The organism is Cupriavidus sp. GW822-FHT02D05 (assembly GCF_058802485.1).
In genome coordinates this window covers 132,941-189,322 of record NZ_JBXAOE010000017.1, presented here as the reverse complement: position 1 = coordinate 189,322, position 56,382 = coordinate 132,941, and the positions used below count along the sequence as shown (strand labels likewise).

Here is a 56,382-nt window from a genome sequence, read left to right as displayed (position 1 = left end):
GGGGATCCGGACACGATGCTCGAGACGGTCCGTGCGGCCGCGGCCGCCGGCGTGGCGGTTGGCGCGCATCCGGGACTCCCCGATTTGCAAGGCTTCGGCCGCCGCGCCATGGCCATGATGCCAGGCGAGGTCTATGCCCTCATCGTGTATCAGGTGGGAGCCATGCTGGGCGTCACCCGCGCGGTGGGGGTCCCCCTGCACCACGTGAAGACACACGGCGCGCTCTACAACATGACCGCGCGCGACCCGGCGCTTGCCCAGGCGGTAGCGCAAGCCGTGCACGACATCGATCCCAAGCTGATGGTCTACGTCGCCAACGCCAACATGGCGAGCGCCGCCCGCGCGATGGGCCTGCGCGTGGCCTTCGAGGTCTATGCGGACCGCAGCTACCAGGACGACGGCACGCTGACCCCGCGCTCCGAGCCGCACGCGATGATCGAAGACGTGGCGGAATCGATCGCCCAGGTCAAGCGCATGGTGACCGATGGCAGCGTGATCTCGCTCGCAGGCAAGACCGTTCCCATCGCAGCCGACACGCTCTGCATCCATGGAGACCAGCCCGGCGCGGCGGTATTCGCGGCGCGTATCCGCGCCGCGCTCGATGCCGATGGCATCGGCGTGCGGCCCGTCTGACGTATTCCGCCACCGATGCACGAAACGCTCACGAAACGCACACGCCCCGCGCCCCATTCCGACCGACCCTCCCCACACCAAGGTGATCCTCATGTCTTCCAAGCTGACTCCGCGCCCCAAGCGCATGCTCAACCTCGCGGCGTGCGCCGTTGCGCTGGCACTCGGCACGCTCGCTGGCACCGGCGCGCATGCGCAGACGCGCGGCGGCACGTTGCGCGCGATCGCGCAGCCCGAGCCACCCACGCTCATGCTCGGCCTCAATCAGCAAACGCCCACCCAATACGTGGCGGGCAAGATCTATGAAAGCCTGCTGACGTGGACGCCGGACATGAAGCCGAAGCCGGGCCTGGCCAGGTCCTGGACCATCTCGCCCGACGGCAAGGTCTACACGTTTGAGTTGCAGCCGAACGTCAAGTGGCACGATGGCAAGCCGTTCTCGGCAGACGACGTTGTGTTCTCGGTCGACAAGTTCCTGCGCACGGTGCACCCGCGCGCGCGGGTCATCATCGAGCAGTTCGTGGACACCGTGAAGGCACTCGGCCCAAACAAGGTGCAGATCACGCTGAAGGCGCCATTTGCTCCGTTTCTGAAAGCCTTCGTCAGCGACAACATGCCGATCGTGCCCAAGCACATCTATGACGGCACCGACTACGCCAAGAACCCGGCCAACCAGACGCCAATCGGGACCGGCCCGTTCAAGTTCAAGGAGTGGAAGAAAGGCGCGTACATCATCCTCACGCGCAACCCCGATTACTGGCAAGCCGGCAAGCCTTACCTGGACGAGATCGTCTTCAACGTGATTCCCGATGCAGCCTCGCGCGCGGTTGCTTTCGAGCGCGGCGACGTTCAGGTGGTGAGTGCAGGTGACGTGGACAACGTGGAGGTGAAACGTCTCAAGGCGCTGCCGGGCGTGCAATACACGACGAAGGGCTGGGAGATGTTCTCCAAGCTGGCCTATATCCAGATGAACCAGCGCAAGCCGCCTTTCGACAACGTCAAGGTGCGCCAGGCCGTGATGGAGGCCATCAACCGCAAGTTCGTCGTGAACAGCATCTTCTTCGGTCTCGGCAAGGTTGCCACAGGTCCGATTTCTTCCACCACGCCCTTCTACGATGCCAACGTGCCGGCCTACAACTTCGAACTGAAGAAAGCACGCGCGCGGATCAAGGAGTCGGGTGTCGACCCCGCGAAGACGCCGATCAAGATCCTGTCGTATCCCTACGGCGCGACCTGGGACCGGCTCGGCGAGTACACGCGCCAGAGCCTCGAACAGCTTGGCTTCAAGGTCGAGATAGAGTCGGCGGATGCGGGCACGTGGGCCAAGCGCGTCTCGGATTTCGATTTCGACCTCACCTTCAGCTTCACGTCGCAATATGGCGATCCGGCACTGGGCGTCTCGCGTCTTTACCTGGCCCGCAACATGGTCAAGGGCTCTGCATTCGTCAACAACCAGGGATACCGGAACGACGCGGTTGACGCGATGTGGGACAAGGCAGCCGCCGCGACCTCTAACGACGAGCGCCAGAAGCTGTACTCCAGCATCCAGAAGACACTCGTGGAAGAGGTGGCGAACGGGTACCTGTTCGAGATGGAGATTCCGACGCTCTACAACGCGAAGGTGCACAACCTGATCCAGACGGCGATCGGTCTTAACGACACATTCGCCGATGCCTACATCGACAAGTAAGCACCGGTGCGCGGCGATGCGCCGGGCAAGTGGCACGGCGCATCGCTCCTCCTCGTCAACCTTCTTGGAATCTATTCCGTGGATAAGGCACTGTCAGTGTTCGCGCGGCTCGGCAAGGCAGCCCTGGTCGTGCTGGGCGTCGTCGTCGTCAACTTCCTGTTGATCCGCCTGGCGCCGGGCGATCCGGCCGCCGTGCTGGCGGGCGAATCGGGGGCCTCGGACCCCACCTACGTGGCACAGCTACGGCAAGAGTTCGGCCTCGACAAGCCGGTCTATGTGCAACTGGCGAGCTACCTGAACGGCGTGGCGCACCTCGACCTGGGCTACTCATACCGTGAGCGCTTGCCGGTGCTCGATATCATTCTCGACCGCCTGCCCGCCACGCTGCTGCTGATGTCGTGCGCGTTCGTCTTCGCGCTGGTGTTCGGCGTGTTGTTCGGTGTGGTGGCCTCGCGCAGCCGCTATCAGGGCACGCACCCATGGCTCGACAGCGTGCTGATGACGGGATCGCTTCTGATCTACGCCACGCCGCAGTTCTGGCTGGCACTGCTGGCCATTCTCTTCTTTTCCCTGCACCTGGGCTGGCTGCCGCCCTACGGCATGGAGACAGTCGGGGGCGCGTTGACCGGCTGGGCGCGCGTGCGCGACGTTGCGCATCACCTGGTGCTGCCTACCGCGTCGCTCGGCTGCTTCTTCATGGCGGTCTACGCGCGGCTGACGCGCGCTTCCATGCTCGAAGTGCTGGGCATGGATTTCATCAAGACGGCGCGCGCCAAGGGGGTTTCAGTGGGCGGGACCATCCGCCATCACGCGCTGCGCAATGCCTTGCTGCCGGTGGTGACTTTCGCGGGGATCCAGCTGGGGCAGATGGCCGGCGGCGCGGTGCTTACCGAAACCGTATTCGGATGGCCCGGCATCGGACGGCTGATGTTCGATGCGCTGCTCCAGCGCGACTATCAATTGCTGCTCGGTGTGTTCCTGGTGACATCGACGATGGTGGTGGTCTTCAACCTGCTCACCGATCTCGCCTACCGGCTGATCGATCCACGCATCCAGCAAGCCTGAGGAGCCTCACATGTCTTTCCTGAAACGATTCGTCGCCAACCGCGGCGCGGCCGTCGGCCTCGCGCTGCTACTGGTGGTGATCCTGACGGGCATCCTTGCCCCGACGCTCTATCAAGATCCCCCATGGATGATGGTGGCGGAGCCGCTGCTCGGCCCGTTCGCCGACACCGCGTATCCGCTGGGCACCGATATGTTGGGCCGCGACATCGCGGCGGGCCTCGCCTACGGCGCGCGGGTGTCGCTGATGATCGGCGTGATCTCTACGCTGGTGGCGGTCCTGATCGGCCTCGTGGTGGGTGCCCTGGCGGGCTACCACGGCGGCCGCGTGGACGACGCCCTGATGCGGGGGACGGAGTTCTTCCAGACCATTCCACAGCTGGCCATGGCACTCGTCCTGGTGGCGATCTTCAAGCCGTCGCTGTACTCGATCGTCGGGGCCATCTCCATGGTGTCGTGGCCGCCGGTGGCGCGCCTGGTGCGATCCGAGTTCATGACGCTCAAGCAGCGGGAATTCGTGCAGGCCGCCATCGTGATCGGCCAGAAGCCGGCCCGGATCATTTTCACCCAGATCCTGCCCAATGCCGCCTCGCCGATCATCGTGACGGCCTCGCTGATGACCGCGACGGCCATCCTGACCGAATCGGCGCTGTCTTTCCTCGGGCTGGGCGACCGCAACCTGATGAGCTGGGGATTCATGATCGGCGCCGCGCGCACGATGCTCCGCGAAGCGCCGTGGATGAGCCTCTGGCCCGGCATTGCCATCATGCTGACGGTGCTGGCCATCAATCTGATCGGCGAGGGGCTCAACGACGCCCTCAACCCTCAACTGCGCAAGCGGGGAGCTTAATACCGTGGCTACAGGCAATCCAGGCAATCCAGGCCAGGGCGCCGCCCTGCTCTCCATCCGCGGATTAAGCATCCCGCTTCCGGCTGGCGGCGACCGCCAGTATGCCGTGCGCGATGTGTCGTTCGACATCCGCGCCGGCGAGATCCTCTGCATCGTCGGCGAATCCGGATCGGGGAAATCGATGAGTGCCAACGCCATCATGGGCTTGCTGCCCACCTATCTGCGTCCGCAGCAGGGGCAGATCCTGCTGCACGGCGAGGATCTGCTCGGCATGGACGAGGCGGCGCTGCGCGGCATGCGCGGCAGGGACATGGCGATGATCTTCCAGGAGCCGCTGTCGGCGCTCAACCCGCTGCAGCCGGTGGGCGCGCAGATCGCCGAGGTCATGCGCGTCCATGCGGCCTATCCAGGTCCGGCACGCGAGGCCCGTGTACTAGAACTGCTCGACTTCGTCGGCTTGCCGGATCCGGCAGGGTTGTTTCATGCCTGGCCGTTCAGCCTTTCGGGTGGCCAGCGCCAGCGCGTGATGATCGCGATGGCGCTGGCGCTGGAGCCGGCGCTGCTGATCGCCGACGAGCCCACCACGGCGCTGGACGTCACCACGCAGGCGCAGATCCTCGCGCTGATCGCCCGCATCCAGCGCGAGAAAGGCATGGGTGTCATGTTCGTGACGCACGATTTTGGCGTCGTGGCCGAAATCGCGGATCGTGTCGTGGTGATGGAGAAGGGCCTGCTGGTCGAGGAGGGTACGGCCGACCAGGTGCTGAACCGCCCCCGCCATCCCTACACGCAGCGGCTGATCGCCAGCGTGCCGTCACGCCGGCCGGGCAATCGCGAAAACAAAGACCCGGCCGACGCAGCGAACGGATATCCGGTGCTGCGCGTCGAAGCGCTGCGCAAGACCTATGTCAGCCCGGGCGGGCTGTTCAAACGCAAGCGCGTGGTCGAAGCCGTCAAGGACGTGAGCTTCTCGGTCGGCGCCGGCAAGACGCTGGGTATCGTCGGCGAGTCGGGTTCAGGCAAGTCCACGATCGGCAAATGCCTGCTCAAGCTGACCGGAACCGACGGCGGTGGGATGTATTTTGATGGGCGCGACATCGCCCCGTTGAGCGAGCGGGAGTTCCGGCCGTTACGCCGCCATATCCAGATGATCTTCCAGGACCCGTTCGCCTCGCTCAATCCGCGCCATACGGTGGGGCGCATCCTCTGCGATGGCCCGCTCGCGTGTGGCGTGTCCCGGGAACAGGCACTGGCGAGAGCGCGCGAGCTGTTGCAGCTCGTCGAGCTCGATGCCTCGGCATTCGACCGCTATCCGAGCCAGTTCTCCGGCGGCCAGCGCCAGCGCATCGGCATCGCGCGGGCGCTGGCGATGGAGCCGCGGCTGATCGTGGCCGACGAATCGGTATCTGCGCTCGATGTCTCCGTGCAGGCGCAGGTGCTGCGGCTGCTTCGCGCCGTGCAACAGCGCCTCGGCATCGCGCTGGTCTTCATCACCCACGATCTGCGTGTGGCGGCGCAGATTTGCGACGCGGTGCTGGTCATGCACCGGGGCAGCGTGGTCGAACAGGGCAGCCCTGCCCAGATCTTCGAGACACCCCAGCATGCCTACACGCGCCAGCTCATCGACGCGATGCCGGGGCGTGACTGGGATCCGTCACTTGCCAAGCAGACGGCCACGCAAGCCGAGGTGCAGGCAGACACGATGGCAACCATCCCATGACCATCGCCGAACCGGATTTCGCCCTCGCCACCGCGCTGTTCGACCGCTTGCGCGAACAAAGTTTTGACGGCGTCGGCGTCACGCGAGACAGCTACGGCGCAGGCGAGCAGCGGGCGCACCGGCTTGTCGCCGACGCCGCCCGCGCGCTCGAACTGCAGGTGGCGACCGATGCGGCGCTCAATCTCTATCTGACATTGCCGGGCACGGATCGCGGTGCTGCAGCGGTCATGACGGGTTCGCATCTCGACTCGGTACCGCGCGGTGGTAATTTCGACGGCGCCGCCGGGGTCGTCGCCGGTCTCGCCGTGCTGGCTGGCTGGCGCAAGGCGGGCTTTGTGCCGCGTCGCGAAGTCACCGTAGCCGCAATCCGCGCCGAGGAGAGCGCTTGGTTTCCGGTGTCCTATGCCGGCAGCAAGGCCGCCTTCGGACTACTGGAGCCGCAGGCGCTTGACAGCGTGCGTGCCGACACCGGGCGCAGCCTGGCCGACCATCTGCGTGAAGCCGGCGGACGGCCGGACGACGTCCGCGCGGGCCTGGCGTATCTGTGCGCCGACCGCATCGATTGTTTTGTCGAACTTCATATCGAGCAGGGACCGGTGCTGCTGGAGGCGGGCGACGTCGTGGGCATCGTCACCGGCATCTGCGGCAGCCAGCGCTACCGGCATGCCCGCGTGCAGGGAGCCTATGCGCATTCCGGCGCGACGCCGCGCAGCCACCGGCAAGACGCCGTGGTCGCGACCGCGGCGCTGATCCACGCGCTGCAACAGGACTGGATCGCACTCGAGGCGCAAGGGCATGAACTCACGCTGACGTTCGGCCGCTGCATGACGGACCCGTATCAGGCCGACTTCAGCAAGGTCGCCGGCCTGGTCGAATTCAGTATCGACATGCGTTCCCGCAGCCGCGCCACGCTCGACCTGATGGATGCGCGGGTACACGCTGCCGCGGCAGGCATTGGCACGCAGCACCACGTGCAAGTCGATCTCGGTGCCGCGTCGTCCAGTGCCGCGGCACAGATGGATCCGTCGCTCCAGCACGCCCTGCTCTGCTCCGCGAGCCAGGGCGGCGTACGCGCGCGGGCCATGCCCAGCGGCGCGGGACATGACGCGGCACTGTTCGCCGCCCAGGGCATACCCGCTGCGATGATCTTCGTGCGCAATGCCCATGGCAGCCACAACCCCGACGAGTCGATGGACCTCGCCGACTTCACCGTCGCCACGCGGCTGCTGGCCGGCACGTTAGCAGCGCGTGCGGGCTAGGATGCCTGCAGCACGACCTGCAGCACAACCCACATCGCCATTCACAACACACCCCATGCCTGATTCCCGTGCAACGCCCATGCCAGTCTGCCTGATTACCCAGCCCATCCACCCCATCGGCGCGGAGCGCCTGCGCGCCGCGGGCTTCGATGTGCGCCCGGGCCAGGCCGGTGACGAAGCCGCTCGCATCCGTGAAGTCGCGGGCGCCGACGCTGTGATCGTGCGCGAAGGTCTGACCGCCGCGATGATCGATGCCGCACCGCGGCTCGCAGTCATCAGCAATCATGGCACTGGCACCGACAAGATCGCGGTCGCCCATGCGCATGAGCTGGGCATCCCGGTGGTGTCCACGCCCGACGCCAACATCGGCGCCGTGGCCGAACACACGCTGATGCTGATGCTCGCGGTCGCGCGCCGGGCGCCGCTGGCCGACGCAGCCACGCGGCAGTCAGACTGGCGCTACCGATACGCGGCACCGATGCTCTCGCTCCGTGGCAAGACCCTCGGCGTGATCGGCTTCGGCCGCACGGGGCGCCTGGTCTGCGACATGGCGCGCGCGGGACTCGGCATGCGCGTGCTGGTGTGGTCGCCCAGCGCGCCGACGTGCGAGGTCGAAGCGCACGGCGCGACGCGGGTATCGGCGCTGCCCGAGCTGCTGGCGGCCTCCGACGTTGTCTCCCTGCACCGTCCGCTGCGTGCCGACACGCGCCACACGCTCGATGCGAAGGCGCTGCGCAACATGAAGCCACGCGCCATCGTCATCAATACATCGCGCGGCGGGCTGATCGACGAAGCCGCGCTGGCCGCGGCGCTAAAGGAAGGCAGGCTCTTCGGCGCCGGACTGGACGTTTTCGCGCAGGAGCCGCTCTGCGCGGCGTCCCCGCTGGCCGGGCTCGACAACGTCGTGCTGAGCCCGCACCTTGCCGGCTCCACCGAGGAGGCGCTACATGCCACGGCACTCCAATGCGCCGAACAGATCATCGACGTGTTCGCGGGGCGGCAACCGAAACACCTTCTCGACGCGCGCGTGTGGTTGCGCAGGCGCGTTCCCGTTATCACGCCATCCAAGGAAGTCCAGTCATGAATCCCCCCGTTTGCAAGCTGACGCAGGGCACCATTCCCCTGGTAGTCTCGATTCCGCACGGCGGCGAGCTGTTGCCCGACGCGTTCGCCGCGCAAATGCAAGACGTGGCGCGCGTGCGTGCCGATACCGACTGGCATCTGGGGCGTCTCTACGCGTTCGCGACAACGCTGGGCGCCTCCGTCGTGGCAGCCAACTACTCGCGCTACGTGATCGACGTGAACCGCCCCGCCAACGGCGAAAGCCTCTATCCGGGCCAGAACACCACGGCGCTTTGCCCACGCGACACATTCCTGGGCGAGCCGCTGTATCCCGATCCCGAGTCTCCGTCCTCCGCCGAGATCGCGGACCGTATCCGCGATTACTGGAATCCGTATCACAGCACGCTGGCCGCCGAGATCGCGCGCCTGCGCCAAGTGCACGGGCACGTGCTGTTGTGGGAAGCGCACTCGATCGCCAGCGTGCTGCCCCGCCTGTTCGCGGGCCGCTTGCCAGATCTGAACATCGGCACCAACAGCGGTGCCAGTTGCGCGCCGGCGCTGCGCGAGGCCGTCATCGCCGCCGCGTCGGCCAGTCCCTTCTCGTGGGTCGCCGACGATCGTTTCAGAGGCGGGCATATCACGCGGCACTACGGCCAGCCGCAGCGGGGGGTGCACGCGGTGCAACTCGAAATGGCGCAGGCCATCTACATGGATGAAGCGGCACCGTTCGGCTACCGTGAAGACCTGGCCGCGAGGCTGTGGCCAACACTGCGCGACATGGTAGGCGGAGCGCTCGCGGCAATGGCAACGCTGCGGCCCGTCGCGGCCGACGCACAGGCTTGAATCAGGCTTGACACCTCGCTCGCGCCCGACGGTCGGCGTGGATCCGCCGCCCGATGGCGCGCTTCTTGCGTCGTCACGGGCCCCTCTTGCCGTTACCGCGCTTGTGCCTTGGCGCCACCTTGTATGTCAGCCGTTAGCAGGCCTCCCGCCATACCCCTGAACCTTCGCCAGATCGAAGTCTTCCACGCGATCATGGTCACCGGCTCGCTGAGCGAGGCCGGGCGCATGCTGTGCGTGTCACAGCCGGCAATCAGCCGGGTGCTGGCAACCGCGGAAAGCCGCCTGCGGTTCCTGCTGTTCGAACGGGTCAAGGGACGGCTGCAGCCCACGCCGGAGGCGCGCCGGCTGTTCGAGGAAGTCGAGGTCATCCTCAAGGGCGTCGCCCAGTTCAATGCGGTGGCCAGCAGCCTGGGCGAACAGAACCAAGGCAAGTTGTCGATTGTCTCTAGTCCGAGCTACAGCGAATGGCTGATGCCGCGCGCCATCCAGCGCTTCCGGCTGCGGCATCCCGCCGTCCGTGTCCACTACCGGCCCATGCCGTTCGACGCCTTGCTGCCGTTCGTGGTGCAGGGGCACGCAGACCTCTGCATTGCATCGATGGCGCCGCCCGACGGCGCGAATCTCCGGACCCGGGAAATCGGCGAGGGGCGGATCCTGTGCGCGCTGCCCAAGGGACACGCGCTAGCGGCGCTGGACGTTGTGACAACCAGCAACTTGCGCGGCCAGACCTTCATCGGCTATGGCGCAGACACCCCTTTCGGCCAGCTCTCCTCGCATTTCCTGTCGTCGGGCCAGGGGCCACTCACGCCGGACATCGAGATTCGCTCGACACCCGAAGCCATGGCGCTGGTGCGCCAGGGTGTCGGGGTGGCCTTGGTGGAGTCGTTCGGATACACAGCATCCGCATCGGACGACGTCGTGCTCAAGCCGATCAGCCCGGCGCTCAGTCACAAGATCTACCTGATCCATTCGCGGCAGAGCCCGATGTCGACCCTTGCCAAAGGCTTTCTTGCCACGCTCGTGCACCTGCTGGACGCCGCACCGCGTGGGGATGCGCAGCGCCCGCCGATGTTCGCCTGAGCGGCGGTTGGCGGCGCGGTGGCGCGATTGCCACAGACCACCACCGCGCCCCATCACATATTGCCCAGGACCCATAACGAGGGGCTATGAGGCGGCTGCGAACCGGGGCTGCTCCCGAGGCATTTGTTCCTTTCAAATCAATGCGTTGGGCTTGCGAGACGGCGCCAATGCGCGCACTGCCGGCGCGCGGGGCGCCGCATTTCAAGGGCGGTATCGCGTCCCTATACTCGACACCACCCCATCGCACCAGAGGCTCCAGTACATGTCCAGCATCATCACCGTCGCCGCCGCCCAGCTCGGGCCCATCCAGAAGTCCGAAGGACGCGAGATCGCGGTCGCGCGGATGGTCCAACTGCTCGAACGTGCCTATCGGCGCGGCGCACAGGTCGTCGTGTTCCCCGAACTCGCGCTGACCACGTTCTTTCCACGCTGGTACCACGAGGACCTCGACGAGGCCGACCGTTGGTTCGAGGCGGCGCTGCCCTCGCCGGAGACTGCGCCACTGTTCGAGGCAATCCGCCGCTTTGGCCTGACGGTTTATCTGGGCTACGCCGAGATCGCTTATGAACCCGATGAAGCCGGTGTCATGCGTAAGCGCCGGTTCAACACCTCGGTGATCATCGCACCGTCGGGCGAGGTGATCCTCAAGTACCGGAAAGTCCATCTGCCCGGCCACGCAGAGTACGCGCCGGCGCGCAAGGTACAGCACCTCGAGAAGCGCTATTTCGAAGTCGGCAATCTCGGCTTCCCGGTGGTCCGGGCGCCGGTCGGCGAGGCCGAGGGCGTGAACATGGGCATGATGATCTGCAACGACCGCCGCTGGCCAGAGGCCTGGCGCGTGCTCGGGCTGCAGCAGGTCGAGCTCGTCATGCTGGGCTACAACACGCCAAGCATGAACATGGAGAATCGCGGCTTCGAGGCTCATCACCTGCGCGTGTTCCACTCCCAGCTGTCGATTCAGGCGGGCTGCTATCAGAACGCGTGTTTCGCGGTTGCCGTCGCGAAGGCCGGGACCGAGGACGGCCACGAAATGTTCGGCCATTCGATCATCGTCAATCCCCAAGGCGAAATCATGGCGCAGGCCACCAGCTGGGACGACGAGCTCATCGTGGCCGACTGCAACCTGGACCTGTGCAAACTGGGCCGGTCTACCGTCTTCAACTTCGGTTTGCATCGCCGCGTCGAGGCGTATTCACGCATCACGGACCAGGTCGGCAGCGTGGCTCCGCCGACCTGGCCGGCGCGCTGATCCCGTTTCCTGTCTTTCTTCGACCACCCACGGGCCTTCTCCATGCAGCCAACCGAAACCCCGGATGTCCATCCGGCACGACCACGACCCGCGCACGCGATCCGGCACGAGATGCTGGGTGACATGCGCGTCCCCGATTTCACCGACGTCGAGCTGGCGGCCCTGGACATCGCGCCCCATGTCGTTCGCACGCCGTTGCTGCGTTCGGCGGCACTCGACGCCATTGCCGGCGCGCCGGTCTGGCTCAAGGCCGAGAACCTGCAGGTCACGGGCTCGTTCAAGGCACGCGGCGCCTTCAATGCCCTGCTGTCGCTGCGCGGCGACCAGCGCGCGAAAGGCGTGATCGCCTATTCCACCGGCAATCACGGGCAGGCGATCGCCTGGGCCGCGCGCCAGCTCGGTGTGGCGGCGACCATCGTGATGCCGATCGATGCGCCACGCAACAAGGTCGAGCGCGCGCTGGCCCAGGGTGCGCGCGTCGTTCACTACGACCGCCTCCATGAGAGCCGCGAGGCGATCGGGATGCGGCTGCTCGGCGAAACCGGCGGCACGCTGATTCCGCCGGGCGACCATCCTGCGGTGCTTGCCGCCCAGGGCACGGTGGCCCTCGAGGCGTTGCAGGACCTGCCCGAGGCCGCGCTCGACAACCTCGGCCTGTTCGCCGCGCCCTGCGGCGGCGGCGGGTTGATGGCCGGTTGCGGCCTGGTTGTCGACGCATTGAATCCAGGCACGCGGCTGATCGCGGCCGAGCCCGCCGGTTTCGACGACACGGTGCGCTCGCTGCGCAGCGGCCTCAGGGAAATCAATGCGGCGGGCGCCACAACGCTCTGCGACGCGTTGCAGGCCACCACGCCAGCCGAACTACCCTTCGAGATCAACAAGCGCTTTCTCGACGGCGCGGTGGCGGTCACGGATGCGCAGGCCCGCGCCGCCATTCGCTTCGCGCTCGAGGAGCTTCGGTTGCTGGTCGAGCCCGGCGGAGCCGTCGCGCTGGCGGCCTTGCTCGCCGGCGTGATCGATCTCGAAGGCCGCGACGGCGTCATCGTCCTGTCCGGCGGCAACATCGATCTGCCCTTGCTTCAAACGATGCTGCAGCCCACTGCAGCCGCCGTGCACGGTACCTAAGACAGCCGTGTCACCGGCCCTGCGCGCATTGGCGCGAGCCGGCCTAGATGCCAACTTGCCTACCACGAAAGGAATACCACCATGTCTCTCCTCCGCCATTTCGACCGGCTACTCAGGCGAATGTCGCTGACGGCCGCCGCCATGCTGCTCACGGCGAACGCCTTCGCAGCCTATCCCGAGCGCCCCATCACGCTGATTGTCCCATTCAATGCAGGTACGACGCCCGACATCGTCTCGCGCTTGCTGGCCGATGCGGTCGGCCATGATATCGGGCAGCAGATCGTGGTCCTCAACCGCGTGGGCGCGTCCGGCATCATCGGCACGCAGGCTGTGATCAACGCGCCGGCCGACGGCTACACCATCGGCTTCGCGAACGCCGGCACATTGGCCATCAACCAGTCCCTGTACAAGAAGCTGCCCTACGACGCCGACAAGCAACTGGCGCCCGTAGCCCTGACCGGATTCGTGCAGAACGTGCTGGCCGTGCGCAAGGACCTCGGCGTGAAATCGGTCTCCGAACTGATCACGCTGGCCAGGAGCGCGCCGGGCAAGCTCTCCGTCGGCTCGGGCGGCAACGGCACCACGGGCCATCTGAGCGCCGAGATGTTCAAGGCGATGGCGGGTGTGTCCATTACACATATTCCATACAAGGGCGGTCCCGAAGCGGATCTGGCGCTGATGCGCGGCGAAGTGGATCTGGTCTTCGAGAACATTACGTCGATCTCGCCATATCTGAAGAACGGCAGCGTCGTGCCGCTCGCCGTCACCGGTGCACGCCGCGACAGCCGCCTGCCGAAGCTGCCGACCATGGCGGAGACGGGGTTGAAGGATTACCAGGCGGTGGCATGGACCGGCTACGTCGCGCCCGCCGCGACCGACCCGCAGATCCTCGACTTTCTCAACAAGGCCTTCAATAAGGCGGCCAACTCGGACGCCATGAAAGCGCGGCTGGCCGACATGGCGTACGAGGTCACCACGGGGCCGCGCGGCGCGTTCTTCGATCTTGCCCGCAAGGAGCGGCCGGTCTGGGCCGCAGTGATCAAGAGTTCCGGCGCGGCAATCGACTGAGGCGCAAGGAACATGGCGCAATTCGACATACTGATTCGCGGCGGCACGGTGATTGACGGCACCGGCGCACCGCGCAGGCTCGCCGACATCGGGGTCGACGGATCGCGTATCACGGCACTGGGCGCGCTGGCGTCCGACTCCGCGGCGGTGGTGATCGATGCGCGGGACCGCATCGTCGCCCCCGGCTTCATCGACTCGCATACGCACGACGACCGCTATCTGACGCTCGATCCACTGATGCCGGCCAAGCTCAGCCAGGGCGTTACCACGGTCGTGACGGGCAATTGCGGGATCAGCCTGGCGCCCTGGCGTGCGCCTCCGGGACAGACCGTTCCGCCGCCGCTTGACCTGCTCGGCGCCGACCCGGCCCTCTTTCGTTACCCCGCGTTCGGCGACTATCTCGCCGAGCTGGCGCAGCATCCCGCTGCCGTCAACGCGGCCTGCCTGGTCGGCCATACGACGCTGCGGGCCGCGGTGATGGACCGGCTGGACCGGGCGGCGACGGACGCAGAGATCGCGGCGATGCAGGCATTGCTGCGCGGCGCCATGGAGAGCGGCGCCATCGGGCTCTCGACCGGGGCCGCCTATCCTGCCGCGATGTCCGCCACGACTGGCGAAATGGCCGCCGTGGCGGCGGTCATGCGCGGCTACGGCGGTGTCTACGCCAGCCATATCCGCGATGAGGGCGATCGGATCCACGAGGCGCTTGACGAAGCGTTCGAGGTCGGCGCGGCGGGCGGCGCGCCAGTCGTGGTCTCGCATCACAAGCTGATCGGCCCAAAGAACCACGGACGCTCGGTCGACACGCTGAGGCACATTGCTAACGCGGCGCAGCGTCAGCCGATCGGACTCGACTGCTATCCATATAACGCTGGTTCCACAATTTTGCGAAAGGACCGGCTCGCGGTGTCGAGCCGCGTCATCGTAACGCGCTCGGTACCACATCCCGAGTTCGCCGGACAGGACCTCGACGTCATTGCGGCAACGATGGGCCTCTCGCCCGAGGACGCCGTCGACGCGTTGCAGCCGGCAGGCGCGATCTACTTCCTGATGGACGAGCAGGATGTGCAGCGCATCCTCGCCTATCCCGAAACCATGATAGGCTCCGACGGGTTGCCCCACGACGCCGCGCCGCATCCGCGTCTCTGGGGCACGTTTGCGCGCGTGCTGGGGCACTACTGCCGGGACCTCGGCCTTTTCCCGCTCGAGCAGGCCGTGCACAAGATGACGGGCTTGACGGCCCGCTACTTCAGGCTACCGGGGCGCGGGATACTGTCACCCGGGAATTTCGCGGACATCACCATCTTCGATGCCGCCAGCGTGGCCGATATGGCGACTTTCGCGCGCCCTGTCGCGCCCGCGAGGGGCATCGAGACGGTGATCGTCAATGGCGCCATCGCGTGGAGCAGCGGCGAGAGCACCGGCGCCCGCGCCGGGGCGGTGATCCGCCGCAACGATACCGCCCGAGCTTAGCGCACGCATTTGCGTGCGGTTCCCGCTAGCTCCAGTGCCATCCTTCGTGACACCTCATCTCCCTGCGCTCAGAGTAACCTCAACCCATCGGCAGGCACGTCGCACACCAGCATGTGCCCCGGCGCATGGGTGATGCACAGCGGCGGACGCGCCATCATGGCCGCCGCCTGCGGCGTCACCCCACACCCCCAGAACACCGGAATCTCCCCGGCCAGGATCGCGGTCGGCTCGCCTTCGTCCGGGCGGCCGATGTCCGCGATGCCGATCGCGGCGGGGTCGCCCATATGCACCGGCGCCCCGTGCGCCCCCGGCAAGCGGGTGCACACGGCCGAGGCGATGGACGCCTCTTCCGGCGTGTAAGGCCGCATCGACACCACCATCGGCCCATGGAAGGCGCCGACGCGCGTGGTCTGGATGCTGGTGCGGTACATCGGCACGATCTTGCCTTCGTCCACGTGCCGCACGCGCAAGCCAGCGCGTTCCAGCGCGTCCTCGAACGACAGCGAGCAGCCCAGCACAAAGCCCACGAAATCGTCCTGCCAGAGCGTGCTGATATCGTCGCGCTCCTCCACCAGTTCGCCATGGCGCCACACGCGGTAGCGCGGCACGTCGGTGCGCAGGTCGATATCGCCGCCGAGCATCGGCACCGCCGGGCTGCCCGCTTCGGTCATGCCGATCAGCGGGCATGGCACCGGGTTGGCCCGGCAGTACCCGAGGAAATCCCCGGCCCAGGCCTTGGGCAGGATCATCAGGTTGCCCTGCCCATGGCCGGGCGCCATGCCGCTGGTATTGCCGTTGTACCGGCCGCTGCGGATGCCGGCACGGGCGCCAGCCGGCGTGGCGGCCCAGCCGGGGGCAAGCCCGGCCGCGGCGTGGATGCTTCTTTCCATCTCCATGCTCCGGTTGCGCTCCGTCATCAGTCGAGGGCCTGGCGGGCGGTTTCCTTCACGCCCAGCAGGGCCAGCAGGCTGACTGCCGCGCCCCCCATGAGCAGGTAGGCCGGGCTGAGCAGGTTGCCGGTGCTGCCGATCAGCGCGGTGGCCACATACGGCGTGAGCCCGCCGCCAAGGATGGCGCCGATGTTGAAGCTGAACGCCATGCCGGTGTAGCGCACGCGGGTCGGGAACTGCTCGGCATAGGTCGGGTAGCCGACGGACTGCACGATGGGCATGGGCAGCGCCACCACCATCATCGCGAGAAAGGCCAGGCCGATGCTGTGGTTGTCCATCAGCATCATCATCGGCAATACCAGCACCATGTAGGCGCAAAAGCCGATGGCAAGCACCTTGCGCCGGCCGAGCCGGTCGGACAGCCCGCCCCACAGCGGCATCAGCATGGCCATGGTCAGGCTGACGAACGCCATGATCCAGTACACCGTTGCCTTGTCGTACTTGAGATAGGTGGTCATGTAGATGTTCATGAACACCAGCCCCACCCAGTAGCCCACGTTCTGGCCGAAGGACAGCAGCACCACCTTGACCACGGCGGGCATGTGCGCGGTGAAGACTTCCTTGAGCGGCGCCTTGGGCGGCTCGCTGTGTTCCTGGAACTGCTTGAAGGCCACGGACTCTTCCACGCGCTTGCGCACCATCGACGAGATCACCACCATCGGGATCGCCATCAGGAACGGAATGCGCCAGCCCCACGCCTGCATCTGCGCAGGCTCCAGCAAGCCGGTGGTGATGCCGCACACGGTCGCAGCCAGCGCGCCGCCCACGGCCACGCCCACCGGCGTGAAGGCGCCGTAGAAGCCGCGCTTGCCCTTGGGCGCGGACTCAGCCACATAGGCAGCCGCGCCGGTGACTTCGCCGCCGGCGAAGAAGCCCTGCGCCAGGCGAATCGCCAGCAGCAGCAACGGCGCGACGATGCCCGCGCTGGCAGCCACCGGCAGCAGGCCGATGATGCCGGTGGCGATGCCCATGCCGATCACGGTGACCAGTAGCACGGCACGGCGGCCAACGCGGTCGCCCAGGCGCCCAAGCACGATGCCGCCGATCGGGCGCATCAGGAAGGCGCTGCCGAACACGGCCAGGATGGCCAGCAGCGAAGCCGTGGCGCTGTCGCTAGGGAAGAACAGCGGGCCGATGGTAGAGGCCATATAGCCGTACACGCCGAACTCGTAATACTCGATGGCGGTACCGGCGGCGGCGGCCATGGCGGCTTTGCGGGCGACGGCATTGCCGGTTGCCGGCGCCGTGGCAGGGGTGGATGCCGGCGCCACGTCGGGCATCGGCAGGGATGAGGTGGGGGCGTTGGACATATTGTCAGTTTCCAGGATGCAACGGGGTAGAAAATCCAGTCCAGGCGTGGTGAAACGCCTGGATGAACCAGCGCTGAAGCACGAATACCTGCCGCGATGGCCGTCCTGTGCCTGAAACTTCCTGGCGCACAGGGCGGGCTCGCGTCTTGTTTTTATTTCCGGAGAGCTAACCACCTGCCGGGAATCGCGGGCCTTTAAATGCCGCCGGGATTCATGCTTCATCGATTACACCGGATACTTTGCAACAAGCATGCCAGCGGCTATTTCGTTAAAAACACGGAATTCCGGGCGTTACGATTCCTGACTAAAAAAAGCCATCTGACTCGGGGATTCAATGCGCCCCGCCGCACCACAACAATGAACCTTTCGTCCCGCCTGGGGCATGGAACGCACCGAAACCGGTATCGTTCACAGCCAGCTGGTGATTAATCTCCCAACCCACGGAATCATTGAGAAAACAGCCAGGCCGTGCGGCCGGGCCGACGCCACAAAATCAATGTCAGCGGCGGATTTACAGCTTTATCAATAGCGCGATTTCAAGCAGCGGGAATAAAACTGCCCAATACCTGCCCTTCTTCCACCATCTCACCCTCGGCCACGCAATACGATTCAATATAACCAGCCGATCCGGCCTCAAGCGGTATTTCCATTTTCATGGATTCGATAATCAGCAGCGTGGCATCCTTTACCTGCATCTCGCCAGGCTGCGCCACGAGTTTCCAGAGGGTGCCGGCGGTGTCTGCCACGATGGATATGGGGGATTTTGTGTGGGGCATATTCTGTTTGTCCGTTGCTATCGTGATTGCGGTGCACGCACCGTGATACCTTCCGCCTCCAGCGCGGCGCGGATGCGGCGGGCAAACCCGGCCGCACCCGGCTGGTCGCCGTGGATGCAGAGCGTGTCCGCCCGGACCGGCACGTCCACGCCACCCAGCGAGCGCACCACACCGTCGCGCACCATGCGCAATACCTGCGCGATGGACGCCTCCACGTCGGTGATCATGGCGGCGGGATGGCTGCGCGGGGTCAGCGAGCCATCGTCCTGATACGTGCGGTCGGCAAAGACTTCCTGCGCCACCGCGAGTCCGGCCTCGCGCGCGGCCGTGACCAGCGCGGAGCCGGCCAGGCCGTAGAACACCAGCGACGGATCCACATCGCGCACCGCCTCGCACAGCGCGCGCGCCATGACGCCATCGCGCGCGGCCTGGTTGTACAGCGCACCGTGCGGCTTCACATGCGCGAGCCGGCTGCCGGCCGCGGCGGCAAACGCCTGCAGGGCGCCAACCTGGTAGACCGTGATGTTGTAGACCTCCTCGCGGCCGAGCTGCATGGCGCGCCTTCCAAAACCCTGCAGATCCGGAAAGCCCGGATGCGCGCCGAGCGAGACGCCGAGCGCACTGGCGGCGCACACGGTAGCTGCCATGGTCTGCGCATCGCCTGCGTGAAAACCGCAGGCGATGTTGGCGGAGGTGACATGCGGCAGCACGGCCGCATCGTCGCCAAGGCGGTAGATGCCGAAGCTCTCGCCCATATCGCTGTTGAAATCGATCTCATCCATGCGCGTGCTCCCCTGCCGTTTGCGTATCCATGGCGTCGAATACTGCGTCTTGCAGCATGGCAAGGCGTTGGGCTTCTGGCAGATCGATCAAGGCAAAGCGCACCGTCTCGCCCGGCATCTTTTGCGCCAGGCGCGGCAGGTCCACCGCGCACACATGGGCAATCTTGGGATAGCCACCAGTGGTCTGGCGGTCCGCCATCAGCACGATGGGCTGGCCGTCGGGCGGCACCTGGATCGTGCCGAAGGCCACGGCCTCGGACAGCATCTCGGCAGGCGCAGCCAGCGCGAGCGGCAAGCCTTCCAGGCGATAACCCATGCGGTCCGATTGCGCGCCAATGCGAAACGGCTCGCTGACAAGCGCATGCCTGGCGGCGTCGGAGAAGCGCGCCCATTCGCGCCCGGCGACGATGCGTACAGGCTGATCGGGCGCGGTGAGGACATCGGCCGGAAACGCCGGAAGCGCCGGAAACGCCGGGAAACCGGCATCGCGGACCGGTGCGGGCACGCCGCCACGCAAGGCAATGCGGTCGCCCTTGCGCAACGGCTTGCCGGCCGCGCCGCCATAGCCGCCGCGCACAAAGGTGCTGCAACTGCCCATCACCGGCGTCAGCGCAAAGCCGCCCTGCGCCGCAAGGTAAGCGCGCAGGCCGCTGCGGCGCTTGCCGAAGGCCAGCACCGCGCCTGCGGCGACGGGCACCGCACGGTTCATCGGCACGGGCGCGCCGTCGAGCATGGCATCCAGATCCGCGCCGCACACGGCAATCACGGCCGGCACATGGAACCGCAGCGTGGGGCCCATCAGCGTGATCTCCAGCGTGGCTTGCGCCGCGGCGTTGCCGGCCAGCGCGTTCGCCAGCCGGTGGGCGCGCTCGTCCATGGCGCCATTGGCCGGCACGCCGAGTTGCTGGTAGCCGTTGCGGCCGAGATCCTGGAAGGTGCTCAACGCACCGGGCTTGATGACTTCGATGCTCATGGTTGCACGCCTCCGCCCGCCAGCATGGATTCAAATACGTCGGAAGAGATCGGCACGAAGCGCACACGATCGCCGGCGGCCAGCAGGCACGGCAACGCGCGATGCGGGTCAAACAGCGCCACGGGCGTGCGCCCGATCAGGTTCCAGCCACCCGGCAAGGTCATGGGATAGATCACGGTCTGCCGATTGGCCAGGCCAATCGAGCCCGCCGCCACCGCGGTACGCGGCGTGCTGCGGCGCGGCGGCGAAAGGCGCGCGTCGAAGCGGCCCACATAGGGATGCCCCGGTGCGAAGCCCAGCATCAGCACATCGACCGGCTCGGCACCATGCAGCGCGATGACCTGCTCGGGCGACAGGCCACAGGTGGCTGCCACATCGTCCAGGTCGGGACCGTGCTCGCCGCCATAGCAGACGGGAATATCGATCACCAGCGGCGCGCCCGCGTTTGACGAAAGCCCTTCGCACAGGAGTTCGCCGATCATGGCCGAAAGCGCCTCGAACGGGGCGCTGGTACCCATCGCGCGGGCCACGGCAATCGGCTGGTAGTGCACGCCCACGGTGGTCAGGGCGGGCACGATGTCGGTCACGCCGGGCAAGGCCGCGGCGGCGATCCGCACCGCTGCCGCGCAGGCTTGGCGATTGATGGCGATTTCCGCCACCGTGCCGAACTCGACAATCAGGCAGCGATCGCCGGACGGCGCGATCCGCCAGGACGCTTGCGCGTCCGGCGCGGCATGTTGCGTGTCCTGCGCGATCATGCCCGCACCGCCACGGCGGATGGCGCGGGCACTGCCACCGGCGCGGCCGACTCGCCCACCAGCACCGCCAGCTCGCGCTCCACAAAACCGGTATCGACGCGGCCGGCCCGGAAGTCCGCATGGTCCAGCACGCGGCCAAGGAACACGGCGTTGTGCCGGATGCCTTCGATCACGGTTGCACCGAGCGCCGCCTGCATGGTGGCGATGGCGGCTTCGCGGTCGGTGCCATAGGCAATCAGCTTGGCGATCATCGGATCGTAGAACGGCGTGATCGCATCGCCCTGGCGCACGCCGGTGTCCACGCGCAGCCCGGCCATGCCCGTCGGAAGGCAAAAGCGCGCCAGCTTGCCCGGCGATGGCATGAAATGGCGCGCCGGGTTCTCGGCATAAAGCCGGCACTCGATGGCCGCGCCTGCCCGCCGGATATCATGCTGCGCGCTGGGTGCGAGCGTGCCGGCGGCGAGCCGGATCTGCGCCTGCACCAGGTCCCAGCCGGTGATGGCCTCGGTCACGCCATGCTCCACCTGGATGCGCGTGTTCATCTCCAGGAAGAAGTACTCGCCGCTGTCCGCGTCGAGAATGAACTCGACCGTGCCCGCGCCGCTGTAGCGCTGGTGCGCGGCCAGCGCCACCGCAGCCGCGCTCATGCTGGCCAGCACGGCGGCCGGCACATTGGGCGCCGGGCTTTCTTCAATGATCTTCTGGAAGCGGCGCTGCACCGAGCATTCGCGCTCGAACAGGTGCACCGCCGTGCCGTCACCGAAGCCAAACACCTGCACCTCGATATGCCGGGCGCGCGGCACGTAGCGCTCCAGGTAGATGCTGGCGTCGCCAAAGGCCTTCAGGGCCAGCGCCTGGGTGGACGCCACCGTGGCCGCCAGCGTGTCTGGCCCGTCGACGCGTTTCATGCCGATGCCGCCACCGCCGCCGGCGGCTTTGACCAGCACGGGATAGCCAACGCGCCGGGCCTCGGCGTGCAGGCGCGACAGGTCTTCGGGCAGGAAGCGGATACTGCCGGGCAGCACCGGCACGCCGCACGCGGCGGCAATATCGCGGGCGCGGTTCTTGTCGCCCATGTTCTCGATCGACTCGACGCACGGGCCGATCCACTGCATGCCTTGCGCTTGCGCCGCACGGGCAAACGCGGTGTTCTCGGAGAGGAAGCCATAGCCTGGGTGCACGCCATCGGCGCCATGCGCCGTGCCCGCGGCGAGCACCGCCTCCACATTCAGGTAGCTCTGCGCCGCCGGCGCGGGCCCTACCGCGACGGCAATATCGGCCATCTCGCAGTGCAACGCGCCGGCATCGGCGGCGGAATGCACGGCGATGGTTTCCATGCCGAGCGCCTGCGCGGCGCGGATGATGCGGCAGGCAATCTCGCCACGGTTGGCAACCAGGATTCTTCGCATATCGACTAACTCTTGCAGCTACTGCGTGGGGGCGATGCACGCGGGGCGGGTAAGCCCTGCCCCCGCGTGCGGCGGCCGGCCTTGTGGCCGGTCTCACTCTGGTCTGACGTGGATCCGATGTGGATCCGATGTGGATCCGACGTTCGTGTTACTTGGCGAACAGCGAAGCGATATTGGCAAAGGCCTTGAGCTCCAGCGCATTGCCCGACGGATCGAGGAAGAACATCGTGGCCTGCTCGCCTACCTCGCCCTTGAAGCGGATATGCGGCTCGATGATGAACGACAGGTTGGCGGCCTTGAGCTTGTCGGCAGCGACATGCCACTGATCCATCGGCAGCACCACGCCAAAGTGGCGCACCGGCACGGCATCGCCATCCACGGCGCTGGTGTGGCGGTGGCCTGCTTCTTCCGGCGCCAGGTGGGCCACGATCTGGTGGCCGTAGAAGTTGAAATCCACCCAGTCCGGCGCGCTGCGCCCTTCGGGGCAGCCCAGCAGGTCGCCGTAGAATTCGCGCGCGGCGGCGATGCTGTGGACGGGGAAGGCAAGGTGGAACGGGGCGAGGACGGGAGTGATTTCGCTCATGGCGCTTGGGGATCGAAGTGTTCGAAGTGTTGTGTGGGTCGGGTCTTGGCCCGCCGCCGGCAACGCCGGCCGGTGAACCAATGAGGGAAAGTCTAGGCATGGCAACCAATTAAAAAAAGCGATATATTTTTGACCTTAGCTACACGAAAATTGATGAAACGATCATGCTGCGCGAATTCAAGACCTTTATCGCCGTAGCCCGGCACGGCACCTTTGCCAGCGCGGGCGCGCGCATCGGGCTGACCCAGTCGGCTGTCAGCGCGCAGATCCACCGCCTCGAGCAAGAGCTTGGCTTCTCCCTGTTCGACCGCACGGGCCGCTCGGCGCGGCTGAACGCCGCCGGCCGGGAAACCCTGGCGCTGGCGGAGGAACTGATGGCGCTCTACGCGCGCATCGGCGAGCACGGCGGCGCCACGGAGCGCAGCGGCATGGTGCGGGTGGGCTCGATCGCCTCGGCCCAGGTGTCGTTCCTGATCGACGCGATGGCCGCCTTCCGCGCCGAGCTGCCCGGCTGCAGGATCCGCGTTGTGCCGGGCGTGTCCCTGAACCTGCTTGGCCAGGTGGATGCGGGCGAGATCGATATCGCGGTGATGATCCGGCCTCCCTTTGCGCTGCCGTCGGAGCTGGAGTGGCGCACGCTGGTGATGGAGCCGTTCGTGCTGCTGGCGCCGGCCGCCATGGCAGGCCAGGCCTGGAGCGACGCGCTGGAATCCGCGCCCTTTATCCGCTATGACCGCAGCTCGTTCGGTGGCCGGCTGGTCGACCAGTTCTTGCGACAGTCGCGGCTGGCAGTACAGGACGCCATCGAGCTGGACGAGCTGCAGGGCATCGTGCAACTGGTGGCGCGCGGCCTTGGCGTGGCGCTGATTCCGCAAACGGCGGCGCAAGGCCCTTGGCCCCACGGCGTGACTGCCCTGCCGCTTGGCGACGATACCTTTCACCGCGAGATCGGCCTGGTGGAGCGGCCACGCCATAGCCGTCAGCCGGTGGCAAGCCGGCTCGCCGAGTACATCAGCGAGGCGGCGTCGGGCAGCAAGGTGTAGGCAGGCGCACATCCCGCCCGCCACCGGCTTGCACGATGTCGCCCCCCTCCCGCGCGCCCCGCGGCTGCCTGACACGCGAGGCGCAAGGTTGTCCCCTCGTTAGGGGGATATGGGTTGCACCCGCATCCCGGCGTAATCTCTGCTCATGATTGGCACGCTGAATCCATCCGACGCGGCATGACGATGTCCCGCGCGGGTCATGCAGGCTTGCCTTATAAAAACAGAGAGGTCTCAGGGAATGCATAACGATAGCGACGCAAAGTCGCGTAGCGCCAATCGGGTCAATGCGCGCAACGGCGGTGGATTCTCTATCAGATTCATCCGGCCACAAGTGCGTGAGATGGTGATGGAGGTGTCCGCGCGCCTGGGCGTCGTCCTGTTGCTGAGCCTGTTCGCCTATAGCGCTTACGCGCAGTGGCGCCTGGCGCCCGAGCGCATCACCTTGCTGCTGCTCGTGGTTGCCACGGTGCTGACCGTAGGTTTGTCGCTGTTCTCGCGGATCCCCGAAAGGCGCGACATGCGCCCCTTGAGCTTTGTGATGTCGATTGGCGGCAGCTTCTACTATCTCGGGATCGAACTCGACCCCGGCGTTCGCCTTGTCCCCGAGACAGTCGGCGCAACGCTGGAAATCACCGGCATCCTGTTCCAGCTATTCGCCAAGCTATCGCTGCGCGGCTCCTTCGGCATCCTGCCCGCCAATCGCGGCGTGGTGTCGCGCGGCGCGTACCGGCTCGTGCGCCACCCCATTTATCTCAGCTATCTGGTGACGGACCTTGGCTTCCTGCTGGCCAACTTTGGCTGGCGCAATGCACTGCTCTACGGCGGCCTTTATGCCTTGCAAACGGGCCGGATGTTCAGGGAAGAACAACTCCTGGGCCAGGATCCCGCCTATCGCGCGTATCAGGCCAATGTGCGATATCGCGTCATTCCCGGCGTGTTTTAAGTGGCGCTAGGGATTACCCGGCTCGCCCCCTGGATTGGGAAAATTCTAATATCAGATCCGGAAATATCTAAATACCCGAACACCGGAAAGCCAACGATGATCATAGCCAAGGATCTGGGGGAATCGATTGCTCCCCGATTCCTGCAAAAGCCCGCCGATCGCGGACATCCGCCAGACCGGCAGGCCCCACCATCGAAGTGTTCAAGGAGACGCTAATGATTCCACGGCTAGTATCAACAGCCAGCCTGGCGCTGCTCGCCTTTTTCGCCGCCGGCAGCGTCGGCGCGCAACAGCAGCCGATGAATGCAAAGGAAGCCAAGGCAAAATTCGCGGAAAAGTTCGCTGCTGCCGACACTAATCACGACGGCAAGCTGACGAAAGAGGAAGCGGAGGCGGGCATGCCCGAGGTCTACAAGAATTTCGACGCGATCGACGCCAAGAAGAAGGGCGAGATCACGCAGAAGCAGATTGGCGCGTACTGGGCGGCCAAGTCCAAACAGCGCGCTGCGGCACAAAATCCGGGAAGCCTGAACTGAGCTGACGGCACTGGCCCTCAAGGTAGGGTCAAGGCGAGTTCCCCGGCGTGCTGGCCAGAACCAGGCCAGTGCCGGGGAGCTTTAGTGCTTATTTAGTGCTTATTTAATGATGGACGGTCCCTGGCGATATTCCAGTCAGGTCAGGAGGTTGAAGGCGAACCCTAGCGCAATCGCGCCGCCTAGCGCTTCCACTGCCGCCAGCGCGAGAAGGTTTTTCAAAACGAATGCATCGTCCTGCTTGGTCACCATGGTGTTGTCTCCTGAAGTAGGAATCCACGGCTGATCATTTGTGGAAAGCACGGCAGTATCTGTTCCACACGCCAGCCACGTCTCAACTCGCTTTCAGTAGACCGCAACGCGGCGCCGGCGAAAAGCTGGCATAAACCCCTATTCAGGCCAGCGGGCTGAGACCGCGCGCGCAATCAACGCACTTTCCCAAGCCCTCACCTCTCCCCTACTGCAGCACAAAGCCCTGCTCACGCACAGCTTGCGAATCCAGCCCGATCTGGACCTTGAACTCCCCCGGCTCGGCGGCATAGTCAAGTTTGGCATTGAAGAACTTCAGCTTGTCCTCATCGAGGGCAAAACGCACCACGCGCTCCTCGCCTGCCTTGAGCATGAGCTTGTGGAAGTCCTTCAGTTCCTTCACCGGCCGCACCACGGAAGCGGCAACGTCCTGGATATAGAGCTGGACCACGGTTTCGCCATCGCGCTGCCCGGTGTTCTTCACCGTCACGCTCGCCTCGATGCGGCCACCGCGCGGCATGGTGGGGCTCGACAGCGTGATGCCGGATACGCTGAAGTCCGTATAGCTCAGTCCGTAGCCGAACGGGTACAGCGGACCGGACGTTTCCTCGAAGTATTGCGAGGTGTAGTTTGGCGGCTGGCCCGGCACGAACGGGCGCCCGATACGCAGCTGGTTGTAGTAGGTGGGGATCTGCCCGAGCGAGCGCGGGAAGGAAACGGGCAGCTTGCCCGAAGGGTTGTAGTCCCCGAACAGCACGTCGGCAATGGCATGGCCGCCTTCGGTGCCGGCGTACCAGGTCTCGAGCACGGCGTCGGCGTTGTCCTTCACCCAGTTGATGGTGAGCGGGCGGCCGTTCATCAACACCACCACCATCGGCTTGCCGGTGGTCTTGAGCGCCTTGAGCAGCGTCTCCTGGCTGCCCGGCAGCGACAAGGTGGTACGACTCGAGGCTTCATGCGACATGCCGCGCGACTCGCCCACGGCCACCACGATCACGTCGGCGCCGCGCGCTGCCGCCACGGCTTCGGCAATCATGTCCCCCGGGGCACGCTTATCCTGGACAATCTCGGGCTTGTCCCAGTTCATGAAGTTCAGGTACCCGACCACGCCAGCGTCGTCGGTCACGTTCGCGCCGCGGGCATAGACCACGCGGCCATTGCCGCCGAGCGCGTCGCGCACGCCTTGGAGCAGCGTCACCGTCTGCGCGGATTTGCCGGCAGCCGACCAGCTCCCCATGGTGTCGATGGGCGCATCGGCCAGCGGCCCGACGAGCGCGACCGTGCCGGCCTTCTTCAGCGGCAGCGTGCGCTCGCGGTTCTCGAGCAGCACCAGCGACTTGCGCGCGGCGGCGCGTGCGGCCTCCCGATGCAGGCGGCTCGGCGCGTCGACGTCGGCCGGGTCCTGCTCCGCGGCGCCGATGCGCTTGAAGGGTTCCTGGAACAGTCCCAGGTCGTACTTGGCGCCCAGTATCTCGCGCACCGCGTCGTCAATGACGCGCATGGGCACTTCGCCGGATTTCACCAGTTCGGGCAGGTGGTCCCGGTAGGCGGAGTCGTGCATGCTCATGTCGACGCCGGCCAGGATGGCGAGCTTGGCGGACTCGCGCGCATCCTTGGCCACGCCATGCTTGGTCAGCTCGTCGATGGCCCCGTGGTCGCTCACCGTGATGCCCTTGAAGCCCCAGCTCTTGCGCAGCAGGTCCCGCAACAGCCATGTGTTGGATGTGGCCGGCACGCCGTTGATCGAGTTCAGCGCAATCATGACGCCGCCGGCGCCGGCATCGATGCCGGCGCGGTACGGCGGCAGGTAGTCCTGGTACATGCGCAGCGGGCTCATGTCGACCGTGTTGTAGTCGCGCCCGCCTTCCACCGCGCCGTACAGCGCGAAGTGCTTGACCACCGCCATCACGCTATCTGCGTTGGCCAGGGAGGTTCCCTGAAAGCCCCTGACGCTGGCCTGCGCGCACAGCGAGACCAGGTACGGATCCTCGCCAAACCCTTCCGACGTGCGCCCCCAGCGCGGATCGCGCGAGATGTCGACCATCGGCGCGAAGGTCATGTCGAGGCCATCCGCGCTGGCTTCGATGGCCGAGACGCGCGCGCTCTGCGCCACGGTTTCCATGTCCCAGCTCGATGCCAGGCCCAGGCTGATCGGGAAGATGGTGCGTTGCCCGTGCACCACGTCGTAGGCGAAGAAGATGGGGATCTTCAGGCGGCTGCGCTCCACCGCCGCCTGCTGCATCGGCCGGTTGTCCTTGCGCGTCACCGAGTTGAACGTGCCGCCTACCCGGCCCGCCGCGATCTCCTTGAGCAATTGGGGCTGGGGCATGTCCTCGCCGATGCTGATCAGGCGCAATTGCCCGATCTTCTCCTCCAGCGTCATCCGTCCTATGAGATCGGCGACGAAGGCATTCTTGTCGCCGGCGGCAGCCGGCGCGGTACCGGCAAAAACCGGGGAACAAACCAGGCTGGCCGACAGGGCCAGCAAAGAGAGCATTCTCATCTGAGTGTTATCCAGGTGGCGCGACAAGGTAGCTGCCCCGCAGGTGGTGCGCGTTTCCTGCCTGACAGGCACGCGAAGCGAAATACGCTATCGTTTATCTTTCTGCACTGCGAGCGCAGTTTACCGCCACTACACTATCTGCTGCCGCCGCATGTGACGCGGCAGCCTTGCTTAACCTGTTTTTCTGGAGAGATTCGTGGTTCTTGCCGTCATCGCCGCGTCGTTTCGTAACAAGATGCAAATCGCCTTGCCAACGCTGCTGGCCGCCGGGGCGTTGCTGGCGGGCAGCCAGGCCAGCGCGTTCTCCCTGGACGACGTGGTGCCCCGCGCCAAGACCCTGGCCGACAAGCCCTATGCCGCACCGGTCAGCAACCTGCCCCCGGTGTTCAGCCAGATGCAGTTTGCCGACTACATCAAGATCCAGCCCCAGCGCGACAACCTGGAGTGGAAGGACCAAGGCACGCCGTTCCGCCTGGGCTTCTACCACCAGGGCATGCAGTTCGGCAGCCCGGTACGCATCAACGAGATCGTGGGCGGCGCGGTCCATGAGATCAGGTACGATCCCGCGCGCTTCGACTTCGGCGACCTGAAGCTGGACAAGTCCGCGACCGGCAAGCTCGGCTATGCCGGCTTCCGGGTGCTCTACCCGATCAACCGGGCCGACAAGCTCGACGAGATCATGAGCGTGCTGGGCGCCAGCTACTTCAGGGTCATCGGCAAGAACCAGGTCTATGGCCTGTCCAGCCGCGGCCTGGCCATCGATACCGGGCTGCCCGTCGCAGAGGAGTTTCCGGCCTTCCGCGAGTTCTGGATCGAGCGGCCGGATCCACAGGACAAGCACCTGGTGTTCTATGCGCTGCTTGATTCCCAGCGTGCCACCGGCGCCTACCGCTTCGATCTCTACCCCGGCGAGGACGCGGTCCTCAAGGTGCAGGCGCGCATTTTCCTGCGCGGCCCCGTCGCCAAGCTCGGCGTGGCGCCACTGACCAGCATGTTCCTGTTCGGGCCGAACCAGCAGCGCGACCAGTACAACTTCCGCCCGGCCCTGCACGACTCCAACGGCCTTGCCATCCATACCGGCAGCGGCGAATGGCTGTGGCGCCCGCTGAACAATCCGCGCAACCTCGCCATCAGCACCTTCCAGGTCACCAACCCCAGGGGCTTCGGCCTGCTCCAGCGGGGCCGCGAGTTTTCCTCGTATGAAGACCTGAAGGACCGTTATGACCTGCGGCCAAGCGCCTGGATCGAGCCCCAGGGCGACTGGGGCAAGGGCAAGGTCGAGCTGGTGGAAATCCCCACGCCTGACGAGACCAACGACAACATCGTCGCCTTCTGGACGCCGGACCAGTTGCCGCCCAAGGGCCAGCCCCTGAAGGCGGACTACACGATGCACTGGACCCTTGACGAGCGCGCCCTGATGGACAAGAACCTGGCCTCGGTCAGGCAGACGCTGCGCTCCGCAGGAGAAATCACGCAGGCCAACCTGATCCGCCACCTGGATGGCAGCACAGGCATCGTGGTTGACTTCGAAGGCCCCGTGCTGGCGAGCCTTCCCCCGGGCACGCAGGTGGGCGCGCAGGTCAGCGTGAGCAGCAACGCCGAGATCATCGACAGGGTGGTGGAACCCAATCCCGTCATCAAGGGCTGGCGGCTGAACCTGCGGATCAAGGTCAAGGATCCGAAGCAGGTGGTGGAAATGCGCGCGGCGCTGGTGTCCGGCGACAAGACGCTGAGCGAAACGTGGAGCTACCAGATGCCGCCGTATTCGGTCGGCGGCAAATAATACGGGCAATACGAAATACGACCGCCTGTTGCGCCGTGCCGCCCCCCCGTCCTGCGCCTGGCGTCCCGGCTCAGGCGAGCGCGCCGCGGGTCGCCGGCATCACGGTCTGCACCGACGCGGCAAAGCGCTCGACGATGCGGTCGATATCCTGCGCCGTGCAGATGAACGGCGGCGCAAAGAGCACGTGGTCGCCCCGCACGCCATCCACGGTGCCGCCCATCGGATAGATCAGCAGCCCGTTGTGCATGGCGGTGGACTTGAGCCGGGCATGCATCTTCAGGGCGGGGTCCAGCGTCGCCTTGGTCTCGCGGTCGGCCACGAACTCCACGCCGACAAAGAGGCCGCGGCCGCGGATGTCGCCAACGTTGGGGTGGTCGCCCAGCGTTTCGCGCAGCCGCGCGCGGAGCTGCTCGCCGCGCGCCAGCACGTTCTCCAGCAGATGGTCCCCGGAGATGGTGCGCTGCACGGCCAGTGCCGCCGCGCAAGCCGTGGCATGGCCGATATACGTGTGCCCATGCTGGAAGAAGCCGCTGCCGCCCACCACCGCGTCATAGATGCGGCTGCTCGATATCATTGCGCCGATCGGTTGATAGCCCGCGGCCAGGCCCTTGGCGATGGTCACGATATCGGGCACCACGCCATCCTCCTCGCACGCGAACAGGTAGCCGGTGCGGCCCATGCCGGACATGATTTCGTCGAGGATCAGCAGCACGCCGTACTTGTCGCAGACAGCGCGAATACGCCTGAGATAGTCCGCCACCGGCGGCACCGCGCCGGCGGTCGCGCCCACCACCGTCTCCGCCACGAACGCGGCGACGCTCTGCGGGCCAAGTTCGAGGATCTTGGCTTCGAGCTCGTCGGCCAGGCGCTGCGCGTACTGCTGGTCGGTCTCGCCCGCTTCCTGGTCGCGGTAGGCGTAGCACGGCGCCACATGGTGCGCCGGCACCAGCAGGGGCAGGAACGGCTCGCGACGCCATGCATTGCCGCCGATGGCCAGCGCCCCCAGCGTGTTGCCATGGTAGCTCTGGCGGCGCGCGATGAAGTGGCGGCGCTGCGTTTGCCCGATCTCCACGAAATACTGCCGCGCCAGCTTCAACGCGGCCTCGACCGCCTCCGAGCCGCCCGAGACAAAGTAGACGTGGTTCAGATCGCCGGGCGCCGCTTGCGCCAAGGTGCGGGCCAGTTCTTCCGACACTTCGGTGGTGAAGAACGACGTATGCGCGTAGGCGAGCGAGTCGACCTGCTGCTTGATCGCCTCGATCACCCTGGGATGCCCGTGGCCCAGGCAGGACACCGCGGCCCCGCCCGAAGCGTCGATATAGTGCTTGCCATTGCTGTCGATGAGCTCGATGCCCTTGCCGGAAACTGCCACGGCAAGCGTCTGGCGGGGATTGCGGTGGAATACGTGGGTCATGATGTCTGGTGTGGAAACGAAATGTCGAATTAGGGACGCGGGCGGTGCGTCAGAACCTGGCCGGAAAATGCCGGGATAACGTGTGTGTTTTCCCACACGCGCTGGCCATTGACCCAGACGCCGTGGATGCCCTCGCTGAGGCGGATCGGATCCTCGAAGGTGGCGTGGTCCTGCACACGTTGCGCGTCGAACAGGACCAGGTCGGCGAACTGGCCGGCCCGGACTAGCCCGCGGTCCGTGAGTCCGTATTGCTCGGCGGCAAGCCCGGACATCTTGTGAACGGCTTGCTCAAGCGTCATCAGCCCGGACTCACGCACCATCCGCGCGAGGATGCGTGGGAACGTGCCCCACTGGCGCGGATGGGGGCGTGGGTCGAACGGCAGCCCGTCCGAGCCAAAGATGGTCAGGGGAAAGCTGGCGATGCGCTCGACGTCCGCTTCATCCATGATGAAGTAGATGGCGGCGGCGGGCTTCAGCCGTTCCAGCAGGCCATGTTCGTCCAGCCCCAGTGTCTGCATGAGTTCCTGGAAATCCCGGCCACCCGCTTCCGGGTAGCCTTTGGACCAGGTGATCATGGTGCGTGTGGATTGCCGTACGCGGTCCAGCCGGAGCATGGTCGAGGTTGCGGGATAGGGATGGCAGTCCAGGCATAGCGGCTGCAGCCTGGAGGCTTTCTCCAGGATGGCCAGGGTCTCCACGGAGCGGCCATGATTGCGTTTGCCCGCTACTTTGTGATGCGAGAAGACGATGCGGCAATCCAGCGCCCCACCGATCCTGAGCGCCTCTTCGATCGAGGGCACGATATCGTCGGTCTCGTCACGCAGGTGGGTGGAGTAGATGCCCCCGAATGCCCGCAGCGGCTCGCAGACCTGGATGATCTCCTGCTCCGTGGCGGCAGCGGCCGGCGGATAGAAGGTGCCAGTGGATACGCCGAAGGCGCCTGCCTGCATGGCTTTTTCCACCTCCACGCGCATGGCGGCCACTTCCTGCGCATTGGCCTCGCGGCTCACGTCCGGCATGGCCTTGACGCGCAGCGTCGAGTGGCCGAGCAACGGCACCACGTTCACGTTGGCCGGCTTGGCGCGCATGGCATTCAGCCAGTCGGCGAACTCGGCGAACCGGAACAGTTCCGCCGGCCCCAACAGGTCCAGTGGCTGTGGCGGATCGCCGATGACCAGCGGCGCCACGCTGATGCCGCAGTTGCCTGTCACCACCGTGGTGATGCCCTGCGAAACCTTGGGTTCCATCTCCGGATGCACCAGCAGGTACCCGTCGTCGTGCGTGTGGGAATCGATGAAGCCCGGCGCCAGCACGCGGCCCGCCGCGTCGATCACTGCCCTGGCCTGCATGCCGGCCAGGTCGCCGACGGCAACGACCCGGCCGCCGGCGACGGCGACATCCGCGATCCGCCGCGGCGCGCCCGTGCCATCGACCAGCGTCGCGCGCCGAAACAGCAAATCTGCAATGCTGGCGGCCTCCATGGGTAATGCCGACATGACTTCTCTCCCCTGCTTACCGTGGTTCGATTCCCGCTTGCTTGACAACCTCCGCCCACCTCACGCCCTCCAGGGCCGCAAAGCTGGTCCGCGCCTGTGCGCCTGTGCGCATTGGGGCCGCGAACTTCGCCTTCAAGGCGGGACCGGCCAAAGAAGCGCTGCCGGCGTCGGTGAAGTATAAGAAAGCGCGCCCGCTTATGCAACATATGTTTCTTTACAAATCAATGAGATTCACTCGATTCATTCCGCACCAAGCCACGCCGGAGGCACGCCCCGTGCGTCGGGTGACTAGTTGTGCAACAATCGTTACATCCGTCAATCAGGACACCACCCATGCCTACCGAAGTCTCCATGCCGCCGCAGAGCCTGGATGAACTACTTGTTCATCTCCGGGAGAACTTCGCTACGCTTAGTACGCAGTTCCAGGGCGGGGCGCGCTACCTGCTCGATCATCCGCAGGAGATTCCCATCCTGTCCATGCGCAAGATTGCCGCGAATGCAGGTGTCCAGCCGGCCACCCTGGTGCGCCTGGCGCAGTTCCTTGGCTTCGAGGGCTGGCAGGGCCTGCGCGAGCTCTTTGTCGAGTCGATCCGCGGCGGCCCGCAGCCCTACGCCAAGCGTGCCAAGAAGCTGGTACGCGAGAGCGGGTCAAGCCGGATGCTCACGGAAATGCTCGACGCCCAGCACCGCAACCTGGACCTGACCGGGGCCAACAATGCCGAGTCGATGCCGCAGGCTGCTGACCTGCTCAGCGCCGCGCCCAATGTGTATGTAGCGGGCTTTCGCTCGTGCTACCCCATCGCGTTCACCCTGCACTACGTGTATCGGCTGTTTCGCCCAACGGTGCACCTGATCCGTGGCGATGCGGGCACGCTCGAGATGGAGCTGCGCGCCCTGACGGCCAAGGATGCCGTGGTGGTCGTGAGCTTTGCGCCCTACTCGCAGGAGAGCATCCGCGTGGCCGATGCCGCGCGCGAGGCCGGCTGCCGCGTGGTGGCCCTGACCGACAGCACCGTGGCGCCGATTGCCTTGCATGCCGATTGCACCCTGCTGTTCTCCATCGACAGCCCGTCGTTCTTTCCCTCCATCACGGCCGGCGTGGCGGTGGCGGAAGCCCTGGTCGAGCAGTTGCTGGCCAAGAAGGGCAAGGGCGCGATCAAGGCGCTCGAACTCGCCGAAGGCCAGTTGCACCAGACCGGCGCCTATGTCCCGGCCAGGCGGGGCTAGCTGGCCGGACATGCGCTAGGCGAGCTGGCTGCAGCCGGCCCGCGCATTGCGGCAAAGCCCTTGCGCTTCCAGGAACAACGCCACGTCCAGGCACCTAGTTTCCTGCCACGGCGGCGCGATTAGCTGTACGCCGAGGGGCAGGCCGGCCACGGCGCAAGGCGCGGCGACCACGGGCAGCCCAGCCAGCGAGACAGGGCGAGTCAGGTGGCCGGCATCTGCGCGCGGCACGTAGCCCCGCTTGCTGCCAGCGATCTGCTCCGCCCCGATCAGGGGTGCGGCGTACGGCGTGGTGCACGCCAGCAGCAGGTCAACCTCGTCGAACAGTGCTTCCAGCTTTTGGCGCCACACGGCCTGGTAGGCCTTGGCCAACTGGTACCAGCCCTCGGGGATGGACAGGCCGGCCAGCATGCGCCGGCGCACAAAGGCGCTATAGCCAGGATGGCGCTCGGCGAATCCGCGCTGAACATGGTTGCGCCCGACTTCAAACGCGGAAATGATCGACGCGGCGTCGCGTGCAAGATCGGCTTCGGGTAAATCGATCTTCCGTACAGCATCAAACGCCGAGGCAACGCGCAGCACGGCATCCTGGGCCTCGTCCTGCGCGAAATCGCCAAAGCCGGCTTGCAAAATCCCCACGCGCAGGCCAGCCATCGACACGCCGGCAGGCCGCATCGGCTCGCCGGGTCCGGGTCCGGCTCCGGACCCCAGCATCGCGCGGTACGCCATTGCCAGCCCGGTTGCATCCGAGGCCATCGGACCCACCGCGTCCAGGCTCTCGGCATACGGAAAGCACCCTTGCGCCGAAATGCGGCCCGTGGTCGGCCGCAGGCCCCAGATGCCGCAGAACGACGCCGGCGCGCGAATGGATCCGTTGGTATCGGACCCGATGCCAATCGGTGCGATCCCGGCTGCAATCGCCGCGGCGGTGCCCGCCGACGATCCGCCGGCGATCCTGGACGGATCCAGCGGATTGCGCACCGGTCCGCCGATCACGTTCTCGCCAGTAGCGCCGCAGGCATACTCGTCCATCTGAGTCAGCGCCACCGGGATCGCGCCGGCCGCCATCAACGCCTGCACCACGGCGGCGCTGCGGGTGGCGGGCGGCTCGTTTGCCCGCGCATGGGCGCCGGCAAGCGTCGCGTGGCCTGCCACGTCCAGCAGGTTCTTGACGACAAAAGGCACGCCAGCCAGGGGAAGCGGGGCCTCGCCGGCGAGGCGGGCCGTGTCACAGGCGCCTGCGCCGACAATGGCCTCCCGCGCCAGCAGCCGGGAGACACAGTTCAGCGACGCCACCTGCGCCGCCCTGGCAAGGCTGGCCCGAACCACGTCTTGCGCGGTATGACTCCCGCCGCGGAGCTGCGCCGCGATGCCAGTGACGGACTGCAAATCAAGCGCCATCGCCGCCCCCCACCCTGCTCCGCGCCTGCCCGCTTGCCAAGGCATTGGCAAGCCCCTGCGCCATGCCCTCCATGCCCTGCACCAGCGCCACAACAGCCTCGATATCCTCCGCCGAAACCGGCGGCAGGACTTTGCCGATGGCGGTATCGACGGCAGCCAGCAGTTCCGCCTGCGTCATGCGTTGCGTCGCCATCTCACACCTGCCGGTCGGACATGAGTTCGCGCGGAATGGCGAGGATCAGCGCCGCGGCAATCAGCATCATGGCGGCCAGTGCCAGCACCCCCAGCGAGATGCTGCCGGTGGACTGCTTGATGCCACCCATGAGCACGGGGCCGATCAAGCCAGCGAGGCTGGCGGCACTGTTGATCATGGCGATGCCGCCAGCGGCGGCCGTACCGGCCAGCACGCGGCCCGGCAGGCCCCAGAACATTGCCAGCGTCGCCATCAGGCCGGAGATGCCGATGGTCAGGAACACCATGGCCATGACGGTATTGTGCGCAAACAGCGTGCTGGCCCACATGGCGGCGGCCGCGACAAAGAGCGGGACGGCGGCATGCAGGCGCCGCTCACCCACGCGCTGCGCATGCGCCGCGTTGCGGTTCATCACCACGCAGGCAACGCCATACGGGATTGCCGTCAGCAAGGCAATATCGAGGGGAGACTGCATGCCCGTGGACTGGATGATGGTCGGGAGCCAGAACACCAGGCCATAGTTGCCGATATTGAACAGCAGGCAAATGCCCATCAGCATCCACAGCACCGGAGACTTGAGCGCGGCCACGAAGCTCGTGTTCTTGCGGGCGTTCTCCGTGGATAGCGTGGTGGTGATCGCCGCCGCTTCCGCCTTGGTCAGCCAGGGCGCGGCCTGAGGCGACTCCGGCAGCATCTTGAGCACGAGCAGGCCCAGCACGATCGCCGGCAACGCTTCGATCAGGAACATCCACTGCCAGCCCTGCAAGCCATGCAGATCATGCGTGCCGGACATCAGCGCGCCAGAAATCGGCCCGCCCAGCACCATCCCCAGCGGCATCGCCAGGAACAGGATCGACATGATCTTCGACTGCCGGGCCGCCGGATACCATTTGTTCAGGTACATGACCGCGGCAGGGAAGAAGCCGGCTTCCGTCACGCCCAGCATGAAACGTGCGAAGTAGAACTCCGCTGGCGTGCTCACCAGCATGGTCGCGGCGGAAACCAGCCCCCACACGATCATGATGGCGGCCATGCTCTTGCGCATGCCCAGCCGGTAGATCAGCAGGCTGCTGGGCACCTGGCAGAGCATGTAGCCCCAGAAGAAGATACCGGCCCCGATGCCGTACACCACGTCGCTCAGCCCCAGCGCCTGCTGCATCTGCAGCTTGGCAAAGCCAACATTCACCCGGTCCAGGTAGCTGAAGAAATAGCAAAGGACGATGAACGGCACGATGCGCCTGGTCACCTTGGCGAAGGCGGCGGCGTCCAGCCCGCTCTCAACGCGGGGCACTTGCCCCGCGTCACCCAGGGTGGCGGGGTTCTTGACAACGGTCATGCTGGTCTCCTGCTGGTACGGGATTACTCAAACGCTTCGTCGTTGGGCTGGTCGTAAGCTCTCTTGACCGCGGCGCTCATCGGGAACTCGAAATTGATGTTCTTAGGCGGCACCGGCTTGCTGAACCATTTGTCGTACAGGCCCTTGATCTCGCCGCTCTTCATCAGGCCGGTGATCACGCCGTCGACCAGCTTCTTGAACTCGGGATCGTCCTTGCGCATCATGAAGCCGTAAGCCTCGAACGATTGGGGCGTGCCAACCACTTCCCATTCCGCCGGGTTCGGCGCCAGCGTTTTCGCGCCCGACAGCAGCACGTCGTCCATCATGAAGGCCCAGACGCGGCCCGATTGCAGGATCAGGAACGACTCGCCGTAGTCCTTGGCGCTCTGGATCGTGATGTTGGCCTTCTTGTCGTCGTTGAGCTTGCGCAGGATCCGCTCGGACGTGGTGCCCGCGTTGGTGACCACGGCCTTGCCGCTAAGGTCCGGGAAGTCGTGGACCGGGCCGCCCTTCTTGACCAGCAGGCGCGTGCCGGCAACAAAGAAGGTGGTGGAGAACGCCACCTGCTGCTGGCGCGCTTTCAGGTTGGTGGTGACCCCGCACTCCAGGTCGACTGTGCCGTTCTGGACCAGGGATATGCGGTTCTGCGACGTGACCGGCACCATGCGCACGTCAAGCTTGGCCAACCCCGCCTGCTTCTTGACCTCGGCCACCACCTTGTCGCAGATGTCCTGCGAGTAGCCGATCACCTTCTGGTTGCTGTCGTAGTAGGAAAACGGGATCGAGGTGGTGCGATGCCCGATCGTGATCGTCCCCGACTCCTTGATCCGGGCCAGCGTGGGGCTGGCAGCCACATCCGAGGCCTGGACCGCCCCCACGCCAAGCATCGCTCCCAGCATTGCCAATCCGAGGCAGGTGGCTTTCACAGCTTTCATTTATCGCTCCTTGTTTAGCAGACATGCGACGGGCCATCGCGTTTGAATACTATTCACTGAGCAACAACTGTTCCATCATGGATAACCATGAAACATATGTATTTTTTACGAGAAAAATGAAGTAACAGACGCATCACGCACCAAATAAGGCGATACAAATGGTGCATGACCAGCCTCGTTTTGAGGCATGACGGAACCAGCAGGCCTGCGCAACCAGGCGTAGCATGTCGCGCTCGCCTCCAGCTTTTGACCCAGCCTCATGCGTTCCATGCGATCCCTGCCGCCTCTCGTCACCCTGCGCGCGTTCGAAGCTGCCGCCAGGCGCCTGAGCTTCAGCCTGGCGGGCCAAGAGCTTTTTGTGTCACAAAGCGCCGTCAGCCACCATATCCAGCGCCTGGAGAACGACCTGGGCGTGACGCTGTTCGAGCGGCGCGCGCGCGCGGTTGCGCTGACGCCCGCGGGGCAGGCGTATTACGCCAAGGTGCACGCGGCGTTCGAACTGCTGCGCGACGGCACCGAGCAGGTACGGGCGCCCAGCACGGCGCGCACGACGCTGACCGTGGGGCTGCTGGCGTCGTTTGGCACGCGCTGGCTGGCGCCACGCTTGCAGGCGTTCTCGCTGGCGCATCCCGGCATCGACCTGCAATTGCGGCCCGATATCGGCCTGGCGGATGTGGCCGGCGGCGAGGTCGACGTGGCGATCCGCTACGGGCGCGGCGCCTGGCCGGGCGTGCAGGCGCAGCAACTCATGCCGGAGCGCCTGTCGGTGGTCTGTGTGCCCGGCCTGATCGCCGGGCCGGATCGGCCCGCCAAGCCACAGGACCTGCTGCGCTTTGCGTTTTTATCGTCGCATGCCCGGCAGCCGTTCGAGTGGGACGCCTGGTCGCGCCGCTTTGGCCTGGACCTGAGCCAGGCGCAGACCGTGCATCTGCACGACTACAACATCGTGGTGGAAGCGGCGCTCGCCGGCCAGGGCATCGCCATGGGCCGCCACCGCCTGATCGCCCAGCAACTGGCCAGCGGCGCGCTGGTGCAGGCCCTGCCCGACGCGGTACTGGATGATCCCGGCATCGGCTGGTGGCTGGTCGCGCCGCGCGGCGCGCTGGGCGAGGCCGCGTCGGCATTCCGTGGCTGGCTGATGGCGGTGGCCACCGAGGATGCGCTGGACCGCGCCTGACGCCGCGTGGCGCCACGTGATCACCCACGGATTAGTTTTGCTCATGTGTGGCGAAGCAAGAATTGATTGGTTTCCCGGCCACCAAGCCGATAGGATGGGCCTTCCCAATCCCTTTCCCGCGCAACCCACATGACCCTCTCCCTCTCCGCCCGCGTGGCCGAACTCGGGCTGACCCTCGAGGCCGCGGCCGCGCCCGCTGCCAACTACGTATCGTTCGTGCAGGACGGCAACCAGCTCTATATCTCCGGCCAGATCTCCCGCGAAAATGGCCAGGCCGCGTACCTGGGCCGCCTGGGCGACACTATTTCGGACGAAGACGGCGTGCGGGCGGCGCGGCTGTCGGCGCTCGGCATCCTGTCGCAGATCGCCGCCGCCACGGGCGACCGGCTCGACCGGGTGGCCCGTGTGGTGCGGCTGGGCGTTTTCGTGGCTTGTACGCCGGACTTCAATCGCCAGAGCGCCATCGCCAACGGTGCGTCGGACCTGATGGTGCAGGTCTTCGGCGATGCAGGCCGCCATGCGCGCAGCGCCGTGGGCGTGGCCTCGCTGCCTGCCGGCGTTGCCGTGGAAGTCGAAGCGGTCATCGCGCTGACCTCGCCCTGAACCGGACACGCATCCCAGGAACCCCCATGCCAGCCCCCCTCACCGCTGCTCCCCTTTCCGCTGCCGCCGTCGACGCCCTGCGCGCCCTTACCCCGGGTGCGCAAGGCACCACGCACTTCAACCACGGCGGCGCCTCCCTGCCGTCAGCGGCCACGCTCGAGGCGATCTACAGCCACCTGCAGCGCGAGGCCACGCTGGGACCGATGGAAGCCGGCGTCGCGGCGCGCGAACAAACGGAACGCGCGCGTACCCTCGCCGCGCAACTGCTCAACGCCCAGCCGGCGGAGATCGCGCTGACCACGGGCAATTCGCCCGGCTGGGGCGCGGCGTTCGCCGCCCTGGGAGCCTGGCAACCCGGCGACCGGATCCTGGTCGGGCGCCACGAATGGGGCGGCAACCTGGCCGCCATGCGCCTGAATGCGCAGCGCGCGGGCGCGTCGATCGAAGCCATTCCGTCCGATAGCAGCGGCGCGGTGGATCCCGAGGCGCTGGAGGCCATGCTGGACGACCGCGTGCGCCTGATTGCGCTGACCTGGCTGCCGGCCAACGGCGGGCTGATCAACCCGGCAGCGGCCATCGGGCAAGTGGCGCGGCGCAACGGCGTCCCCTACTTCATCGACGCGGCGCAGGCGGTGGGGCAATTGCCGATCGATGTGGCCCAGTTGGGCTGCGACGTGCTCAGCGGCGCCGGACGCAAGGCACTGCGCGGCCCAAGAGGCACCGGCCTGCTGTATGTGCGGCAGGACTTCCTGCCTCGGCTCACGCCGGCATTCGTCGACACGTACTCCGCGCCGCTGGACGCGGACGGCGAGCCGGTACTGCGGGCCGGCGCGGCCCGCTTCGAATCGGCGGAAGCATCGATGGCGCTGCGCTGCGGCCTGGCCAACGCCTTGCAGGAAGCGCTGGAGATCGGCCTTGAGAACATCCGTGCGCGGATCGATGCCACCGCGCAGGCGCTGCGTGCGCAACTGGCCGGCATACCCGGCGTGACGGTGCTGGACCAGGGCCACGAGCGCTCCGGACTGGTGGCGTTCAACCTGGCCGGCCAGGACCCAGTGTCGGTGCAGCGTAGCCTGGCGGCGCAGGGCGTGGTGATCGGCAGCAACGGCGTCGCCTATACCCCCCTGGATATGCACGCCCGCGGACTCAGCCAGATCGCCCGCGCCTCGGTCAGCTACCTGACCACCGAGGCAGAGATCGGGAGGTTGCTGGAGGGCTTGCGGGCGCTGGTGCGTTAGGGTGCCGGACCGGGCTTCTCATCGTGATGCGCATCGTGCGACATCGAGGCCAGTCATGCTAGCCAACTTGGGCGAATGTCCAATTCCTGGGGAGGCGGCGGGGCAGATGCCTCATGTGGCGCTTGATGGCGCGACGGGCTAGGATACAGAGACTGCGGGACGGTGAGGCTGATGCATCGCAGCATTCGCCGCCGACGTCTTCGCATCTCTTACCCTATGCCAGACAAGCCCCTGTCTCCGCCAGGAACGCTGACGCGCAACCGCCTCGTCAGGCGCATCGCGATTGTCGTGGCGATACTCGCAGGCCTCGTTGGCACAAGCTGGTACGCAACCCGAGCCAAGCCGGTAGCGGTACTGACGGCCAAGGTCGAGCAGGGGCGCGTCGAGGCCACTGTCGCCAACACACGGGCGGGCTCGGTCTCAGCCTGCCGGCGGGCGAAGCTGGCGCCTCCGGCGGCCGGACGCATCGAGGTGTTGAATATCCACAAGGGCGATCGCGTGAAGGCTGGCCAGGTACTTCTCGTCCTGTGGAACGAAGACCTGGTCGCGCGCGAACAACTCTCGCAACACCAGTTGCTGACAGCCACCGCGCACGTGCGCGAAGTGTGCGAACTAGCCAAGGTGGCGGCAAGCGACGCCAGGCGCTCGCGGGAACTGGTGGCGAAAGGCTTCGTCTCACCCCAGGCGGTGGAGCGGACCGATGCCGACGCCGACTCCAGGCGTGCCGCGTGCGAATCCGCGAAGGCGCAGGTGAAGGAGGCCGGGGCGCGTATCGCCGCCTCGCGCGCGGATACTGCGCGCACGGTGCTGAAAGCGCCCTTCGACGGCGTGGTGGCCGAAGTCAACGGCGAGATTGGCGAGTACCTGACGCCCTCGCCGCCCGGCATCCCGACGCTGCCTGCCGTGGACCTGATCGATGACTCGTGCCTCTATGTATCCGCGCCGATCGACGAGATCGACGCGGCTCGCCTGCAGGTAGGCATGCCGGCGCGGGTCACCCTGGACGCCTATCGCGGCAGGCATTTCGAGGGCAGGTTGCGGCGCGTCGCACCCTACGTCCTGGCGCTGGAGAAGCAGGCCCGCACCGTTGAGGTCGAGGTCCAGTTCGACAGTCCCGACCTAGTCCGCCATCTCCTGGTGGGCTATAGCGCCGATGTGGAAATCGTGACCGATGCCCGCGACCAGGCGCTGCGCATCCCTACCACGGCGCTGGCATCCGGCAACCGCGTGCTGGTGCTGACCCCCGCCGGCAGGCTGGAAGCGCGCACGATCGGCACCGGGATTGCCAACGCGGAGTTCACCGAGGCGACCGCGGGGCTCAGGCGCGGCGAGCGCGTCGTCACCTCACCGGAACGGATTGGTCTCCAGGCGAGCATCGCCGCTGTCGAGGAAGAACCGGCTACAGCGGAGATGCAAGCAAAATGATCCGGCTCGACGGCATCGGGCGGACGTTCGTGCTGGGCGGCGAGGCTGTGCACGCGCTTCATGGCATCGACCTGGCGGTTGCTCAGGGAGAGTACCTTTCCATCATGGGCCCATCGGGCTCCGGCAAGTCCACCTTGCTCAATATCCTGGGCCTGCTGGACCGCGCCGACACCGGGGCTTACCAGTTGGGCGGCCGCGACGTCACCGCTCTCCCGGACGACGAACTGGCGCGCCTGCGGCGTGAGAAGATCGGCTTTGTATTCCAGTTCTTTCACCTGGTGCCGCGCCTCACCGCCGCCGCGAACATCGAGCTGCCGATGGTGCTCGCAGGGATGGACCCGGCCGAACGCCGGCGCCGCGTGGACGCGCTGCTAGGTGAGTACGGCCTGCAAGACCGCGCCCGGCACCGGCCCGACGAGCTCTCGGGCGGGCAGTGCCAGCGGGTTGCCATCGCCCGTGCCATGGCCATGCGCCCGGCGATGATTCTCGCCGATGAGCCCACCGGCAACCTGGACCGGCATACCGGCCAGGAAGTCATGGCCGTGCTGGAAGGCCTGCATGCACAGGGGGCAACGCTGATCGTGGTCACGCACGACCCGGAAATTGGCGCCCGCTCCCGGCGCAGGCTGCGCATGGTGGATGGCGGCATTGCCGGTGACGAGGCGCGGCAGGATAGCCATGCGGCTCACTGACGTTCTCGACTTCACCTGGCAGGTACTGCGCGGCTACCGCTCACGCAGCCTGCTGATCCTGCTCGCGATGGGCATCGGCGTTGCCGCCGTGGTGGCGGTGAGCGCGCTCGGCGAGGGGGCAAGGCTATATGTGGTGAACCAGTTCGGCGCACTTGGCACCAACCTCGTTATCGTGCTGCCCGGGCGCAGCGAAACAGCCGGCGCAGCGCCAGGGATCGTGCTGGGCGCAACCACGCGCGACCTGACGCTGGACGATGCGCTCGCACTCAGGCGCAGTCCCGCCGTCGCGCGCATCGCGCCGCTCATTGTCGGGAATGCGGATCTGCATGTCGGCGCGCGGCGACGCGAGGCGCCGGTGCTGGGGTCCACCGCCGAATTGCTGGCGGTGCGCCATATGGCGCTGGCCCAGGGCAGCTTCCTGCCCGAGGGCGATCCGCACCATGGCCAGCCCGTATGCGTGATCGGCACCAGGGTGGCGATGGAGCTGTTCGGCACGCGCCAGGCGCTGGGTGAGTGGCTGCGCATCGGAGATCGGCGCTTTCGCGTGATCGGGCTGCTGGCCGGCCAGGGTGAATCGCTGGGCTTCAACACGGACGAGCTGGTCATCGTTCCCCTTTCCGCGGCCCAGGCGCTGTTCAACACCGACTCTCTGTTCCGCATCCTGATCGAGGCCAAGACCCGCGAGCAGATCCAGGGCGCCAAGGCCGACGCCGAGGAGATCATTCGCCAGCGCCACGAAGGCAAGCGCGACGTGACCGTCATCACACAGGACGCGGTACTCGCCACGTTCGACCGCATCCTGCGCGCGCTCACGCTGGCGGTGGGCGGCATCGCGGCCATCAGTCTTGCCGTGGCCGGCATCCTCATCATGAACGTCATGCTGATTGCCGTGACCCAGCGGCAGCGCGAAATCGGGTTGCTCAAGGCGCTCGGCGCCACCGCCGGCCACATCCGGCTGCTCTTTCTCACTGAAGCCGTACTGCTGGCGCTCGGTGGCGTGGCCGCGGGCCTGGCTGTGGGCGAAGCCGCGTGCAGGCTTGCCGTACAGCTCTATCCGGCGATTCCCTTCACGCCGCCTTGGTGGGCCTTGCTGGGGGCGCCGGTCATCGCCGTCGTGACCGCCATCGCCTTCACCGTGGCACCGGCCCAACGCGCGGCAAAGCTGGATCCGGTGCTGGCCCTGTCGGGACGGTGACCCATGCGCTACGCAGACTTCATCCATTTCACCGTCGCCTCGCTGGCTGCTCACCGGCTACGCACCTCGCTCACCGCGCTGGGCATTGCCGTTGGCATCGCCGCGGTCATTTTGCTGACCTCGATCGGCGAAGGGCTGCATCGCTTCGTGATCGAAGAGTTCACCCAGTTCGGCACCAACCTGATCGGCGTGACGCCAGGCCGCACCCAGACCCACGGCGCTTCGCTCGGGTCGATCAACACCGTGCGCCCGCTCACGATCGAAGACGCCATCGCCCTGCGCCATGCCCCCCACGTGCGCGTGACCAACCCACTGGTGCAGGGCAATGCTGAAGTCGACTACCTCGGCAAGAGCAGGCGGGTGACGCTGTATGGTGTCGGGCCCCGCTTCACCGAGGCGCTGAGCATGCGCGTGGCCACCGGGCAATTCCTGCCGGATGACGATCCGCGCGCCGCGCGGACGCTGGCGGTACTCGGCGCAAGAGTGGCGCGCGAACTGTTCGGCGGCGACAACCCGCTGGGCGCACGCATCCGCATAGGCGGTGAACGGTATCGCGTGGTGGGCGTGATGGAAGCGAAGGGCCAGATGCTGGGCTTCGACCTGGACGATACGGTCTATATACCGGATGGCCGTGCCCTGGACCTGTTCAACCGGGAAAGCCTGGTCGAGATCGAGGTCACCTACGATCCCACCGCCCCGCTCCCCGACGTGGAGGACGGCATCAAGCGCCTGTTGAGCGCGCGCCATGGTGCCGAGGACTTCACCGTCACGCCCCAGCAAAAGATGCTAGAGGTGTTCGGCACCGTGCTCGATGCCATCACCTTCGCGGTAGCAGCGATCGGCGCCATCTCGCTGATCGTGGGCGGCGTGGGAATCCTCACGATTCTCACCATCGCTGTGGCCGAACGCACATCCGAGATCGGGCTCTTGCGCGCCATCGGGGCGACCGAGGCACAGGTCATGCTCCTCTTTCTTGGTGAAGCCGCGCTGCTCGCCGCCATCGGCGGCATAACCGGACTGCTGCTGGGATGGGGCATCGCGCTGGTGCTCGCGGCGGCGTTGCCGGCGCTGCCAGTCCACACACCGTGGTCCTACGCCGTGCTGGCTGAGCTGGTGGCGGTGGTGATCGGTCTGGCTGCCGGGGTGCTGCCGGCACGCCGGGCGGCACGGCTTGCTCCGCAGGAGGCCTTGCGCTCGGAATAGAAACTGGAAACTGGAAACCCGAACCGCAGCTTTCTCGGCTTCCAGGCCAGCGCTCCTCCGGCTGCCTGAATAGGGGTTTATGCCAGCTTCTCTCCGGCTCCGGGTTGCGGTCTACTGGAAGCGAATCAAGACGTGGCTGGAGCGTGGAATGGCACTGCTTAGCTTGCCACTACATACCAGCCGTGGGATTCCGACTCCAGGAGACAACACCATGGTGACCAAGCAGGACGAAAGCTTCATCTTGAAGAACCTTCTCGCGCTGGCAGCAGTGGAGGCGCTCGGTGGCGCGATTGCGCTAGGGTTCGCCTTCAATCTCCTGACCTGACTGAAAGAACAACAGAGATCCGCCGTCGTTGTCAGGTATCAAAGGTATAAAGAGAATCCAGGAAGCAAGGAATCTAGGCATCAAGGAATCAAGGAATCAAGGAATCGTTAAAGCTCCCCGGCACTGGCTTTGATCCGGCCAGTTTTCCGGGGATCTCTGTCGTCAGGGACCCGCATTTGCGATACTGTCCCACCGTCCGCTGCCGGCGGAACCTGGGCGCATTTCAGCTCGCAAGCTCCCTGCCGGCACCGCCAGGTCAGTTCAGGCTTCCCGGATTCTGCGCCGCGGCTTTCTGCTTGGCCTTGGCCGCAAAGTACGCACCAATCTGCTTCTGCGTAATCGCGCCCTTCTTCCTCGTATCGATCTTGTCGAAGTTCTTGTAGACCTCCGGCATGCCGGCCTCTGCTTCCTCGCGGCTCAGCTTGCCGTCGTGGTTGGTATCGGCGGCAGCGAACTTCTCTGCGAATTTCGCCTTGGCTTCCTTTGGATTCATGGGCGCTTGCGGCGCCGCCTGGGGTGCGGGTTGTGGCGCGGGTTGTTGCGCGCCGACAGTGCCGGATGCAAGGAATGCGACCAGCGCCAGGCTGGCGGTCGACAGTAGCCGTGGAATCATTAGAGTCTCCTGGAACACTTCGATGGTATTGCCCGCCGGTCCCGCGAGCGTGGGCGACCGGATGGCTTGTGCAGAGATCGGGAGCAATCGATCCCCCGGGCCCGTGGCTAAGATCATCGTCGGCTTTCCGGCATTGCGGAATTTAGTTATTTCGGTATCTGATATTAGCGTTTTGCCAGTCAGGCGGTGGTGACGCGCGGCAATGCGCGCTGGCGGGTCAGGGCCGGGGAGCCCCCGCATCCCGCGCCCGCCCCAGCAAGAATTCGCGCTCGCGGGTGTTGCGGGTCATGCCGGCCGCGCGCTCGAACTCGGCGCGGGCCTCGGCGAAGCGGCCGAGCTTGTACAACAAGTCGCCGCGCACGCTGGGCAGCAAGTGGTACTTCGCCAGCGAGGATTCGGTGAGAAGCGCGTTCACCAGTTCCAGGCCGGCCTCGGGGCCGAAAGCCATGCCGATCGCCACCGCGCGGTTCAGCTCCACCACGGGTGACGGCGCCACCTCTGACAGCGCGTCGTAGATGGCGGCGATCTGCGCCCAGTCGGTATCAGCCGCGGCGCTGGCGCGGGCGTGGCAGGCGGCCAGCGCCGCCTGCAAGGCGTAGGGGCCGAGCGCCCCGCCCAGCTCTTGCGCGCGCGCCAGCGCCGCCAGCCCGCGCCGGATCAGCAGGCGGTCCCAGCGGCTTCGGTCCTGTTCCAGCAGCAGCACCGGGCGGCCTTGCGCATCGACCCGTGCATGCGTGCGCGAGGCCTGGATCTCCATCAGCGCTACCAGGCCGTGCACCTCGCTTTCCTGCGGCGCCAGGCCGGCCAGCGTGCGGCCCAGGCGCAGTGCTTCCTCGCACAGCGCGGGGCGCATCCAGTCGTCGCCAGCCGTAGCGGAATAACCTTCGTTGAAAATCAGGTAGATCACCTCCAGCACCGACGCCAGGCGCGGCGCCCGTGCCTGTGGGCCGGGCACTTCGAAAGGCACGCGGGCCGCACCGAGGGTGCGCTTGGCACGCACGATGCGCTGGGCAATGGTGGCCTCCGGCGTGAGAAAGGCGCGCGCGATTTCCTCGGTGGTCAGCCCGCCCAGCAGGCGCAGCGTCATGGCGACCCGCGCATCCGTGGAGAGCACCGGGTGGCAGGCGGTGAAGACCAGCCGCAGCAGATCATCGCCGATGTCATCCGCGCGCGCGGCATCCAGCGCATCGACAAAATCCGGCACTACGTGGGCCTCCATCGCTTCAAGATCCTGGCCGATCTGCTCGTGCTTGCGGGCGTGCAGCGCTTGCTGGCGCAGATGGTCGAGCGCGCGGTTCTTTGCCGTGGTCATCAGCCAGGCGCCCGGGTTGTCCGGCACGCCGGTCTCGCTCCAGCGCTCCAGCGCGGCAACGAGCGCATCCTGCGCCAGTTCTTCGGCCAGGCCCACGTCGCGCACCACGCGTGCAACGTGGGCGATCACCTTGGCGGATTCGATGCGCCAGACGGCTTCGATCGCCCGCTGCGTCGATGTCGTCATCACCATGTGTTTCAGGCCGCGCTGGTCGCGCCGGGTGCCGAGGGCTCCATATACACCAACTCCCAGATATGCCCGTCGAGATCATCGAACCCGTGCCCGTACATGAAGCCGTGGTCCTGCGGCGCGCGCGGCGCCGTTGCGCCGGCGGCCACGGCTTTGGCGACCAGGGCGTCCACCTCGGCGCGGCTCTCGCAGGAGATGCAGATCAGCACTTCGGTGCTCTCGGAGGTATCGCACAGCTTGCGGGTGGTGAAGGTCTGGAAGAATGCATGCTTGAGCAGCATCGCGTGGATGTTCTCGCCGATGACCATGCAGGCAGCGCTGTCGTTGGTGAACTGCGGGTTAAAGGTGAACCCCAGGCCCTTGAAGAAATCCTGCGAGCGCTGCAGGTCGGCCACGGCGAGGTTCAGGTAGATTTGCTTAAGCATGATTCGTCCTAGGATTCGGTTTCGCGTGATTGGGTGGAAGCTCGGCGGGTTGCCCCGCTTACCGGGCCGCCGGCGCCTCGGCCAGTGTCTTCAGGTTGACCAGCCCTTGCTCGAAATCGTTGCCGACCATCTTGTCCATATTGAAGACCAGGTGCATCAGCTTTGCAAAGTACGGCACGCCACCTTCCATCGACCAGGTCACGTTGGTGGCATCGGCCTGCGGCCTGAGCGTGAATTCGACGGTGTTGTGCGCCTCGAACGGCTTGATGAAATCCAGCCGCATCGTGACCTTGGAGGCCGGCACCGCATGGAGGATTTCCATGCTGCCCACGCCCACCTTGTCGCTCTCCCAGGCGTAGGCGGCGCCCTGCCCGCTGCGCGTGGCGCCGTAGGTGCCCTTCAGGGACGGGTCCTTCTTTTCATAGGGGTTCCACTGGTTGAAGTTGTGGAGGTCGTTGATGAGCGCGAACACGCGCTCCGGCGGCGCCTTTACGCTGGCGCTGCGCTCGACCCGGAAGGTATCGGGCCGCGTGGCGGCGTAGATCAGCAGCAGGGCAATGGCGCCGAAAGCGGCGAGCAGGATGGGCTTGAGCATGGTGTCGGATCCGGCAAAGGGTGGGTTGGGCTAGAGTGAGATCGTGGGATCGTTGGCTCAGTGCTGGCCGACATCCAGGTCGCGAATGCGCTCCACCGCAGGGCTCGGCGCGAAGTCCTCCAGCTCGAACAGCTGCCGTACCTCGATCTCGCCGTCGGCCATATCGCCATGCGGCGACGGGAAGCGCCGCGCCCATTCCATGGCTTCCTCGCGGCTGCGCACCTGGATCAGCGTGTAGCCCGCCACTATCTCCTTGCTTTGCGCAAATGGCCCGTCGATGACGGTGCGCTGGCCGGCGGCATAACGGATGCGCCATCCATTGGCGGTGGGCTTGAGGCCAGCGGCGTCCAGCAGCACGCCCGCCTTGGCCAGTTGCTCGTGATACGCGGCCATCGCCGCGAAGAGGCTTTCGTCCGGCATCGCGCCGGCCTCGCTGTCTTGCGTGGCCTTCACCAGGATCATGAATCGCATCGCGGTTCTCCTTAGCTTGAGTTTGTCGGTGGTAAGCCATGGCGGTGGCAGGGCGCTGCCATCTCGCTGGCTCTTACCGGTACGACGAACCGCGCGCCGCCGGATCGACATCCGAGGCAAAAAAACCTCAAGACCAAGGGTAATTACCTAGGAAAGCCCCTCGCCGGCTGCCTTACAGGAAGCAAGGCCCGACCTCGCGGACCTCCACGGTGCACCATGCCGCGGCGGGGCACTCGGCGGCGATGGCAATGGCCTCGTCCTGCGTGGCGCAGTCAAGCAGGAAGTAGCCGCCGATCATCTCCTTGGCCTCGGCAAAGGGGCCGTCGAGCAGGTCGCGGCGGCCTTCGCGCACCTGTACGCGCACGCCATTGGCCTGCGACGTGAGCGAGTTGACACCCAGCAGCAGCCCGCGCTCATTCAGGCCTTCGGCAAAACGCTGCATGCTGGCGTAAGCCTGGCGCCCTTCTTCCGGGGAACGCTCGGCGCGCTGGCCAACGGGTTCGACAATCAACAGCATGTACGACATAGGGTCTCCACTTTGATTTGCGCATTTTCGGGTATGGCTTACCGCCCACATCCTGCACGCCGCGGCCGCCGGCCGCAAGCGGCCGGCGCGCCACTGATGGATGGCAGAAATGCTTGGCCGTTAATTGCAATGGCCGAGGATTCGCCAACCATTGCCGATCTGGGCGGACAGTTTAATATGTCGACCTTGCTCCACTCGGCACCCAACGCCTTCCCATGACCGCATCGCGCCAGCCAACCAACCATCCTTCGTACTTCATCGAGGGCGACACCGTGATCTGGTCGCACGGCGACCGGCCGCTCTGGGCCAAGGACGGCAGCCCGCTGCCCATTGCCCATCCACAGGCGTTCCGCTGCATCGCCGGGCGCTGGTTCACCGACGGCGAGCACGTCATCGTGCAGGCCCAGCAAGGCAGCGGTGCGGCCTGGTACTACTTCTACCGGATCGAGAACGCCGACATCGCCACCTTCGAAGTCCTCAACGAGCGCTACGCCCGCGACGCCCGCCAGGCTTACTTCATTACCGGCAAAACCATCCGCACCCGCAGCCCGCAGGCTTTCCGGCCGCTGGTCTATCAGGACTGGCGCTGGCCGGAGAATGGCCCGCTGGAGCCGGTGACCTACATGCATGACTACTACGCCGTGGACGCCGAGTCGGCCTACTTCAACGGCAAGCGCGTGATCGGCGCGGATGGCGCCACCGTGGTGGGCTTGCCGGGCAACTACATTGCCGATGCTGGACATGTGTACTACTTCGGCCAGCGCATCGAAGCCGACCGCGCCAGCCTGGTGGTAGCGCCCAGTGGTGACGGCCCGCTGCGCATGACCGACAAGATCGGCCCCATCGACGACGGCCAGCGCATGACCGCGCTCGACCACCGCCAGGTCGAGCACTGGCGGGACTTCTTCACTGCCCTGCCCGCGCTGCAGGACTACTGGTGGCACCGCCTGCAGGCGCCAGCCGCGCAAGCCACGCCAGTGCAAGAAGTGGAATACGAGGGCCATCGCCTCACCGGGCTCGATCCGGCCACCTTTGCCGCGAGGGAAATGCCCGTTGGCCACGGCCTGATGGGCGTGTTCTGTGGCGATGCGCATGGCATCCACTGGCTGCACTGGTACGCCAACGGTCCGTGCGAGCTAACCTTGCTTTCCTCGCGGCCGATCACCAGCCTGCAAGCGCTGGGGGATGGCTATCTCAGTGACGGCGTCACCGTGTTCTACGCGCCGAACCATTACCAAACGCCGCAAGCCCTGCGCAAGGTCGATCCCGCCGGGTTTACCGTGCTGCAGGGCTCGTGGGCCCGCGATGCCAGCCGTGCCTTCTATCGCGGCAAGGCCAAGAAAGGCGTGAACCCGGATGCCTTGCGCATCGCAGGCTGCTACGCGTGGGACGACGCGCAATTGTTCTGCGACGACAAGCCGCTCAAGGTAGCCGTGCCGCACGATACGCTGCAGGTACCGCACCCTGGCTTCCTTCTGGCGGGCGACCAGTTGTTCTTCGGGCGCCGGCCGGTCTCGGCCAAGCGCGTGCACCTGCCCACACTGGAGTTCCTCGACGCGGACTTTGCGCGCGACCGCAAGCACGCCTATATCATCGGCTATGTGAACCTGGTAGCAATCGACGGCGCCGACCCGGCCAGCTTCCGCGTGCTGGAAAAAGGCCGCGCCGCCGATGCGGCGCGCGAGTACGACGCGGCCGCACTGAAGGAAGCGAGCGCACCGGCAATCGACTAGCCTCTGAGCGTCATCGGTACAATGGCTCGGACTTGGCACGCGAGCTGTTTCCTGACCCCGACGCCATCATGACCCAGGCTTATTCAGACACCGTCAGCCGGATCCTGGCTTCCCATCTGCAAAGGCATGCCCAGCCGGCTGCGTCCGCCAGCCCTGCCACCGCCCCGCCGCCGATCGTGCACCAGCATTTCACCGTCGCGAACGAGGCGGTGACGCTGCAGTTGCCGGCCTGGCGCGACTATGTCGGCCGCATACTCGATGTCCCGGTTTCGCGCGCGCAGGTTGCCGGCGGCTTCCGGGGCGAGATCGATACCTATGTGCTCAAGGACCTGACCTACCTGGACAGCCGCACCGATCCGGTGGGCCAGATTCGCACCACCGCGCGCATCTCCACCGACAGCGTGCGCGACTACGTCTTCCATGTGGCCGTGGACGGGATCGCCGAAACGGTGACGGACTTCTCCCGGCAGCGCAAATCCGCCCAGTTCGTGCCTGGCATCCTGGCGCTCGACATGAACCAGCCGATGCACATGCACCGCCCCACGCGCGCCCGGGTGCTGGCTTTCTTCGTGCCGCGCGCCACGGTGGAGGCGGCCATTCCCGATGCCGAGTCCATCCATGGCCGCGTGGTGACCTATACCTCGCCGCTGACGCGCCTGATCTTCGATCACGTGACGGCGCTCTGCCGCAACCTCCCGGCACTGTCCGAGGCCGATGCGGAAACAACCATCCGCGACTGCGCGCACCTGATCGTTGCCGCATTCGGCAAGCAGGCGCGCCTTGCCGGCAACGCGCGCGCGGCCGCCCGCGCCGCCATGCTGGAGCGCGTGCAGCGCTACGTGCAGGCCAATCTACAACTGGAGAACCTCTCGCCCGAAAGCATCCTGCAAGCGTTCGGGCTGCCGCGCCCAACCCTGTACCGGATGTTCGAGCACGAAGGCGGCCTTGGCGCGTATATCCGCAACTGCAGGTTGCGGGCGGCGGCCGACGATCTCCTGCGCCTTGCACACATCAGCATCGGCGAGATCGCCTATGGGGCCGGCTTCAACAGTGCCTCTGACTTTACCCGCGCATTCCGCCGGGCCTACGGCGTGTCCCCGAGGGATTTCCGGGGGCTTCCAGGCGCTGGCGCCGTCGCCAGCGCCTGGAAGCCCCCGGACGCGCCGCATGCGCCATATGTCACATGACTGTCATGCGCGCGCCATACAATCGGCAGCTTCCCAATAGTCCGAATGCCCTGGCGATGCCTGACGTTCCGGTTGACTCACACTTGGCTCGTTCCCGCTTCCGGCAGCCCTGTGCCGAGGATCTCTGCGTCGCCACGCCATCGGTGACCACGGAACAGAACAATCAGGAAGTCCTCGATGTGTTCGGCAAGCACCGGGACCTTGCCAGCTTGCCGGTGACCGAGAACGACACGCCGATCGGCTTGATCAATCGCGCGATCTTCATGTCGCAGATGAGCAAGCCCTATCACCGCGAGCTGTACAACCGCAAGAGCTGTATCGCCTTCATGGACAAGGAGCCGCTGGTGGTCGATGCGGCGATGAGCATCGAGGCCCTGACCTTCAAGGCGGTGGAGTACGGCGAGAAGGCACTTGCCGACGGCTTCATCATCGCGCGTGACGGCCGCTTCCTTGGCATCGGGCATGGCTTGCAGCTGATGCGCGTGGTCGCGGACATGCAGGCCGAGAAGAACCGCCAGATCATGCACAGCATCGACTACGCCAGCACCATCCAGCGCTCGATGCTGCGCCCCTCGCGCGAGGCGCTGGCCAGGACGCTCGGCGACGCTGGCCTGGTGTGGGAGCCGCGCGATGTGGTTGGCGGAGATTTCTATCACTTTGCCGCGTTCGAGGACGGCTGGTTTGCCGCGCTGGCCGATTGCACGGGCCACGGCGTACCGGGCGCGTTCCTGACCCTGATCTCCTCGTCCATCCTGATCCAGGCCATCGAGCAGCGCGGCCCGCGCGACCCTGGCGCGCTCCTGATGGCGGTGAACCGCGGCATCAAGCAGATGCTCGGGCAGCTCGACGGCGATGATGAAACGCCTGGCTCGAATGACGGCATGGATGCGGCGTTCTTCTGGTTTGACAACGCCAGCCGCCGGCTCGTGTTCGCCGGCGCCAAGAGCGCCCTGTTCGTGCTCCAGCCCGGCGAGGAGGAAGGCGAGATCGTGGACGGCGAGCGCATGGGCGTCGGCTATGTGGACACCGACCTGGACTTTGCCTGGCAGAACCGCTTTATCCAGACCCAGCCGGACAGCGTGGTGTTTGTGACCACCGATGGCCTGATCGACCAGATCGGCGGCCCCAAGGAAATCGCCTTTGGCAAGCGCCGCATCCGCGAAGCGATCCGCGGCAGCCGGCATGCCTCGGCGGCGCAGATCAACGAGGCCGTGCTGAACCAGTATCGCGCGTGGCAAGGCCATCACCGCCGCCGCGACGACCTCACGTTTTTCTGCTTTCGCGTTCAATAGTCCTGCAATGGCCTGCTATAGCACTGAGATGAACGGTAATTCGATTGACCATGAATATGGGCCATTCTTTGAAATGGCCCGGGAACGCAACGTGATCTTCTACTACGTCGGCTACTTTTCCCAGAACATCATCGCGGCAATGTCCGATGCAGTCCGGCTGCAACTGACGGTGAGTGGCGTCGATGGCTCGACCCGGCGCAAGCTGTTCTCCTCGTTCGTGGAGATGGCGCAGAACATCGTCCACTATTCGTCCGACGCGCTCACGCCGCCCACCCAGGACACCAACCAGCTGCGCCACGGTTCGGTGTGCATCTGCATGGTGGAAGACCGCTACCGGCTGATGTGCTCCAACCCGGTGGCGCTCACCCGCGTGGGGCAACTGCGCGCCGCGCTGGAGCCGTTGCGCACCATGACGCTGGACCAGATCAAGCAGGCCTACAAGGAAACCATGCGCGCCGAAGCGCCGGAAGGCAGCAAGGGCGCCGGCCTGGGATTCCTGACAGTAGCCCGCGACGCCAGCGCGCCGCTGGAGTACAGCTTCCAGCCCATCGACGCGGACCCGGTATCGACGATGTTCTTCCTTACCGCAACCATCTGAATGACTGAACGGGATCGAAAGGGAAACTGATGGAAAACCTGTTCATTGCCGCCACACCGACCTCGCCCGAGGTGAGCTTTGATTTCAAGCAGCACACGCTCTCCCTCAAAGGCGAGTCCTATCCGGAAAACGCCGCGGTATTCTACGGCGACGTGATCCTGCGCCTGCGCAAATACCTGGCGGCCTGCGAGGACACCGAAGTCACCGTGCATGTGGCGCTGACGTACTTCAACAGCTCCAGCACCAAGGTGCTGTTCAGCATGTTCGACGCCATGAACGACGCAGCCGACAAGGGCAACCGGGTCATCGTGCACTGGTATCACGACGTGGACGACGACACGATCCTGGAATTCGGCCAGGACCTGCACGCCGACTTCCCCGCCATCGATTTCCTCGACCACGCCACCACGGCGAGCTGAGCAGCGCATGTCCGAGCCAGATCTCTTCGAGTCGGAAAACGGCGTCCTGGCGGGCGCCAGGGCGGTATTCGGCAATCCCGATGCCGGTGCCCAGGCATACCGCGACACGCTGGGCGAGCTGATCGGCTACTACGAGCGGCTGATGCGCGAAACCCGGCGCCTGATACGGCGCAGCGACCGCGAAGAGCTGGAAATGAACCGGCTCAACCATCGCCTGCAGGACCTGGCCCGCGAGCTGGAATTCCGCGCCACGCGCGACACGCTCACCGGCGCGCTGAACCGTGGCGCCATCATCGAGCGGGCCGGTGCGGTGCTGGCGAGGGACAGCCTGTCATTGATCGTGCTCGACATCGATCACTTCAAGCGGGTCAACGACTCGATGGGCCACCCTGTCGGCGATACCGTGATCTGCGGCGTCGTCGACTGCCTGGAGCGGTCGGTGCAAGGCGCGGGCGTCATCGGCCGGGTGGGCGGCGAAGAGTTCGCTGCGCTGCTGCCGGCGCGCGCGCTGGACGCCGCTGTCGAACTGGCGGAGCGCATGCGGCTGCAGATCGAGCAGCACGTGTTTCCGGTCAAGGCGGGGCTGCAGGTGACGGCTAGCTTCGGCGTGAGCTGGAGTCCCCCTGGGACGAGTTTCGAGCAGGCCTATGCGCGCGCTGATGAGGCGTTGTATCAGGCCAAGCGGAGCGGGCGTAACCGGGTTGTCAGTTTGCTGGAGAGCGAACTGGTGGTGCCGTTGCATTGAGGCGCCGCGCCGGTCAGGTTCACGCAAGACGCCAAGCCACAACATGCCGCGGCGCGCTCGGCGCCACCTGCGGCCCGGTCAGCTCGCCGGGTTGACCTGCACCGCCAGCGGAAAGCCGGCATCGAACGTGGTCCGCACATCCAGCCGCTGCTTGAGCAGCCCTGCCTTCAGGTAGAAATCCGCCGTGCGCTGCTGCTCGGCAATCACTGCCGCATCGATGTTGCGCCACCGCGTACGGCGCCGCTCAAACTGCAGCCGTGCGGCTTCCGGCGAGATGCCGATGATGCGCGCCAGCGCAGCGGAAAAGCCGTCCACATGCTGGTACGACCACACCTGCGCGCGCACCACGCGCTGCAGGAAGTCGCGCAGCACCTCGCGCTTGGCGGCCAGCGCGCTGTCCGTCGCCGCCAGATAGCTCAGGCCGGACCACAGCCCGCGCCCGCTCACCAGCACGCGTGCATGGCCGCTGGTCTCGGCCAGCGCGGTGTACGGCTCCCATGTGGCCCACGCATCGATCGAGCCGTTGACCAGCGCCAGCTTGGCGTCCGCCGGCGGCAGGAAGCGCAGGCTGGCGTCCTCGGGCTTCAAGCCGGCCGATTCGAGCGCCTTCAGGGCGACGAAGTGACCAATGGAGCCACGGTTGGTGCCGATATTCTTGCCGCGCAGGTCCGCCGCCGTCTTCAAGGGCGAATTGGCGCGTACCAGCACGGCGGT

Annotated in this window: 53 protein-coding genes (2 of these 53 only partly in view); 31 read left to right on the top strand and 22 right to left on the bottom strand. The window is 66.1% G+C overall.

Annotation, left to right across the window (positions count from 1 at the left end; genetic code table 11):
* The 13 genes from AC1RQK_RS23105 to AC1RQK_RS23045 form a co-directional block, all read left to right on the top strand.
* Window positions 1-633 carry the 3' portion of a LamB/YcsF family protein gene (locus AC1RQK_RS23105; RefSeq protein ID WP_492372762.1) on the top strand. The gene continues 120 nt to the left of window position 1, outside the view, so 633 of the gene's 753 nt are visible here — the last part of the coding sequence; its start codon lies beyond the left edge, outside the window; it ends in the stop codon at window positions 631-633.
* Between the two features lie 91 nt (window positions 634-724).
* Entirely contained in the window at window positions 725-2,320 is a 1,596-nt protein-coding gene (locus AC1RQK_RS23100) for an ABC transporter substrate-binding protein (protein ID WP_492372761.1), read from the top strand.
* A gap of 78 nt (window positions 2,321-2,398) precedes the next feature.
* A complete protein-coding gene (locus AC1RQK_RS23095; protein WP_492811373.1) occupies window positions 2,399-3,385 on the top strand; it encodes an ABC transporter permease in 987 nt (328 codons plus the stop codon).
* 10 nt (window positions 3,386-3,395) lie between these two features.
* A complete protein-coding gene (locus AC1RQK_RS23090) occupies window positions 3,396-4,232 on the top strand; it encodes an ABC transporter permease (protein ID WP_492372760.1) in 837 nt (278 codons plus the stop codon).
* 4 nt (window positions 4,233-4,236) lie between these two features.
* Window positions 4,237-5,952, top strand: coding sequence for an ABC transporter ATP-binding protein (locus AC1RQK_RS23085; RefSeq protein ID WP_492372759.1), 1,716 nt, complete (start codon window positions 4,237-4,239; stop codon window positions 5,950-5,952).
* Window positions 5,949-7,211, top strand: a complete 1,263-nt coding sequence (locus AC1RQK_RS23080; protein ID WP_492372758.1) for a Zn-dependent hydrolase — start codon at window positions 5,949-5,951, stop codon at window positions 7,209-7,211. The genes AC1RQK_RS23085 and AC1RQK_RS23080 overlap by 4 nt, the downstream gene beginning before the upstream one ends.
* A gap of 55 nt (window positions 7,212-7,266) precedes the next feature.
* Window positions 7,267-8,295: a hydroxyacid dehydrogenase gene (locus AC1RQK_RS23075; protein WP_492372757.1), complete on the top strand. Its 1,029-nt coding sequence runs from the start codon at window positions 7,267-7,269 to the stop codon at window positions 8,293-8,295.
* Window positions 8,292-9,116, top strand: a complete 825-nt coding sequence (gene hutG, locus AC1RQK_RS23070) for an N-formylglutamate deformylase (protein WP_492372756.1) — start codon at window positions 8,292-8,294, stop codon at window positions 9,114-9,116. The genes AC1RQK_RS23075 and hutG overlap by 4 nt, the downstream gene beginning before the upstream one ends.
* 123 nt (window positions 9,117-9,239) lie before the next feature.
* Complete coding sequence (locus tag AC1RQK_RS23065) at window positions 9,240-10,196, top strand: LysR substrate-binding domain-containing protein (RefSeq protein ID WP_492372755.1); 957 nt, start codon at window positions 9,240-9,242, stop codon at window positions 10,194-10,196.
* A gap of 262 nt (window positions 10,197-10,458) precedes the next feature.
* On the top strand, window positions 10,459-11,445 hold the full coding sequence (locus AC1RQK_RS23060) for an N-carbamoyl-D-amino-acid hydrolase (RefSeq protein ID WP_253927682.1): 987 nt from the start codon (window positions 10,459-10,461) through the stop codon (window positions 11,443-11,445).
* Window positions 11,446-11,487: 42 nt separating this feature from the next.
* On the top strand, window positions 11,488-12,570 hold the full coding sequence (locus AC1RQK_RS23055; protein ID WP_492372754.1) for a threonine ammonia-lyase: 1,083 nt from the start codon (window positions 11,488-11,490) through the stop codon (window positions 12,568-12,570).
* Window positions 12,571-12,651: 81 nt separating this feature from the next.
* Window positions 12,652-13,638 (top strand): Bug family tripartite tricarboxylate transporter substrate binding protein, encoded by a 987-nt coding sequence (locus tag AC1RQK_RS23050; protein ID WP_253927680.1) that lies wholly within the window; start codon window positions 12,652-12,654, stop codon window positions 13,636-13,638.
* 12 nt (window positions 13,639-13,650) lie between these two features.
* A complete protein-coding gene (locus AC1RQK_RS23045; protein ID WP_492372752.1) occupies window positions 13,651-15,111 on the top strand; it encodes an N-acyl-D-amino-acid deacylase family protein in 1,461 nt (486 codons plus the stop codon).
* A 68-nt stretch (window positions 15,112-15,179) separates the two neighbouring features.
* Here AC1RQK_RS23045 and AC1RQK_RS23040 read toward each other — a convergent pair whose 3' ends face one another.
* The 8 genes from AC1RQK_RS23040 to AC1RQK_RS23005 form a co-directional block, all read right to left on the bottom strand.
* Window positions 15,180-16,007 carry a putative hydro-lyase gene (locus AC1RQK_RS23040; RefSeq protein WP_492372751.1) on the bottom strand — a complete coding sequence of 276 codons (828 nt, stop codon included), beginning with the start codon at window positions 16,005-16,007 and terminating at the stop codon, window positions 15,180-15,182.
* 20 nt (window positions 16,008-16,027) lie between these two features.
* Entirely contained in the window at window positions 16,028-17,371 is a 1,344-nt protein-coding gene (locus AC1RQK_RS23035; RefSeq protein WP_492372750.1) for an MFS transporter, read from the bottom strand.
* A 536-nt stretch (window positions 17,372-17,907) separates the two neighbouring features.
* Window positions 17,908-18,147 (bottom strand): acyl-CoA carboxylase biotin carboxyl carrier protein subunit, encoded by a 240-nt coding sequence (locus AC1RQK_RS23030; protein ID WP_492372749.1) that lies wholly within the window; start codon window positions 18,145-18,147, stop codon window positions 17,908-17,910.
* Between the two features lie 17 nt (window positions 18,148-18,164).
* Window positions 18,165-18,929, bottom strand: a complete 765-nt coding sequence (locus AC1RQK_RS23025; RefSeq protein ID WP_492372748.1) for a LamB/YcsF family protein — start codon at window positions 18,927-18,929, stop codon at window positions 18,165-18,167.
* Window positions 18,922-19,902 carry a 5-oxoprolinase subunit C family protein gene (locus AC1RQK_RS23020; protein ID WP_492811366.1) on the bottom strand — a complete coding sequence of 327 codons (981 nt, stop codon included), beginning with the start codon at window positions 19,900-19,902 and terminating at the stop codon, window positions 18,922-18,924. Before AC1RQK_RS23020 ends, AC1RQK_RS23025 begins: the two co-directional genes overlap by 8 nt.
* Window positions 19,899-20,660, bottom strand: a complete 762-nt coding sequence (pxpB, locus tag AC1RQK_RS23015) for a 5-oxoprolinase subunit PxpB (RefSeq protein WP_492372746.1) — start codon at window positions 20,658-20,660, stop codon at window positions 19,899-19,901. Before pxpB ends, AC1RQK_RS23020 begins: the two co-directional genes overlap by 4 nt.
* Window positions 20,657-22,069 carry an acetyl-CoA carboxylase biotin carboxylase subunit gene (locus AC1RQK_RS23010; protein ID WP_492372745.1) on the bottom strand — a complete coding sequence of 471 codons (1,413 nt, stop codon included), beginning with the start codon at window positions 22,067-22,069 and terminating at the stop codon, window positions 20,657-20,659. Before AC1RQK_RS23010 ends, pxpB begins: the two co-directional genes overlap by 4 nt.
* Window positions 22,070-22,217: 148 nt before the next feature.
* The gene (locus tag AC1RQK_RS23005) at window positions 22,218-22,652 is read right to left on the bottom strand and encodes a VOC family protein (protein WP_253930999.1); all 435 of its coding nucleotides are present in this window, start codon (window positions 22,650-22,652) and stop codon (window positions 22,218-22,220) included.
* Window positions 22,653-22,816: 164 nt separating this feature from the next.
* On the opposite strand from AC1RQK_RS23005, the gene AC1RQK_RS23000 reads away from it, so the two are divergent.
* From AC1RQK_RS23000 to AC1RQK_RS22990, 3 genes are all read left to right on the top strand, one after another.
* On the top strand, window positions 22,817-23,695 hold the full coding sequence (locus tag AC1RQK_RS23000; protein WP_492372744.1) for a LysR family transcriptional regulator: 879 nt from the start codon (window positions 22,817-22,819) through the stop codon (window positions 23,693-23,695).
* A gap of 238 nt (window positions 23,696-23,933) precedes the next feature.
* Window positions 23,934-24,638 (top strand): methyltransferase family protein, encoded by a 705-nt coding sequence (locus tag AC1RQK_RS22995; protein ID WP_492372743.1) that lies wholly within the window; start codon window positions 23,934-23,936, stop codon window positions 24,636-24,638.
* Between the two features lie 215 nt (window positions 24,639-24,853).
* Window positions 24,854-25,174: a calcium-binding protein gene (locus tag AC1RQK_RS22990; RefSeq protein WP_183031142.1), complete on the top strand. Its 321-nt coding sequence runs from the start codon at window positions 24,854-24,856 to the stop codon at window positions 25,172-25,174.
* Between the two features lie 454 nt (window positions 25,175-25,628).
* Here the strand turns inward: AC1RQK_RS22990 and bglX are convergent, their stop codons facing one another.
* On the bottom strand, window positions 25,629-27,917 hold the full coding sequence (bglX, locus tag AC1RQK_RS22985) for a beta-glucosidase BglX (RefSeq protein ID WP_492811404.1): 2,289 nt from the start codon (window positions 27,915-27,917) through the stop codon (window positions 25,629-25,631).
* A gap of 241 nt (window positions 27,918-28,158) precedes the next feature.
* Here bglX and AC1RQK_RS22980 point away from each other — a divergent pair, with 241 nt between their 5' ends.
* Window positions 28,159-29,706: a glucan biosynthesis protein G gene (locus AC1RQK_RS22980; RefSeq protein WP_492811402.1), complete on the top strand. Its 1,548-nt coding sequence runs from the start codon at window positions 28,159-28,161 to the stop codon at window positions 29,704-29,706.
* A 70-nt stretch (window positions 29,707-29,776) separates the two neighbouring features.
* Here the strand turns inward: AC1RQK_RS22980 and AC1RQK_RS22975 are convergent, their stop codons facing one another.
* Window positions 29,777-31,120 carry an aspartate aminotransferase family protein gene (locus AC1RQK_RS22975; protein WP_492372742.1) on the bottom strand — a complete coding sequence of 448 codons (1,344 nt, stop codon included), beginning with the start codon at window positions 31,118-31,120 and terminating at the stop codon, window positions 29,777-29,779.
* A gap of 29 nt (window positions 31,121-31,149) precedes the next feature.
* Window positions 31,150-32,616, bottom strand: a complete 1,467-nt coding sequence (locus AC1RQK_RS22970; RefSeq protein ID WP_492372741.1) for an N-acyl-D-amino-acid deacylase family protein — start codon at window positions 32,614-32,616, stop codon at window positions 31,150-31,152.
* 333 nt (window positions 32,617-32,949) lie between these two features.
* On the opposite strand from AC1RQK_RS22970, the gene AC1RQK_RS22965 reads away from it, so the two are divergent.
* Window positions 32,950-33,843: a MurR/RpiR family transcriptional regulator gene (locus AC1RQK_RS22965; RefSeq protein ID WP_492372740.1), complete on the top strand. Its 894-nt coding sequence runs from the start codon at window positions 32,950-32,952 to the stop codon at window positions 33,841-33,843.
* Between the two features lie 15 nt (window positions 33,844-33,858).
* On the opposite strand, the gene AC1RQK_RS22960 is transcribed toward AC1RQK_RS22965, so the two are convergent.
* From AC1RQK_RS22960 to AC1RQK_RS22945, 4 genes are read right to left on the bottom strand one after another with little or no spacing between them, the layout of a single operon-like run.
* Entirely contained in the window at window positions 33,859-35,241 is a 1,383-nt protein-coding gene (locus tag AC1RQK_RS22960; protein ID WP_492811361.1) for an AtzE family amidohydrolase, read from the bottom strand.
* Window positions 35,231-35,434 carry a hypothetical protein gene (locus AC1RQK_RS22955; protein ID WP_492372738.1) on the bottom strand — a complete coding sequence of 68 codons (204 nt, stop codon included), beginning with the start codon at window positions 35,432-35,434 and terminating at the stop codon, window positions 35,231-35,233. Before AC1RQK_RS22955 ends, AC1RQK_RS22960 begins: the two co-directional genes overlap by 11 nt.
* Before the next feature lies 1 nt (window position 35,435).
* Entirely contained in the window at window positions 35,436-36,770 is a 1,335-nt protein-coding gene (locus AC1RQK_RS22950) for an MFS transporter (protein ID WP_492811359.1), read from the bottom strand.
* Window positions 36,771-36,793: 23 nt separating this feature from the next.
* Window positions 36,794-37,705, bottom strand: coding sequence for a glutamate/aspartate ABC transporter substrate-binding protein (locus AC1RQK_RS22945; protein ID WP_492372736.1), 912 nt, complete (start codon window positions 37,703-37,705; stop codon window positions 36,794-36,796).
* A gap of 259 nt (window positions 37,706-37,964) precedes the next feature.
* Between AC1RQK_RS22945 and AC1RQK_RS22940 the strand changes: the two genes are divergently transcribed.
* The 7 genes from AC1RQK_RS22940 (at window position 37,965) to AC1RQK_RS22910 (ending at window position 45,238) form a co-directional block, all read left to right on the top strand.
* Window positions 37,965-38,882, top strand: a complete 918-nt coding sequence (locus AC1RQK_RS22940) for a LysR substrate-binding domain-containing protein (RefSeq protein ID WP_492372735.1) — start codon at window positions 37,965-37,967, stop codon at window positions 38,880-38,882.
* Window positions 38,883-39,011: 129 nt separating this feature from the next.
* Entirely contained in the window at window positions 39,012-39,485 is a 474-nt protein-coding gene (locus AC1RQK_RS22935; RefSeq protein ID WP_492372734.1) for a RidA family protein, read from the top strand.
* A 26-nt stretch (window positions 39,486-39,511) separates the two neighbouring features.
* The gene (locus AC1RQK_RS22930; protein ID WP_492811356.1) at window positions 39,512-40,723 is read left to right on the top strand and encodes an aminotransferase class V-fold PLP-dependent enzyme; all 1,212 of its coding nucleotides are present in this window, start codon (window positions 39,512-39,514) and stop codon (window positions 40,721-40,723) included.
* A 216-nt stretch (window positions 40,724-40,939) separates the two neighbouring features.
* Window positions 40,940-42,148, top strand: coding sequence for an efflux RND transporter periplasmic adaptor subunit (locus AC1RQK_RS22925; RefSeq protein WP_492811354.1), 1,209 nt, complete (start codon window positions 40,940-40,942; stop codon window positions 42,146-42,148).
* The gene (locus tag AC1RQK_RS22920; protein WP_492372731.1) at window positions 42,145-42,840 is read left to right on the top strand and encodes an ABC transporter ATP-binding protein; all 696 of its coding nucleotides are present in this window, start codon (window positions 42,145-42,147) and stop codon (window positions 42,838-42,840) included. Before AC1RQK_RS22925 ends, AC1RQK_RS22920 begins: the two co-directional genes overlap by 4 nt.
* Window positions 42,827-44,035 (top strand): ABC transporter permease, encoded by a 1,209-nt coding sequence (locus AC1RQK_RS22915; RefSeq protein WP_416052122.1) that lies wholly within the window; start codon window positions 42,827-42,829, stop codon window positions 44,033-44,035. The genes AC1RQK_RS22920 and AC1RQK_RS22915 overlap by 14 nt, the downstream gene beginning before the upstream one ends.
* Before the next feature lie 3 nt (window positions 44,036-44,038).
* Entirely contained in the window at window positions 44,039-45,238 is a 1,200-nt protein-coding gene (locus tag AC1RQK_RS22910) for an ABC transporter permease (RefSeq protein WP_492811351.1), read from the top strand.
* 581 nt (window positions 45,239-45,819) lie between these two features.
* Here AC1RQK_RS22910 and AC1RQK_RS22905 read toward each other — a convergent pair.
* From AC1RQK_RS22905 to AC1RQK_RS22880, 6 genes are all read right to left on the bottom strand, one after another.
* Window positions 45,820-46,176 (bottom strand): calcium-binding protein, encoded by a 357-nt coding sequence (locus AC1RQK_RS22905; protein ID WP_492372729.1) that lies wholly within the window; start codon window positions 46,174-46,176, stop codon window positions 45,820-45,822.
* Between the two features lie 217 nt (window positions 46,177-46,393).
* The gene (locus AC1RQK_RS22900; protein WP_492811349.1) at window positions 46,394-47,680 is read right to left on the bottom strand and encodes an RNA polymerase sigma factor; all 1,287 of its coding nucleotides are present in this window, start codon (window positions 47,678-47,680) and stop codon (window positions 46,394-46,396) included.
* Window positions 47,681-47,685: 5 nt separating this feature from the next.
* The gene (locus AC1RQK_RS22895) at window positions 47,686-48,102 is read right to left on the bottom strand and encodes a VOC family protein (RefSeq protein ID WP_492811347.1); all 417 of its coding nucleotides are present in this window, start codon (window positions 48,100-48,102) and stop codon (window positions 47,686-47,688) included.
* A 58-nt stretch (window positions 48,103-48,160) separates the two neighbouring features.
* Window positions 48,161-48,697, bottom strand: a complete 537-nt coding sequence (locus tag AC1RQK_RS22890; protein WP_492372726.1) for an SRPBCC family protein — start codon at window positions 48,695-48,697, stop codon at window positions 48,161-48,163.
* Window positions 48,698-48,754: 57 nt separating this feature from the next.
* Window positions 48,755-49,168, bottom strand: a complete 414-nt coding sequence (locus tag AC1RQK_RS22885; protein ID WP_492372725.1) for a YciI family protein — start codon at window positions 49,166-49,168, stop codon at window positions 48,755-48,757.
* A 172-nt stretch (window positions 49,169-49,340) separates the two neighbouring features.
* The gene (locus tag AC1RQK_RS22880) at window positions 49,341-49,694 is read right to left on the bottom strand and encodes a YciI family protein (protein ID WP_150986166.1); all 354 of its coding nucleotides are present in this window, start codon (window positions 49,692-49,694) and stop codon (window positions 49,341-49,343) included.
* A gap of 215 nt (window positions 49,695-49,909) precedes the next feature.
* Here AC1RQK_RS22880 and AC1RQK_RS22875 point away from each other — a divergent pair, with 215 nt between their 5' ends.
* Genes AC1RQK_RS22875 through AC1RQK_RS22850 form a run of 6 tightly spaced genes read left to right on the top strand, consistent with a single transcriptional unit; the run spans window position 49,910 to window position 55,668 of the window.
* Window positions 49,910-51,427 carry a hypothetical protein gene (locus AC1RQK_RS22875; protein ID WP_492811344.1) on the top strand — a complete coding sequence of 506 codons (1,518 nt, stop codon included), beginning with the start codon at window positions 49,910-49,912 and terminating at the stop codon, window positions 51,425-51,427.
* Window positions 51,428-51,459: 32 nt separating this feature from the next.
* Window positions 51,460-52,614 (top strand): helix-turn-helix domain-containing protein, encoded by a 1,155-nt coding sequence (locus AC1RQK_RS22870; RefSeq protein ID WP_492811342.1) that lies wholly within the window; start codon window positions 51,460-51,462, stop codon window positions 52,612-52,614.
* Between the two features lie 56 nt (window positions 52,615-52,670).
* Window positions 52,671-53,906: a SpoIIE family protein phosphatase gene (locus tag AC1RQK_RS22865; RefSeq protein ID WP_492811340.1), complete on the top strand. Its 1,236-nt coding sequence runs from the start codon at window positions 52,671-52,673 to the stop codon at window positions 53,904-53,906.
* A 28-nt stretch (window positions 53,907-53,934) separates the two neighbouring features.
* Window positions 53,935-54,504: a SiaB family protein kinase gene (locus AC1RQK_RS22860; protein ID WP_492372720.1), complete on the top strand. Its 570-nt coding sequence runs from the start codon at window positions 53,935-53,937 to the stop codon at window positions 54,502-54,504.
* Window positions 54,505-54,533: 29 nt separating this feature from the next.
* Window positions 54,534-54,923, top strand: a complete 390-nt coding sequence (locus tag AC1RQK_RS22855; RefSeq protein WP_043354443.1) for a DUF1987 domain-containing protein — start codon at window positions 54,534-54,536, stop codon at window positions 54,921-54,923.
* A 7-nt stretch (window positions 54,924-54,930) separates the two neighbouring features.
* Window positions 54,931-55,668, top strand: a complete 738-nt coding sequence (locus tag AC1RQK_RS22850; protein WP_492372719.1) for a GGDEF domain-containing protein — start codon at window positions 54,931-54,933, stop codon at window positions 55,666-55,668.
* 78 nt (window positions 55,669-55,746) lie between these two features.
* Here the strand turns inward: AC1RQK_RS22850 and AC1RQK_RS22845 are convergent, their stop codons facing one another.
* Window positions 55,747-56,382, bottom strand: the 3' portion of a protein-coding gene (locus AC1RQK_RS22845) for an ABC transporter substrate-binding protein (protein ID WP_492372718.1). The gene runs 333 nt beyond the window's last position; the window shows 636 of its 969 coding nt (coding positions 334-969); its start codon lies off the right edge, out of view; the stop codon is at window positions 55,747-55,749.

Coding starts and splice junctions, on each gene's coding strand:
- bglX (WP_492811404.1), bottom strand. CDS start 27,917: ATGCTCTCTTTGCTGGCCCTGTCGGCCAGCCTGGTTTGTTCCCCGGTT.
- AC1RQK_RS23100 (WP_492372761.1), top strand. CDS start 725: ATGTCTTCCAAGCTGACTCCGCGCCCCAAGCGCATGCTCAACCTCGCG.
- AC1RQK_RS22905 (WP_492372729.1), bottom strand. CDS start 46,176: ATGATTCCACGGCTACTGTCGACCGCCAGCCTGGCGCTGGTCGCATTC.
- AC1RQK_RS22945 (WP_492372736.1), bottom strand. CDS start 37,705: ATGAAAGCTGTGAAAGCCACCTGCCTCGGATTGGCAATGCTGGGAGCG.
- AC1RQK_RS22925 (WP_492811354.1), top strand. CDS start 40,940: ATGCCAGACAAGCCCCTGTCTCCGCCAGGAACGCTGACGCGCAACCGC.
- AC1RQK_RS22850 (WP_492372719.1), top strand. CDS start 54,931: ATGTCCGAGCCAGATCTCTTCGAGTCGGAAAACGGCGTCCTGGCGGGC.
- AC1RQK_RS22915 (WP_416052122.1), top strand. CDS start 42,827: ATGCGGCTCACTGACGTTCTCGACTTCACCTGGCAGGTACTGCGCGGC.
- AC1RQK_RS22910 (WP_492811351.1), top strand. CDS start 44,039: ATGCGCTACGCAGACTTCATCCATTTCACCGTCGCCTCGCTGGCTGCT.
- AC1RQK_RS22885 (WP_492372725.1), bottom strand. CDS start 49,168: ATGCGATTCATGATCCTGGTGAAGGCCACGCAAGACAGCGAGGCCGGC.
- AC1RQK_RS23060 (WP_253927682.1), top strand. CDS start 10,459: ATGTCCAGCATCATCACCGTCGCCGCCGCCCAGCTCGGGCCCATCCAG.
- AC1RQK_RS22995 (WP_492372743.1), top strand. CDS start 23,934: ATGCATAACGATAGCGACGCAAAGTCGCGTAGCGCCAATCGGGTCAAT.
- AC1RQK_RS23065 (WP_492372755.1), top strand. CDS start 9,240: ATGTCAGCCGTTAGCAGGCCTCCCGCCATACCCCTGAACCTTCGCCAG.
- AC1RQK_RS22950 (WP_492811359.1), bottom strand. CDS start 36,770: ATGACCGTTGTCAAGAACCCCGCCACCCTGGGTGACGCGGGGCAAGTG.
- AC1RQK_RS23035 (WP_492372750.1), bottom strand. CDS start 17,371: ATGTCCAACGCCCCCACCTCATCCCTGCCGATGCCCGACGTGGCGCCG.
- AC1RQK_RS22940 (WP_492372735.1), top strand. CDS start 37,965: ATGCGTTCCATGCGATCCCTGCCGCCTCTCGTCACCCTGCGCGCGTTC.
- AC1RQK_RS22875 (WP_492811344.1), top strand. CDS start 49,910: ATGACCGCATCGCGCCAGCCAACCAACCATCCTTCGTACTTCATCGAG.
- AC1RQK_RS23050 (WP_253927680.1), top strand. CDS start 12,652: ATGTCTCTCCTCCGCCATTTCGACCGGCTACTCAGGCGAATGTCGCTG.
- AC1RQK_RS22895 (WP_492811347.1), bottom strand. CDS start 48,102: ATGCTTAAGCAAATCTACCTGAACCTCGCCGTGGCCGACCTGCAGCGC.
- AC1RQK_RS23040 (WP_492372751.1), bottom strand. CDS start 16,007: ATGGAGATGGAAAGAAGCATCCACGCCGCGGCCGGGCTTGCCCCCGGC.
- AC1RQK_RS22990 (WP_183031142.1), top strand. CDS start 24,854: ATGATTCCACGGCTAGTATCAACAGCCAGCCTGGCGCTGCTCGCCTTT.
- AC1RQK_RS22965 (WP_492372740.1), top strand. CDS start 32,950: ATGCCTACCGAAGTCTCCATGCCGCCGCAGAGCCTGGATGAACTACTT.
- AC1RQK_RS23080 (WP_492372758.1), top strand. CDS start 5,949: ATGACCATCGCCGAACCGGATTTCGCCCTCGCCACCGCGCTGTTCGAC.
- AC1RQK_RS22880 (WP_150986166.1), bottom strand. CDS start 49,694: ATGTCGTACATGCTGTTGATTGTCGAACCCGTTGGCCAGCGCGCCGAG.
- AC1RQK_RS22960 (WP_492811361.1), bottom strand. CDS start 35,241: ATGGCGCTTGATTTGCAGTCCGTCACTGGCATCGCGGCGCAGCTCCGC.
- AC1RQK_RS23005 (WP_253930999.1), bottom strand. CDS start 22,652: ATGAGCGAAATCACTCCCGTCCTCGCCCCGTTCCACCTTGCCTTCCCC.
- AC1RQK_RS22900 (WP_492811349.1), bottom strand. CDS start 47,680: ATGGTGATGACGACATCGACGCAGCGGGCGATCGAAGCCGTCTGGCGC.
- hutG (WP_492372756.1), top strand. CDS start 8,292: ATGAATCCCCCCGTTTGCAAGCTGACGCAGGGCACCATTCCCCTGGTA.
- AC1RQK_RS23030 (WP_492372749.1), bottom strand. CDS start 18,147: ATGCCCCACACAAAATCCCCCATATCCATCGTGGCAGACACCGCCGGC.
- AC1RQK_RS23045 (WP_492372752.1), top strand. CDS start 13,651: ATGGCGCAATTCGACATACTGATTCGCGGCGGCACGGTGATTGACGGC.
- AC1RQK_RS22930 (WP_492811356.1), top strand. CDS start 39,512: ATGCCAGCCCCCCTCACCGCTGCTCCCCTTTCCGCTGCCGCCGTCGAC.
- AC1RQK_RS23055 (WP_492372754.1), top strand. CDS start 11,488: ATGCAGCCAACCGAAACCCCGGATGTCCATCCGGCACGACCACGACCC.
- AC1RQK_RS22855 (WP_043354443.1), top strand. CDS start 54,534: ATGGAAAACCTGTTCATTGCCGCCACACCGACCTCGCCCGAGGTGAGC.
- AC1RQK_RS22920 (WP_492372731.1), top strand. CDS start 42,145: ATGATCCGGCTCGACGGCATCGGGCGGACGTTCGTGCTGGGCGGCGAG.
- AC1RQK_RS22865 (WP_492811340.1), top strand. CDS start 52,671: ATGCCTGACGTTCCGGTTGACTCACACTTGGCTCGTTCCCGCTTCCGG.
- AC1RQK_RS22890 (WP_492372726.1), bottom strand. CDS start 48,697: ATGCTCAAGCCCATCCTGCTCGCCGCTTTCGGCGCCATTGCCCTGCTG.
- AC1RQK_RS22860 (WP_492372720.1), top strand. CDS start 53,935: ATGAACGGTAATTCGATTGACCATGAATATGGGCCATTCTTTGAAATG.
- AC1RQK_RS23090 (WP_492372760.1), top strand. CDS start 3,396: ATGTCTTTCCTGAAACGATTCGTCGCCAACCGCGGCGCGGCCGTCGGC.
- AC1RQK_RS23010 (WP_492372745.1), bottom strand. CDS start 22,069: ATGCGAAGAATCCTGGTTGCCAACCGTGGCGAGATTGCCTGCCGCATC.
- AC1RQK_RS22970 (WP_492372741.1), bottom strand. CDS start 32,616: ATGTCGGCATTACCCATGGAGGCCGCCAGCATTGCAGATTTGCTGTTT.
- pxpB (WP_492372746.1), bottom strand. CDS start 20,660: ATGATCGCGCAGGACACGCAACATGCCGCGCCGGACGCGCAAGCGTCC.
- AC1RQK_RS22935 (WP_492372734.1), top strand. CDS start 39,012: ATGACCCTCTCCCTCTCCGCCCGCGTGGCCGAACTCGGGCTGACCCTC.
- AC1RQK_RS23000 (WP_492372744.1), top strand. CDS start 22,817: ATGCTGCGCGAATTCAAGACCTTTATCGCCGTAGCCCGGCACGGCACC.
- AC1RQK_RS23075 (WP_492372757.1), top strand. CDS start 7,267: ATGCCTGATTCCCGTGCAACGCCCATGCCAGTCTGCCTGATTACCCAG.
- AC1RQK_RS22975 (WP_492372742.1), bottom strand. CDS start 31,120: ATGACCCACGTATTCCACCGCAATCCCCGCCAGACGCTTGCCGTGGCA.
- AC1RQK_RS22980 (WP_492811402.1), top strand. CDS start 28,159: ATGCAAATCGCCTTGCCAACGCTGCTGGCCGCCGGGGCGTTGCTGGCG.
- AC1RQK_RS22955 (WP_492372738.1), bottom strand. CDS start 35,434: ATGGCGACGCAACGCATGACGCAGGCGGAACTGCTGGCTGCCGTCGAT.
- AC1RQK_RS23025 (WP_492372748.1), bottom strand. CDS start 18,929: ATGGATGAGATCGATTTCAACAGCGATATGGGCGAGAGCTTCGGCATC.
- AC1RQK_RS23020 (WP_492811366.1), bottom strand. CDS start 19,902: ATGAGCATCGAAGTCATCAAGCCCGGTGCGTTGAGCACCTTCCAGGAT.